Here is a 55,513-nt window from a genome sequence, read left to right as displayed (position 1 = left end):
GCGCGCCGACTTCCAGGCCTTCCTCGCCGCCCGGGGCCGCGCCCTGGAGGACCACGCCACCTACCAGGCCCTCGCCGAGCGCCACGGACCCCACTGGCGGAGCTGGCCCGAGGCGCTCCGCGACCCGCGCACGGCCGAGACCGCCGTCCGCGAGGACCCCGTCCTGGCCGCCCGGACCGACTTCCACTGCCGGCTCGCCTGGCTGACGGACCGGCAGCTCGCCGCCGCCGCCGAGGCCGCCCGCGAGGCCGGGATGGCGGTCGGCATCGTCCACGACCTCGCGGTCGGCGTCCACCCGGAGGGCTCCGACACCTGGGCCCGCCGGGGCGACTTCGCCACCGGCATGTCGGTCGGCGCCCCGCCCGACGCCTTCAACGCGCGCGGCCAGGACTGGGGCCTGCCGCCCTGGCGCCCCGACGCCCTCGCCGCCACCGGCTACGCCCCCTACCGGGGACTCCTGCGCGAACTCCTGCGCCACGCGGGCGCGCTGCGCATCGACCACGTCATGGGTCTCTTCCGGCTCTGGTGGGTGCCGGAGGGCCGCGAGCCCACCGAGGGCACGTACGTCCGGTACGACGCCGACGCGATGCTCGCGGTCCTCGTCCTGGAGGCCCACCGCGCCGGGTCCCTCGTCATCGGCGAGGACCTCGGCACGGTCGAGCCGGGCGTCCGCGAGGAACTCGCCCGGCGCGGAGTGTTCGGCACCTCCGTGCTCTGGTTCGAACGGGACTGGGCGGGCGGCGGGCGCCCGCTGCCACGGGACGCCTGGCGCACCGCGTGCGTGGCCACCGCCACCACCCACGACCTGCCCCCGACCGCCGCCCGGCTCTCCGGCGACCACGTCACCCTGCGGCACCGGCTCGGGCTGCTCACCGGTGACCTGGAGCGCGAGCGGGCGGCGGACGCGGCGGAGACCGCCGAGTGGCTCGGTCTGTTCCAGCGGCTCGGGCTGCTCCCGGAGGGGCCGGGCGACGAGGAGGCCGAGATCGTCGCCGTCCACCGGTTCCTGCTGGACACCCCGGCCCGGATGGTGGGGGTGTGGCTGCCGGACGCGGTGGGGGACCGCAGGCCGCAGAACCTGCCGGGCACCTGGGACGAGTACCCCAACTGGCGGCTGCCGCTGGCCGGTCCGGACGGGCAGCCGTTCACCCTGGAGCGGCTCGCGGCCTCGCCCCGCGCGCACGCGCTGCTGCGCGAACTGCACGCGCGCACCACGGCCCCGGACGCCCCGGGGGCTTCCGCGGACACCCCCGCGACCGGGCGGAACGCCCGTACGGCACCCCCGGGCGCGCGGTCCGATTAGGTGTTCGCTACGTTTGCACCGTGGACAAGAAGAACGCTCTGCGCGCCGGCTCGATCGCGGCCGGTACGACGCTGATGATGCTGCTCATGTCGTCCCCCGCGCTCGCGCTCACCCGCGACGACGGCGACGACCCGGCCCCCAAGCTGGAGGTCATCGAGACCCTCGGCCTGTTCGTCGCGGCACCGCTGGTGCTGTTCCTGGTGATCGCCGGTCTGGTGATGGTGCTCGACAAGTCCAAGAAGGTCTGACCACCGCCTCCTCCGCTCCGCCGAGGGCGCCGCACGGCACCGATGTGCCGTGCGGCGCCCTCGCGCGCGTCCCCGGGCTTTCCCGGCGGCTCCGGCCCCCCGCCCCACAATCTCCCGCCCGGCGCGTCCACCGGACCTCCGCCGGTTGCCCCGCCGACTCCTGACCGGCGCTCCACCGGCCCCCGCCCGGTCCGCCCCGCTCGTCCTCAGACCGAGGACGCCAGCAGTTTGCGCAGCAGGCCGGTCAGTTGCGCCGCCTCCTCGTCGGTGAGCGCGCCCTCCACGGCCGCCCGCTGCTCCGCGAGACCCGCCTCCACGGCCCGGTCGACCAGTTCCCTGCCGCGCTCGCTGAGGGTGACCCGCAGTCCCCGGCGGTCGTTCGGGTCCGGGCTGCGGGTGAGCAGTCCGGCCTTCTCCAGCTTGTCGAGTCGGCCCGTCATCCCGCCGGTCGTGATCATCAGCGTGGCGGTCAGCTCGCGCGGCGAGAGCGTGTACGGCTCCCCGGACCTGCGCAGGGTGGCGAGCACATCGAACTCCCCGAGGGCCATGCCGTAGGGCGCGTACGCCTTGTCGACCCTGCCGCGCATCGCGTTGGCCAGGCGGTAGATCCGCCCGAAGACCGCCATCGGCACGGTGTCCAGGTCGGGGCGGACCACCGCCCACTGGTCGGCGATGGCGTCGACGGCGTCATGGGCCGGTCCGGGGTTCTTCGTCTCCATGCGCACAGTCTCCTCTCTCCGCAGACTCGATGGCAAGAAAGCCACTTGCAAGCAAGTAGCTTAATGGTAAGTTAATTACTGCCAAGCCGGTCCGGGTCCGTGAGGGACCGGCGCCGCATCCGTGTCAGGGGGGAACCCGTCATGTCCCGCAAAGCAGCAGTCGTCGCGCTGACCGCCCTCGCCCCGATCTCCTGGGGCTCCACCTACTTCGTCACCACCGAGTTCCTGCCGCCCGACCGGCCGCTCTTCACCGGCCTGATGCGCGCCCTGCCCGCCGGACTCCTCCTCCTGGCCCTCACCCGCAAGCTCCCCCGGGGCGCCTGGTGGTGGAAGTCGGCGGTCCTCGGCGCCCTCAACATCGGCGCCTTCTTCCCGCTCCTCTTCCTCGCCGCCTACCGGCTCCCCGGCGGGGTCGCCGCCGTCGTCGGCTCCGTGGGCCCGCTCCTCGTCGTCGGTCTCGCCGCCCTCTTCCTCGGTGACAAGCCCACCGCGAAGTCCCTGCTCACCGCCATCGCCGCCGCCTTCGGCGTCAGTCTCGTGGTGCTCAAGGCCGGAGCCGCCCTCGATCTCGTCGGCGTGGTCGCCGGACTGCTCTCCGCGCTCTCGATGTCGGCGGGTGTCGTCTTCACCAAGCGCTGGGGCCGCCCCGAGGGCGTCGGCGCCCTCGCCCTCACCGGCTGGCAGCTCACCGCAGGCGGTCTGGTCATCCTGCCCGTCGCCTTCCTGGTCGAGGGCGCCCCGCCCACCCTGACCGGCGCCAACCTGGCCGGATACGCCTACCTCGCCTTCGGCAACACCGCGATCTCGTACTTCCTCTGGTTCCGGGGCATCGAGCGGCTGAGCGCCTCCTCGGTCACCCTCCTCGGCCCGCTCTCCCCGATCACGGCCGCGATCATCGGCTGGGCCGCCCTCGGTCAGGCCCTCGGCCCGGTGCAGCTGCTCGGCATGGCCATCGCCTTCGGTGCCACCCTCGCGGGCCAGCTGAGCCCCCGCACCCGGAAGGGCGGAGAGGCCGGGAACACGGGGAAGGACCGGGCCGAGAAGGACGAGAAGGACGGGAAGGTCGTGGAGGCGGCCCCGGAGGCCCGCGCCGTCGCAGCGGACCGACCGTTCAGCCCGGCTGAAGAGAGCGGTCGGAAAGTTTCGATCGACCTGGAGGTCTCGGCGGTGCGACGGTAGGCCACCGGCCGGGAGGAACCCGATGGCCCCGCTGGACCCACCGACCGCCCCGAGCAGTGACACCGAAGAGCCGGCGACCGCGCGGAACCGCGCGCGGGACGCCGGCCTCGGCGTTCCCTTCGCCCCCTCGGCGCATCGCCCCCTCGCGCCCTCGGCGCCCTGCGCACGGCGCTGATCCCCGGCGGGGTCGTCCTGGCCTGCGCGCCCGGGGAACGCACCTCCGTGCCCGGGGAACGGCACGGGGGATAGGTTGCGCCCCATGACCGAGTGGGACGTCAAGAAGCTCCAGATCCTCCGCACCCTCCGCGACCGGGGCACCGTCACCGCCGCCGCCGAGGCCCTCCTCCTCACCCCTTCGGCCGTGTCGCAGCAGCTCACCAACCTCTCCAGGCAACTCGGCGTACGGCTCCTTGAGGCCCAGGGCCGCCGGGTCCGGCTCACCGACGCCGCCCATCTGGTGCTGCGGCACGCGGAGGTGGTGTTCGCCCAGCTGGAGCGCGCCGACGCCGAACTCGACGGCTATCTGCGGGGCGAGGCGGGCCAGGTGCGGGTGGCGGCCTTCTCGACCTCCGTGACCGCGCTCGTCGTGCCCGCCGTACGGCAACTGCGGGCCGCGCACCCCGGGCTCGACGTACGCGTCCGGGAGGCCGAGGCGGCGGAGGCGTACGAACTCCTCACGGCGGGCCAGGTCGATCTGGCGCTCTCGCTCGCCGCCCACGCGCCCTCCGCCCGCGACCCCAAGTTCAGCCGGGTGCCGCTGCTCGCCGACCCGCTCGACGTGGCCCTGCCCGCCGGACACCCGCACGCCGACGCCCCCGGCCTCCGGCTCGCCGACCTCGCGGCGGAACCCTGGATCTTCGGCGGCTCCGGACCCTGGTCGGAGATCACCACGGCCGCCTGCGAGGCCGCCGGGTTCGTACCCGAACAGGCCCACAGCGCCTCCGGCTGGACCGCGATCCTCGCCATGGTCGAGGCGGGCATGGGCATCGCCCTCGTCCCCCGGATGGCGGCGGCGGAGCGCCGGAGCGGCACCGGGGTCGTCATGCGGGTCCTCGCCGCCGACCAGCCCCGCCGCCATGTCGTCGCCGCCGTGCGGCGCGGCGCGGAGGAGGGCCCCGCCGTGGCCCGGGTGCTCACGGCCCTCCGCCAGGCCGCCGCCGCCCGCGAGACGGTCTGATCCGCCGGACCGCCCCACGGCCCCCCGGCCGCACCGGCTCCCGCCTTCCGGCGCACCCCGCCCCGCCCCCGACGCACCGGCCCCGCTCACCCCTCCCCGCCCCTCCCCGCCTCCCCGCCCCTCCCCCCCACAGACCTTTCAGAAGAACTGAAAAGCATCCTCGAAAACATTCGATGGACCGAAGATCCGGGGCGCGGGAGAGTCGGGGCATGAGCAGCCTCGAAGCGAACGCCGCGCCCCAGGACGACCCGCACGCCAACGACGCCGCCCCCTACGCGGGCGGTGACCCGTACGCCGACTACCGCGCCGGTGACTTCCCCTTCACCGAACTGGTCGACCTCGCCGACCGGCGGCTCGGCGGCGGGGTCGTCGCCGCCAACGACGAGTTCTTCGCCGAGCGGGAGAACCTCCTGGTCCGTGAGCGCGCGGTCTTCGACCCGGAGCACTTCGGCCACAAGGGCAAGATCATGGACGGCTGGGAGACCCGCCGCCGCCGGGGCGCCGACGCCGAGAACGTCTTCCCCGCCCCCGGGGACCACGACTGGGCGATCGTCCGCCTCGGCGCCCCCGGCGTGATCCGGGGGATCGTCGTCGACACCGCCCACTTCCGGGGCAACTACCCGCAGCGGGTGAGCGTCCAGGCCACCTCCGTGGAGGGCTCGCCCACCCCCGGGGAACTGCTCGACGCGAAGTGGGAGGAACTCGTCCCGCCCACCCCCGTCCGGGGCCACGCGGCCAACGGCTTCGAGATCACCGCCGAGCGCCGCTGGACCCATGTGCGGCTCTGCCAGCACCCGGACGGCGGCGTCGCCCGCCTCCGCGTCCACGGCGAGGTCGTCCCCGACCCCGAGTGGCTGGAGCTGCTCGGCACCCTCGACCTGATCGCGGTGCTCAACGGCGGTTCGTACGAGGACGCCTCCGACCGCTTCTACTCCTCGCCGACCCAGATCATCCTGCCCGGCACCTCCCGCAAGATGGACGACGGCTGGGAGAACCGGCGCCGCCGGGTGCGCGGCACCAACGACTGGGTGCGCTTCCGGCTCGCCGCGCAGGGCGCGGTCCGCGCCGTCGAGATCGACACCGCCTGCCTCAAGGGCAACTCGGCGGGCTGGATCGCCCTCCAGGGCCGCAACGGCGAGAACGGCGAGTGGTTCGAGATCATCCCCCGGACCAGGCTCCAGCCCGACACCCTGCACCGCTTCAAGCTGCCCGCCCACGCCGTCGTCACCCACGTCCGGCTGGACGCCTTCCCCGACGGCGGGGTCGCCCGGATGCGGCTGCACGGGGCACTGACGGAGCAGGGCGCGGCCGGACTGCGCGCCCGGTTCACGGCGCTCGGCGGCTGACCGGACCGGAAGCCTCCGCCCCGCTGACCGGACCGGAAGCCTCCGCCCCGCTGACCGGGCCGGAAGACCTCCGCCCGGCGGAGCGGCCGCGCGCCGACGCCCGCCCGCCGGGCGGACTCCAAGCCCGAAGGGGCGCCCCCCCCGAGGGAGGGCGCCCCTTCGTCGTGTCCTACGGGACACGGGATGCTGGATGCGGGACTACTGGGCGGCCGCGTCCGCCGCCTGCGCCTTCAGGGCGCGCTCGACGCCCGCGCGGCACTCCGTCACCAGACGCCGCAGCGCCGGGGCCGGAGCGTGCTCCGCGATCCACGCGTCGGTGGCGTCCAGCGTCTCCCGGGAGACCTGGAGCGCCGGGTAGAGGCCGACCACGATCTGCTGGATCATCTCGTGGCTGCGGGTCTCCGAGACGCCCTTGATCGCCGCGAAGTACTTCTCCGTGTACGGGGCGAGCAGCTCGCGCTGGTCGGACTGGACGAAGCCGCCGATGACGGCCTCCTGCACCGCGTTGGCCAGCTTGTCGTCCTCGACGACCGAGGCCCAGGCCTCCGCCTTCGCCGCGTCCGTCGGACGGGCCGCGCGGGCGGTGGCCGCGTGCCGCTCGCCCGCCGCCGTCCGGTCGCGCTCCAGCTCGCCCGCGATCTCCGTCTCGTCGTAGACGCCGGTCGCCGCGAGGCGCTGCACGAACGCCCAGCGCAGCTCGGTGTCGACGGCCAGGCCCTCGATCGTCTCGCGGCCCTCCAGGAGGGCGGCGAGCAGGTCGAGCTGCTGCGGGGTGCGCGCGGTCGCCGCGAAGGCCCGCGCCCAGGCCAGCTGGTGGTCGCTCGCGGGCTCGGCCGCGCGCAGGTGCGCCAGGGTCGCTTCGGTCCAGCGGCTCAGGCCCGCCTCGCGCCACTCCGGCGCCGCGTACAGGTCCACGGCGGCCTTGGCCTGGCCCTGGAGCGACTGGACGACGCCGATGTCGGACTCCTTGCCGACGCCGGAGAGCACCAGCTCCAGGTAGTCGCGGGTGGCCAGCTCGCCGTCGCGGGTCATGTCCCAGGCGGAGGCCCAGCACAGGGCGCGGGGCAGGGACTCGGCGAAGTCGCCGAGGTGCGCGGTGACGTTCTGCAGGGACACCTCGTCGAGGCGGACCTTGGCGTACGACAGGTCGTCGTCGTTGAGGAGGACCACGGCCGGGCGGCGCTTGCCGTGCAGCTGCGGCACGGGGGTCAGCTCGGCGGCGGCGATGTCGAGTTCGAGGCGCTCCACCCGGACCAGCTTGCCGTCCGCGTCCAGGTCGTAGAAGCCGATCGCGATCCGGTGCGGACGCAGGACGGCCTCGCCCTTGGCGCCCGCGGGCAGCGCGGGGGCCTCCTGGCGGACGGCGAAGGCGGTGATCGAGCCGTTCTCGTCGGTCTCGACCTCCGGGCGGAGGATGTTGATGCCGGCGGTCTCCAGCCACGCCTTCGACCAGGTCTTCAGATCGCGTCCCGAGGTCTCCTCCAGGGCGCCGAGGAGGTCGGAGAGGCGGGTGTTGCCGAAGGCGTGCGCCTGGAAGTAGGCCTGGACGCCCTTGAAGAACTCGTCCTGGCCGACGTAGGCGACGAGCTGCTTGAGCACGCTGGCGCCCTTGGCGTACGTGATCCCGTCGAAGTTGACGAGCACGTCCTCCAGGTCGTTGATCTCGGCCATGATCGGGTGCGTGGACGGCAGCTGGTCCTGGCGGTAGGCCCAGGTCTTCTCCGCGTTGGCGAAGGTGGTCCAGGCGTTCGGCCAGCGGGTGCCGGGCACCGACGCCTGGCAGGCGACGGAGGTGTAGGTGGCGAACGACTCGTTCAGCCACAGGTCGTTCCACCACTCCATGGTCACGAGGTCGCCGAACCACATGTGGGCCAGCTCGTGCAGGATGGTCTCGGCGCGCCGCTCGTACGCCGCGTCCGTCACCTTCGAGCGGAAGACGTACTGGTCGCGGATGGTCACCGCGCCCGCGTTCTCCATCGCGCCCGCGTTGAACTCGGGCACGAAGAGCTGGTCGTACTTGGCGAACGGGTAGTCGTACGCGAACTTCTCCTGGAACCAGTCGAAGCCCTGCCGGGTGACGTCGAAGATGTGGTCGGCGTCCAGGAACTCGGCGAGCGAGGGACGGCAGTAGATGCCCAGCGGGACGCTCTGGCCGTCCTTCTCGTACGAGGAGTGGACCGAGTGGTACGGGCCGACGATCAGCGCGGTGATGTACGTGGAGATGCGCGGGGTCGGCTCGAAGACCCAGACGTCGTCCTTGGGCTCCGGCGTGGGCGAGTTGGAGACGACCGACCAGCCGCTCGGCGCCTTCACGGTGAACTGGAAGGTCGCCTTGAGGTCGGGCTGCTCGAAGGAGGCGAAGACGCGGCGGGCGTCCGGCACCTCGAACTGGGTGTAGAGGTACGCCTGGTCGTCGACCGGGTCGACGAAGCGGTGCAGGCCCTCTCCGGTGTTCGTGTACGCGCAGTCGGCGACGACCCTCAGTTCGTTCGGTCCCTGGCGCAGGTGCGCGAGGGCGATCCGGGAGTCGCGGAAGACGGCGGCGACGTCGAGCGCGTGGCCGTTGAGGACGGCCTCGTGGACGGCGGGTGCGACGAGGTCGATGAAGGTCGAGGCATGGGCCTCGGCGGAATCGAAGCGGACGGTGGTGACGGACCTGTAGGTGCCGCCCTCCTGTGCGCCGGAGAGGTCGAGTTCGACCTCGTACGCGTCCACGGTCAGCAGCGCGGCGCGCTTCTGGGCCTCTTCACGGGTCAGGTTTGTGCCAGGCACCCGGTCATCTCCTCGGTTTCGTGACGTTTGGGCCATCCTTCCACGCCCCGGTGCGGGGGCGCACGGCACATTTCGGCGTCCCGGCCCCGGTCAGCGGACGCCGGAGGGGCGGCCGCCCGGGTCCGGACGGCCGCCCCTCCGGGGACGTGCGGTTCAGCCCTTGAGCTCGGCCGCGACCAGCTCGGCGATCTGCACGGCGTTCAGCGCCGCGCCCTTGCGCAGGTTGTCGTTGGAGACGAAGAGCGCGAGGCCGTTCTCGACGGTCTCGTCGACCCGGACGCGGCCGACGAAGGAGGCGTCCTTGCCCGCGGCCTGGAGCGGGGTCGGGATCTCGGACAGCTCGACGCCCTCGGCGTCGCCGAGCAGCTCCAGGGCGCGCTCGACGCCGATCGGGCGCTCGAAGCGCGCGTTGATCTGGAGGGAGTGGCCGGAGAAGACCGGGACGCGGACACAGGTGCCGGAGACCTTCAGCTCCGGGATCTCCAGGATCTTGCGGGACTCGTTGCGGAGCTTCTGCTCCTCGTCGGTCTCGAAGGAGCCGTCGTCGACGATCGACCCGGCCAGCGGCAGCACGTTGAAGGCGATCGGACGCCTGTAGACGCCGGGCTCGGGGAAGTCCACGGCCCCGCCGTCGTGGGCGAGGGCGGCGGCGCCCTCGGCGACCGCCTTGATCTGGCCGTCCAGCTCGGCGACACCGGCGACGCCCGAGCCGGAGACGGCCTGGTAGGTGGTGGCGACCAGCGCGGTCAGACCGGCTTCCTGGTGGAGCGGCTTGAGGACCGGCATGGCGGCCATCGTGGTGCAGTTCGGGTTGGCGATGATCCCCTTGGGGCGGTCCTTGACCGCGTGCGGGTTGACCTCGGAGACGACCAGCGGGACCTCGGGGTCGCGGCGCCAGGCGGAGGAGTTGTCGATCACGACGGCGCCCTGGGCGGCGACCTTCTCGGCGAGGGCCTTGGAGGTGGCGCCGCCCGCGGAGAACAGGACGATGTCCAGACCGGTGTAGTCGGCCGTCGAGGCGTCCTCGACCGTGACGCCGTCCACGACCGTGCCCGCCGAGCGGGCGGAGGCGAAGAGCCGCAGCTCGTCGAGGGGGAAGTTCCGCTCGGCCAGGATCCTGCGCATGACTGTGCCGACCTGACCGGTGGCTCCGACGATTCCGACCTTCACGGGGACTCCTCCGTACGTGTGTGCAGGCTGCTGCCGGTCCATGATGCGTATGTCCCGGTACGCCTTGTCCAATCCATTGTCCAAGGGCCGGGACGATGAGGGCGAGCGCCGGACGGAGCACTTCCGTGCGGGCGCGGCACGGGGACGCCTCCGTGCGGGCGCGAGCCCTCGCTCCCGGTCGCCCCCGGGTCGCCCCCGCCCGGGTCGGCCCCGGCCGCCGCCGGACCGCGACCACCGGCGCCGGAGTGGCGAGCGTCACCCTCCGGCCGCCGCCCTCTCGGCGTTTATCGGCCTTCTCGCCGCCGCCCGCGCCGGGCCCTCCGCCGCCCCGCCCTGAGCCGCCCGGGCCACCGGCCGTGCCCGTCCCGCGACCGGGCCCTAACCTCGTTCCATGAGGCAGGACTTGAGAGTGGCGGCCTACGCGGTGTGTGTCCGCGACGGTGAGGTGCTGCTGGCCCGCTGGGTGGCCAGGGACGGCACGAAACGGTGGACCCTGCCCGGCGGCGGCATGGACCACGGCGAGGAACCCGTACGGACCGTGGTCCGGGAGGTCGAGGAGGAGACCGGCTACCTCGCCGAGCCCACCGCCCTCCTCGGCATCGACTCCGTCCGTGTGAAGCGGCTCCGCCGCTTCCGCGCCCCCGGCGACTTCCAGGGCCTGCGGATCGTCTACGAGGCCCGGATCACCGGCGGTGAGCTGCGCGACGAGACCGGCGGCTCCACCGACCGGGCCGCCTGGCACCCCCTCGACACCGTCCCCGGGCTGCCCCGGGTCGCCCTCGTCGACATCGGCCTCGACCTCTGGCGGGAACGGCCCCCGGCGGGCCGCTCCCGGCTCGCCGGGCAGACGGACGACTGACCCCTCGGGGCCCGCCGGAGCGCCCCCTGGGCCGAACGGCCGAAACACACTCAACCGTCCCACCGCCGCTCAACCCTCCCGCCCGGCCCCGGAGTCCTCCCCCGCGACCGCACTTCAGGCACGACAGCCTCAGGGGAGCCCGCATGACCGCCGTACGCACCACCCGTACCGTCCTCGCCACCGTCCTGGCCGCGGGGATCGCCGCCACCGCCCTCGCGGCCCCCGCGTTCGCCGCGGCACCGGCCGCACCGGTGAAGGGTGACCACACCGCCACCCAGCGGGCGCTCCAGGCCGCGGTCGACGCGGGAGTGCCCGGCGCCGTCGCCCAGGCCCGCGACGGACGCTCCTCCTGGACCGGCACGGCGGGCGAGCGCGGCGGCGACGACCGCTTCCGGGTCGGCTCCATCACCAAGACCTTCACCTCCACCGTCCTCCTCCAGCTCCAGGCCGAGGGCCGGATCGACCTCGACGACCCGGTCGACAAGTGGCTCCCCGGCGTCGTCGAGGGCAACGGCCACGACGGCCGGAAGATCACCGTCCGGCAGCTGCTCAACCACACCAGCGGCATCTACAGCTACACCAGCGACCCCGCCTTCCAGCAGAAGGTCTTCGGCCTCGGCTTCCTGCAGCACCGCTACGACACCTGGACCCCGGCGCAGCTCGTCTCCGTCGCCATGGCGCACCAGCCGGACTTCGCCCCCGGCACCGGCTGGAACTACTCCAACACCAACTTCGTCCTCGCGGGCATGGTCATCGAGAAGGTCACCGGCCGCCCCTACGGCAAGGCCGTCGAGAACCGCATCATCAAGCCCCTCAAGCTCCGCTCCACCAGCGTCCCCGGGACCCGCTCGGCCATGCCCCGGCCCAGCAGCCCGGCGTACTCCACGCTCTCCGAGGACGTGAACGCCCCGGTCCACGACGTCTCCACGCTCAACCCGAGCATCGCGGGCGCGGCCGGCGAGATGATCTCCGACGCCCGCGACCTCCAGACCTTCTACCGCGCCCTGATCACCGGCAAGCTGCTCCCGAAGGCCGAGCAGCGGGAGCTGACCACCACGATCCCGCTCTCCGCCGAACTCCCGGGCCTGGGCTACGGCCTCGGCCTGATGAAGCAGAAGCTCAGCTGCGGCAAGGAGGTCTGGGGCCACGGCGGCGGCATCCACGGCTCCTCCTCCGAAGCCGTGGTCACCAAGGACGGCCGGCACTCGCTGGCCATGAACTTCAACGCCGACTGGACGGGCGACAGCCAGGCCGTCCTGGAGGCCGAGTTCTGCGGCACCGCTCCGAAGGCCTGACCGGTCACCGGGGCAGGACGACGATCCACGCGGCGGGCCGCCGGTCGGACGCGGCCATCAGGGCCGTACGCACCACGGTGGCCTGCTGGTCCATCGCCTCGCGCAGCTTGCGCGGGGTCAGATGGACCACCGTGACGCCGAGCCGCTCCAGGTGCTCCCGCTTGCGGGTGTACGCGGACCACAGCGCGTCGTCGTCCTGACGGGGCGCCCGGGTGTCCAGCTCCACCGCGACCGCCTGGTCGGGCCAGTAGGCGTCCACCCCGCCCAGGTGCGGGCCGTCCGGCAGCCGCAGATCCACGTTCCACAGCGGTTCCGGCAGGCCGAACCCCCGCACCATCTCGTACAGGCGCTCCTCGGACCGTGACCGTCCCTCGGTCAGCAGGGCGTCCACCGCGTCCACCACGTGCGGCCGGGTCAGCAGCCGGGCCCGGTTCAACTCGCGCACCACCGCGCCCGGTTCGCAGTGGCCGCCGTGCACGGCCTCGGTCAGGAGACACCGTACGGTCTCCGCGTCCGAGAGGCCGGACACCGCGTCGGCGACCGCGCGGGCCACCGGGGCGACGGGGACGCCGGTCGGCTCCAGCGGCTCCGGGGTCTCGGCGGCGCGCACGACCCGCACCCAGCCGGTCGAGCGCAGCCGCCGGGTGCGCGGCACCAGGACGTCGATCCGGTCGAGGGCGGCGAGCGGGGGAGCGGAGGCGAAGCCGTGCAGGGCGAGCGCGGCGAGCCCGGTGATCATCGGGTCCGGGTCCCGGGGCGGTACGGCCCCGGGCCTGCGGGCGTAGAGCAGGGCGGCGCGGAGCCGGTCCTCGCCGGTGGGCGGGCCCGGCTGGAGCAGGAAGACACCGGGCAGCAGCTGCTGCCAGCCGCCGGGACGGCAGCGGGCGGCGACCTCCCCGGCCGGAATGCCCAGGGACCTCAACTGGGCTGCGGACGCGAGCCGTTGCGTCCGCCCGGTGCGCGAGGAGAGCGGGAGCGGGCAGGGAGTGAGGGGGGTGTCGTGGTTCATGCCGGGGGTCTTCCGCTTCCGAAGGCTCCCCTAACCCCTGTTACACGCCCGTCGACAATTGAGGACAACCTCGCCCTAAAGTACGCGCGTTCGACTGCCGATGAGCGTCCGGCCGGACGGCTCCGGGCACGCGCGCGGACGGATCCGGGCGCTTGGCCGGGCGCCCCGGGGCACCCGGCCGTACGACCCGGGCGTCCGGGAAGCCGTAGACGCCGGGGCCGTACACGCCGGAGGGGCCGGGGCCGCACACGCCGGAGGGGGCCGGTCCGCGCGTGCGGACCGGCCCCCTCCGGGCGGGGGTCAGGCCGCCCGGCCGTCGCACTCCTGCGCGCGCAGCGCCCGCGCCAGGTCGTCCCGCGCCTCCAGGACCAGCCGCCGCAGCGCCGGGGCGGCCGAGGCGTGCGCCGACAGCCAGTCGTCCGTCGCCGCGAGGGTCGCCTCGTCGTCCTGGAGCCCCGGGAACAGGCCCCGGACCACGTCCATGCCGATCTGGATCGACCGCTCGGCCCACAGCCGCTCGATCACCGCGAAGTACTTCTGCGCGTAGGGCGCGATCAGCTCCCGCTGCGAGGGCTGGACGAAGCCCGCGATCGTCGCCTCCACCAGCGCGTTCGACAGGGCGTCGGACTCGACGACCTGCGCCCACGCCTGGGCCTTGACGGCGGCCGAGGGCCGCGAGGCCAGCAGCCGCACCTGGTGGCGCTTGCCCGTCGCGGTGTCGTCCCGGGCCAGCTCCGCCCCGATCCGCTCCTCGTCCGCCAGGCCGTGCGCGGCGAGCGGGGAGAGCAGCGCCCAGCGCAGCTCCTGGTCGACGTCGAGACCGTCGATCTTCGCCGTGCCGTCGAGCAGCCCTTCCAGGAGCTGGAAGTCGGCGTCGGAGGACGACGTCGCGGCGAAGAACCGCGCCCAGGTCAGCTGGTGCTCACTGCCCGGCTCCGAGAGCCGCAGCTCCCGCAGCCCGCCCTCGGCGAGCAGGCGCCCGCCCTCCTCGCGCCACTCCGGGGCCGCGTAGAGGGTGACGGCGGACTTCGTCCAGGCGTGCACCATCTGGAGGACGCCGATACCGGTCTCGCGGCCCGCGAAGGCCAGTGCGACCGAGACGAAGTCACGGGCGGGCATCAGACCGTCGCGGGTCAGGTTCCACAGCGCCGACCAGCACAGCGCGCGGGCCAGGGGGTCGCTGATGTCGCCGAGGTGGGCGCGCAGGGTGGCGAGCGACTCCTCGTCGAAGCGGATCTTGCAGTAGGTGAGGTCGTCGTCGTTGACGAGGACCAGGTCGGGCCGCTCCTCGCCCGCGAGGTCGGCGACGACGGTCCGGGCGCCGGTGATGTCGGTCTCGGACCGCGCGTAGCGGACGAGCTCCCCGTCGACGAGCCGGTAGAGGCCGACGGCGGCGCGGTGCGGGCGCAGCTCGTCGCCCTCCTGGAGGACGGCCAGCTCGGTGATCCGGCCCTCCGCGTCGAGGGTGACGGCCGGGGCGAGGGTGTTCACCCCGGAGGTCTGGAGCCAGGACTTCGCCCAGGACCTCATGTCCCGCCCGGAGGTCTCCTCCAGGATCGTGAGGAGGTCGGCGAGCCGGGTGTTCCCGAAGGCGTGGCGCTTGAAGTAGCGGCGGGCGCCCTCCAGGAAGGCGTCCCGTCCGGCGTACGCGACGAGCTGCTTGAGCACCGAGGCGCCCTTGGCGTACGTGATGCCGTCGAAGTTGAGCTTGGCGTCCTCCAGGTCACGGATGTCGGCCGTGATCGGGTGGGTGGACGGCAGCTGGTCGGCGCGGTAGGCCCAGGCCTTGCGGTTGTTGGCGAAGGTCACCCAGCTGTCGCTGAAACGGGTGGCCTCGGCGTTCACGAAGGAGCCCATGAAGTCGGCGAAGGACTCCTTGAGCCACAGGTCGTCCCACCACACCATGGTGACGAGGTCGCCGAACCACATGTGCGCCATCTCGTGGAGGATGACGTTGGCCCGGCTCTCGTACGCGGCCTGGGTGACCTTGCCCCGGTAGATGTACTCCTCGCGGAAGGTCACCATGCCTGGGTTCTCCATCGCGCCGAGGTTGTACTCGGGGACGAAGGCCTGGTCGTACTTCCCGAAGGGGTACGGGTAGTCGAAGTTGTCGTGGAAGAAGTCGAAGCCCTGCTTGGTGATCAGGAAGACGTCGTCCGCGTCGAAGTGCTTCGCGAGCGACTTCCGGCACATCGCGCCGAGCGGGATCTCCAGCTCACCACGGGTGTAGCTGTCCGTCACGTAGTGGTAGGGACCGGCCACGACACAGGTGATGTACGTGGAGATCGGCGCGGTCTCGGCGAACCGCCACACGCCCCCGGCGTCCCGCTCGCCCGCGCCGTTCGACCAGACCGTCCACTCCTCGGGCGCGGTCACCGAGAAGCGGTACGGGGCCTTGAGGTCGGGCTGCTCGAAGTTGGCGTACACCCGGCGCGCGTCGGCGGGCTCGTACTGCGTGTAGAGGTAGACCTCGCCGTCCTCCGGGTCGACGAAGCGGTGCATCCCCTCGCCGGTACGGCTGTAGGCGCACCGCGCGTCCACCACCAGGACGTTCTCGTCGGCGAGGCCGTCGAGCGCGATCCGGGCGCCGTCGAAGACGGCCGAGGGGTCGAGGGAGCGCCCGTTGAGGGTGACCGAGGTCACCGACGGGGCGATCAGGTCCACGAAGGTGCTCGTGCCCTCGCCGGTGCGGCGGAAGCGGATCGTGGTCTCCGAGCGGAAGGTGCGCACCTCCTCGGCCGAGTCGCCGACCGCCGAGCGGAGGTCGAGGACGACCTCGTACCCGTCGACGGACAGCAGCGCCGCCCGCTCGTGGGCCTCGTCGCGGGACAGATTCTCACCGGGCACGGTCACTCCTTCGTGGCGCGTTCGAAACAGGAGCGATTCTCCCATGTGCGGCTGTCGCCCGGGACACGGGAATGCCCCGGGGCGTCCCGGGGTTCCCTCCTTTCGGCGCACCACCCGCCGAAATTCCGACGGCCCCACCGAGGAGCGACATGTCCGAGAGCAGGACCACCGCCGATTTCTTCTTCGATCCGCTGTGCCCGTGGGCCTGGATGACCTCCCGCTGGATGATCGAGGTCGAGAAGGTGCGTCCGGTGGACGTGCGGTGGAAGGTCATGAGCCTGGCCGTCCTGAACGAGGACCGGCTGGACGAGGTGCCCGCCGAGTACCGCGAGATGCTGGAGACCCAGGCGTGGGGCCCGGTCCGGGTGGTCACGGCGGCCCAGCGGCTGCACGGCGACGAGGTCGTCGGCAAGCTCTACACGGCGCTCGGCACCCGTTTCCACAACAACGGCGAGGGCGTGACCCGCGAGGCGATCGTGGGCGCCCTGAAGGACGCCGGTCTGCCCGAGGACCTCGCGGACTTCGCCGACAAGGACACCTACGACACCGAGCTGCGCGCCTCCCACAAGGAGGGCATCGACAAGGTCGGCCAGGACGTCGGCACCCCGGTCGTCGCGGTGCCGGGCCCGGACGGCGACGAGGTCGCCTTCTTCGGTCCGGTCGTCACCCCGACCCCGCGCGGCGAGGCGGCGGCCCGGCTGTGGGACGGCACGCTGCTCGTGGCGTCCACACCCGGCTTCTACGAGATCAAGCGCACCCGGACGGCGGCTCCCAGCTTCGAGTGACCGGTCCCGGTGACGGAACGGAAGAACCCCCGCGATTCATGTCATCGCGGGGGTTCTTCTTCGTTCCGTCCGCAGGTGAAGGTTGAGAAGACGATCACGAGCAGGACGTGCGGGGGAGCCCCGTGGGGCCCGGACCGGCCCCGGACCGGTCAGGAGACCGGTCCGGGGGACCGGATCAGAAGGAGATCAGCGGTACGGAGGCCTTGGCGGCGTGGTAGCGCTTGCTCACGTCCTGCCAGTTGACGACCTGCCACATGGCGTCGATGAAGTCGACCTTCTGGTTCTTGTACTGGAGGTAGAAGGCGTGCTCCCAGGCGTCGAAGACGAGGACCGGGACGGAGCCCTGGCCGACGTTGCCCTGGTGGTCGTAGACCTGCTCGACGATGAGGCGGCCGCTGATCGGCTCGTACGCGAGGACACCCCAGCCGGAGCCCTGGGTGGTCGCGGAGGCCTTGGTCAGCTGGGCCTTGAACTTGGCGAAGGAGCCGAAGGACTCGGTGATCGCGTCCGCGAGGTCACCGATGCCGTCGGCGGCCAGCGGCTCGCCGCCGCCGCCCTCCTTCGGGCTGTTCATGTTGTTCCAGTAGATGGAGTGGAGGATGTGGCCGGAGAGGTGGAAGGCCAGGTTCTTCTCCAGGCCGTTGATCGCGCCCCACTGGTCCTTGTCGCGGGCCTCCTCCAGCTGCTCCAGGGTGTCGTTCGCGCCCTTGACGTACGCGGCGTGGTGCTTGTCGTGGTGCAGCTCGATGATCTGCGGATTGATCACCGGCTCCAGCGCCGCGTAGTCGTACGGCAGCTCAGGAAGTGTGTAGATCGCCATGTGCCCGGCCCCTTCGACTGCTCCTGCTTATTGCAACTTATATGCAGGTGCAGGCTAACAGTAGGTGCACTCCTTGTTGATCAGCCCTTCGCCCTAGGTCCCGTGTCGCACCCGGCCTCCGCCTCCGGCCCCGTTCCCGGGACCGGAGGACCTCCGCACCCGAAGGCCCCCGGACCGGATGGACCCCGCACCCGGAGGACCCCGGACGCGGAGGAACCCCGGACCGGGGCGGGCGGTCCGGGGTTCCTCGGGTGCGGGCATCGGCCCGTGCGGGCATCGTCCGTGCGGGACGGGTGCGGGATCAGCCCCGGCGGGCCGCCGCCCGCTGGCGGGCGAAGCCGACGGCGGCGAGCAGCAGCGTCAGGGCGCCCGTCCCGTACAGCTGGGTCCGGGTGCCCTCCTCGCGGGCCATCAGGACGAAGATCGCCGCCATGCCCGCGAGCGCCACCCAGGTCAGCACCGGGAAGGCCCACATCCGCACGACCAGCTTCTCGGGCGCCTCGCGTTCGGTGCGGCGGCGCAGCACCAGCTGGGAGGCGGCGATGAAGAACCAGACGACCAGGATGACCGCGCCGATCATGTTGAGCAGCCAGAGGAAGATGTCGTCCGGGCGCCAGTAGCTCAGCAGCACGCAGCCGAAGCCGAAGACGGAGGAGGCCAGCACCGCCGGGCGGGGGACGCCGCCGTTCGTGCGGCCGAGCGCTTTGGGGCCCTGGCCGCGCGCGACGAGCGAGCGGGCCATCCGGGAGGCGCCGTAGATGTTGGCGTTCATCGCGGAGAGCAGGGCGACGAGCACGACCACGTTCATGATCTGCCCGGCCGCCGGGATGCCGAGGTGGTCGAGGGCGGCGACGTACGGGCCCTTCTCGACCACGGCCGGGTCGCTCCAGGGCACCAGGGTGACGATGACCGCCATCGAGCCGATGTAGAAGAGCGCGATGCGCCACATGGCCGTGCGGACCGCCTTGGCCACCCCCTGGACCGGGTGCTCCGACTCGGCCGCCGCGATGGTGACCGTCTCCAGTCCGCCGTACGCGAAGACGGAGGCCAGCAGGCCCACGATCAGGCCCTCGGAGCCCTGGGGGAAGAAACCGCCGTCGCCGGTCAGGTTGGTGGCGCCGGGGGAGTCCGTGCCGGGCAGCAGACCGGTGACGGCGAGGACGCCGATGCCGAGGAACAGCACGATCGCGCCGACCTTCAGGGCGGCGAACCAGAACTCTTTCTACCGAACGAATTTGTGCAGGTCAAAGCGCTGGGCTTCCGGACTTTGACCAAGCGTCGGGTATGTCCTTGACCAAGGCCTTTGCCCCCATTCGCCACACTTCGCCCGGAAATGAGAAACCCCTGCCCGCAGCGCGTCCGCTGCGGGCAGGGGTCGGGGCGCCCCGGTGACGGGTCCGGCAGAGGGCGTCAGCCGGGGCGCGTCGGGGAGCACTCAGCGGGGGGCGCTGGGCACCGCTCCCCGAGTCTTGGGCAACCCCTCAGCTGGGGCCGTTGCAGGTCGGGCAGTGGATGTCACCAAGCCACCCGCTTCCGCCGCAGGTGCCGCAGTTCGGGTTAGTGCGGGGGGCGGTCAGGGCGCGCAGCAGTCGTCTCATCGTTCGAGGTCCCTTCGGGGAGGTATCCGGCGGTCACGCGTCCGCAGCTGTCACAGATGCGCGACCGCATGGGCTTGAGCTTGAACGGGTCGATCGTGTCGAGCGTGTACGTGCTCGGTGATCCGCACTCCACGCAGAAGCGCCGATTCACCGCAGCCATTCCCAGCAAGATGGGGATGCCGGACGTGTTGAACAAGGACTGATCCAAGGGTTCAGCCTTCCCAGGAGTCGCGTCATCCCATGATGCCGGGGGTGCTTGATCCTTTGTGCTGATCTTGCGAACCGCCCCGAGCGCGGCCGACCGCTCACGCTCGGGGCGGGTCCTGCCCCTTCCCCGCCGGGACACGGAACGTGCGGGGAGCCCATTCGGTGGTTGTCACCCGGCGGGGAAGGGAATCTGAGGGGGTCAGTAGTCGGGCGTCCCGGCGATGGCCAGGGCGACGGCGAGCAGCGGCGATGCGAAGAAGGCGGCGGCGGCGATCCAGGCACCTGCGCGCCCGGCGGGCTCCAGGAGGTAGCGGGTGATCACTGGGGCCGCCCGAAGGGGGAGGGGTCGCAGTTCCAGGGGTGCGGGCGCCCCGCCTCGGTGGAGAGCACGTGACACAGCTCGCCGTGCAGCGCTTCCGCCTGGCTCCGGTCCATCACCAGGCCGGAGTCCCCGCGCATCGACCCCTGATAGATGACGCGCTGCGGGAGCACGATGCAAGTCTCCCCGCCGACGTCCATCAGCTTCACCCGGCTTTCGTGAATGCGGTTCAACTCCCACCCTGGCGACGGGGTGTAACGGGGGTGCGTCGTGGCCATGCCGTGCCTGCCTTCCGTGACCGTGCCGGTTGGTTGAGTTACGAGCATCGGCGGGCGGCGCTACCCTCCGGAAGGGGGGTCAGCTCTCCAAATCCGTTTGTATAGAAAGGGCGTTGGCCATGACAGAGACAGAGGGTGAAGCCCTGGGGGCGCCGGGGTTCTCCCCACAAGAGTTCTTCGGCCGAGAACTGGCGCGCCGCCGGGAGGCTGCCGGGCTGACTCAGGCTGAGTTGGGGCAACTTCTCAAGATCTCTGGGCAGATGATCAGCCACTTCGAGGCTGGACGGCGACGGCCCCGCATCGAGGACGCGGAGCGCATTGATCAGGCACTAGGCACCGATGGCTTCTTCACCCGCTGGCGCATCGAGCTTGAGGAGGGCAGATTCGCGGATCACTTCGCGGCGGCGTACGAACTGGAGAAGCTGGCAACGTCCCTGAGGCTGTTCGGGCCCACTCTCGTTCCGGGGCTGCTCCAGACGGCGCCTTACGCTGCGGCCGTGTTCGAGGCGTACTCGGTGAACTACACAACGGAGGATGTAGAGCGGCGAGTCAGGAACCGGATAGACCGATCGTTGATCCTCAGCGACCCAGAAGGGCCGCAGGTCTGGGCCCTTCTGGACGAGAGCGTGATCCGGCGGCGGGTCGGCGGGGGAACGGTGATGGCGGAACAGCTTCGCCACATCGTGGCGCTTGCCCGGGGCGGTCGCATCCGGGTCCAGGTACTTCCATTCACGAGCGGTGCACACGCGCTGATGGAGAGCATGGTTCACCTGATGCGCTTCAAGGACTGCCCCCCGATCGCCTACGTTGAGGGTCTGCATACGGGTCGCGTCCTAGACGATCCGGAAGTGATCGAGGACTGTCGAACGTCCTACGATCTTGCGCTGAGTGAGGCTCTGCCGGTTGAGGACTCGCTCACCCTGTTGGAGAAGGCTGCGAAGGAGCACGAACGACATGATCAACAAGCCTGACCTTGACGCGGCGACGTGGCGGAAGTCCACGTACAGCGGCGGCGGAAACGGCGACTGCGTGGAGGTCGCGGACGGCGTCCCCGGGGTGGTGCCGGTGCGTGACTCGAAGGTCGCGGACGGCGGCGTGGTCGTCGTCGGCGGCGGCGCGTGGACGGCGTTCCTGGCGGGCGTGAAGCGCTAGAGCCAGGGTGGATGAGGGGCCCGCAGCGGAACAGTCGCTGCGGGCCCCTCGTGCGTGCGGCGCGGCCTCATGGCCTGCACTCGCCGGAGCCCTGAACTCCCATGACACACAAGCGAGTTGGGGGACGGCCGGCATTTTCTCGGGGTGCCCCCTTCGCCCCCCTCTCAGGGGCGTTGCCATCCGATGGCGTAGGGGGTGCCGGAGATCTGCACGACGACGACCGACCCGCCGGACGGGGTGGCTCCGGTCGCGTTGACGACGGGCCCGAGCGCGGTGGTGACGGTGGCGGCGGTGGCCGACTGGACGGCCCGCAGGGTGATGGGCAGGGGCGGCGGTGGGGTGGTCTGGAGGGCTTGGGCCAGGGTGGTCATGCGGGCGCTCCGGTGTCGGTGGTGACGGACAGGGTCATGGGGCCGGACGCGGTCAGAGGAAGGGTGATCGCGGAGACCAGTCCCCGGAAACGCCCCCCGGCGGTCGTGATCACGTCCACCGTGTCCTGGAGTTCGAGGGACGGATCGGGGACGGCCGTCACGGACTCGGTGCGGGCGTAGAGGGTGCCCCGGGCGAGGAGCGTCTCAGCCGTCCGCTGCGCCTGGCCGTTGGTGGCGAGGAGCGGGGACGAGTACCAGCGGGAGACCCAGCCGTAAGGGCCTGTGATGGAGAGCGGGCCCGTGGTCCGCTCCGCGCGGCCCGTGGCCCGGACCGCGCCAGTGCCCGGGTCTGTGCCGACCGTGTACGTGGCGTTGTAGACGCGCTGGCGGGCTTGCTGGCGGCCCCGTGAGACGAGTGTTCCGGTACGGGTGTCCCCGGCGATGACGGCGACGGCCGTGGCGGCGGGCGCGGTGACGGGAGGGCTGATCTCCAGTTCCCCGGCGTCGTTGACGGCGGCTTGTGCGGGCCAGGAGTCGCAGAGGACCGCGAGGGGGTCCGAGCGGTCGGCCTGCTCGGGGATCTCCAGGTACGCGGCGAGCTGCCTGTCCGTGAGACCGCCGGTGATCCGGTACGGCAGGATCTGCGGGTCCGTGATCCACCAGTTTTTGAGACACACGTAGGTCAAGTGATCTACCACGTCGGCGTAGCTCGACTCAGGGCCGAAACCCCCATAGGGGTTGCCAACCACCCTTGATTCATCCATGAGTTGGTACAGGTCGCTGCCGGTCACGGTCACGGTTCCGGCGCTCTCGTCCGTGGCCGTGTCGGTGATGAGGTACCACCCCTGAGGGATCATCTCGCGGTCCCCGCCGGGGTGGACGATCCCGGCGGCGATCTGGAGCCGCTGGCCGAAGGATGCAAGGGGGTGGGCGGGGTCGGTGCCGGGGTCCCAAGTCCTCCCGTCCGCGCGGAGCGGGACGGTGAGCTGACAGCGGCGACGGCCCCGTGCGGTCACGTCGTACGTGAGCTGTCCGGCGGTGATCGGGACGGCCCCAAGGGACTTCCCTCCCAGCCACGACGTCACGGCGGACACGTACCCGTGGGAGCGGGCGAGGGTGGCGCCCCAGCGCGGCGAGACGGGTCTCATGGTGCGGCTACCTCCTGGATCTCCACGTCCCACACGCGCCGGACGTCTGTGCCGGAGTTGGTCAGGCGCCGGGGGGTCGCGGCGAGGACCATGAGCCACACGGACTCGACGGCCGGACACGACGGGAGCAGTTGCAGTGGTTCGGTGAGGCGGAGCACCGCCAGGAGCGCCAGGGCCTCGCCCGGGGTGCGGGTGAGGAGCGTGAGGGTGCTCGACGGTGCCCGCAACGCGTCGACCATGACCACAGGGTCTGTGCGGCCGACCACGGGCAGCACGACGGCGGAGCGCTGATAGTCCCGCTGCGGCCACTCCACGATGTCCGCCACGGCCCCTGTGGCGCCCCCTGAGGGGCGCAGGATCGCGCGGCCGGTACCCAGCACCGTGACGGCCCGCTGGATGCTCTGCGCGCCGCTGGTGAGCCGCAGGGTGTAGGTGCGGTCCTGGAGCTGTTGCGGGTACTGGTGCAGGGCGAACACACAGCGGCCGGTGGTCCACGTCGGGGCGGTCATCGTGCCGGGCGACGTGGTCCCGTCGCCCCAGTCGAGTAGGGCATCGGTGCCCGATCCGGCCGGACCGCCCCCGGAGACGCACCACGCCCCCTCGGCGGAGACGCTGCGGCCGTCGACCACCACGGGGCCCCATGCCAGCGCTTCCATGGTCCAGCGGGCGGACGCGTCGCCGTGCCCGGTCACGGTGACCGTGGCGGTCTTGGGTCCGGCGGAGATCCTCCGGACGGTGTCGACGGTGGCGAACCCGAACGCGTCGAGCGTCCCCGTGAGCGGTCCGGCCCCGGCGTTCAGGACGAGTGAGTAGGCGGTGCCCTGCGCGGCGGCCGGGTCGGTGCTGACCTGGGCTTGCCAGTTCCCGTATCCGAGCGCGGCGGCCCGCGAGACGAAGGCGAGGGTGACGGCCACTACGCCCACCCCCCGGCGAGGTAGCGGGCGCCTTCGGCCTGGAGTGCGGCGGCGGCGGTCCGGGTGATCCGCCCCTGGAGCTGCTGCCCGTCGATGGTCACATGCACCACGACCGGCACGGGCGCCATGCGGAGCCATCCCGGGACGGCCCCGGCCCGGGGAGCGGCGGCGAGGGCGCCCCGGGCGGCCGTCGACGGGGCGGCGCTCATCGAGTAGCCGAAAACCCCGCCGAGCGAGGAAAGCCAGTCCGGCGCTTCGAGTTTGCCAATCCAGTTGATTGCGTCTTTGCACCAGCGGACGAATTTCGCCAGGGCGTCCACTCCGTCCGCCACAAGTTCGATGAGGTCAACGAACGCGTCGAAGAGTCCGCCGACCATGCCCCCCGCAACTTTGCCGACCCATTCGGACACTTTCACCAGTGCGGGCACGAAGTATTCCCGGAACGCCTTGATGAGCGGGTCGAGTTTGGCTTTGTTGTCCTGGAGTGCCTTGCGGACCTTGTCCACGCCTTTCTGTACGGCGTCCAGGACGGGTTGGAGGTGATTGCGCAGGATGCGGACGTACACCTCCACCACGGGGGACAAGTATTTCTGCCAGAAGGCCCAGAGCTTTTCCAGCATGGGAAGGACTTTCGCCCCGACGAAATCGACCAGGGCTTGTTGTGCCGACCGCTTGAACTGCTCAATCCTGCCGGACGCGTTGTCCCGGAGAGAGGTCCCGAGTTTGTCGGCGGCGCCCCCGACCGACCCGAGACTCTTGACGGCCTGCGAGGGGTCCATGGAGTCGAGAGCCTTCCCCAGGTCCTCGCTCTGGGTGCCGAAAAGGGCGACGGACGCTTGTGCCTTGGCGACGGGGTCCGGCATCGAGCTAAGTCGGTCCATGGTGAGGTCAAGGGCTTCGGCGGCGGTCTTCCCGCCCTTGCCGAATTTCGCGGCCATCTCCTCGCCTGAGAGGCCAATCGCCTTGAAACCGTCGGCAGTTGACTTGCTGCCGTCGACGGCCCGGATCGACAACTCCTTGAGGGAGTCCGCCACGATGTCGGCGTTTGTCGCGCCGCCTTTCATGCCCTGGGTGATCAGCCCCATAGCGGTCTGTCCGTCCAGCCCCAATTTCCGGAACTGGGTGGAGTATTCGCTGTACGTGTCCAGGAGGTCGTCAGCGGCGTTGTTGCCGTTCTGGAACCCCTTGGTGAGGACATTGAAAGCCTCGTCGGCGCTGTCGGCCATTCCGGTCTTGAGCATCTGGGCGACGGCGCGCGCGACTTGACTTGAGTCCTGATCGAAGGTCGACGCAAGGTCAGAGACCTTGGTGGAGATCTTCTGGACCTGAGCCTCTGTCGCATTCGTGGGGAGCAGCCCGGACCGCATGGTGGCCGATATGGAGTCGGCGGCGGCCTGGAAGTCCTCTCCGATCCCCTGGGAAAACATCTTCCCGGCGACCTTCCCGTATTTCGCTGCTTCGGCCGGGGTGGCGCCGAGTTGGGCCCCCAATTTGGCGGTAATCTTGCCCTGTTCGAGAGCTTGATTGAATCCGCTCATGATGGCGGCGCCGATTGCCATAGCGGCCCCGGCGGCGAGTGCGGCGCCCCCGGTCTTGAGCTTCTCCAGGGTTCCGCCGACTGCCTGTTCGGTCTGCGCGACATCCTGTCTGGCTTGCCTGCTGTCGGACGTGATGTTGATCCGGAGATTGGCGGGGCGCCCCATGGCGGCCGTCCTTTCGGGTCGGCCGGGCGCACACGGGGCGAGGGCGGGGGATCAGCGGCGGGCGTCGTGTTCGAGTTCCAGGAGCGCGCGCATGGCGGCGATCTCGTGGCCGGTGCAGCGGCGCAGCTCCGCCGGGGAGATCCGCCACGCGCGGGCGAGGAGTACGTCAGCCCCGGCGGCGCCCCTCAGGGCGGGGGGAGCGGGGGTTCCTCCCCGGCGAGGGCGGCGGCCGTCCTCTCCTCGGCGTACGCGGCGGCGGCGTCCTCCTGGTCGTCCTCCTGGTCGTCGTCGGGGGCCAGGTCCGCGAGCGGGATGCGTCCGGCGGCGCCCCACGGGTAGGCGACGGGGTCGGCCCGGCGGGCGTAGGCCACGGCGACCAGTCCGGGCAACGCCGTGTTGTCGACGGCGGCCAGGTCGGCGGCGCCCACGGCCGCGCAGAACTCCCTGATCTCGTTGCGGGTCAGTCCCATGGGGTCGGTGACCCAGCCGAACGACGGCGGGCGCGGGGCGTCCGGCGGGGGCGGCGGGGTGCCTCGGCTGCTCATGCGGGGGTCCTCTCGACCAGATCGGCTACGGCCGACTCGTAGTAAGCGGTCCACACGCTCTCGCTCGCCTGCGCGGCGGTGACCACCCACGGCTGGGCGGCGATGTGCCGGGCGGGCCACCCGTAGTGGATGGGCCCCGCGTACGGCGCGGTGGCGCGGCCGAACCTGACCACGGACGTCGTGCGGGTGCCGGAGTCCCGCTCGGTGGCGGCGAGACGGCCGGTCCGCACGGGCGCGCCCGCGCGGGCGAGCGCGCCGACGTAGGCGGCGACCCAGCGGTGCGCGTCGCGGAGGTCGTCCAGCCCGCCTTCGACGGTCCGCAGTCGGCGGCGCAGCTCACGGCCCCCGACCACCCGGACGATGGTGGTGCCCCGGGCCCCGGCCACTACGCCCCCGCTCCGGCGAGCGTCTTCCCGGCGGCGGGCGGCGTCTTCTGCTCCGTAGGGGGCCCGTCCATGGGCCACTCGGCCTCTGACGTCGGGGCCGTGCCGCCGACTTCCCCGCCGATGGAGATAGCGACGACGGTCACCCTGCCAGTCCAGACCTTGGCGGTCGGGGAGGGCTGGAACGTGAATTTCACGGTCTCCCCATCATGCTCAAGTGCGTACATGACCAGGGACGTTGATGCGGTGTCGGTGGTCTCGATGGACTGGATGGAGGTGAGGGCCATGGTCCACTTCGTGGGTGCTGCCTGCCCGGGTATGGACGTGCCGCACAGCACCTCCAGGGCGTCCCCCACGTCCCCCGCTTCGGGGGTGAGGACCACGCTGGTCGGCTGGCATGAGAACACGGTCGGGGACTCTTCACCCTCGGCCTGGAGGGTGAAGACTCCCCTCCGAACCCGGGTGGCGGTGGGCGTGGTCGGTGTGGCCATGGGTTCACTCTCCGTCCACCTGCGTCGGGGAGACGGGCGCGGCGGCGACGGCGAGGGGTGCCGCCTCGGGGTTCAGGACGACGGCGGTCACCTGACAGGCGACGGTCGTACGGGTGCCGTCGGCGGCGGTGACGGTGAGGCGCCCTGTGCGGGCGCTGGGCGGCGTGGTCGGGGTGGTCATGGGTCATTCTCCGATCTGTATCCGGTAGGCCTGGGAGGGCTCGACGCTCTGTGCGGCGGCGAGCGGGTAGTAGGAGATCGGCTCCGCGAGGAGCCACGGCAGGGACGCGGCATCGAGCGCGCGGAGCGTGTCGGCCAGGAGCCGGGCGAGGGCTCCCAGCTCCGCCCACGCCCCGGGGAGACCGACCACCAGGACGGAGTACCGGGCGTCCGTGTCGGCACACAGGGTGGTGCCGGGGGTGAGGCGGGGCGGCTCGATGAGCACGCACGGCGGCGTGATGTTCCGGGGGTCGGTGGTGACGGGCCGGTCGACTCCGGGCCGGATGAACGCGGCCAGGGTCTCCATGTCATCGGTGATCAACCTGTCTGTGGCGGGGCCCATGATCCGATCCTCAACAATCTCTCGACGTCGGGGTCCCAGCGGGAGACGTACACAGCAGCTCCCCCCAGGTCGGAGTACCCGGCGACTCCCGTGGGGGAGGACCGCCGGGCGAAGATCCTTTGCGCCTGGAGCAGCAGGGCGGCCCGGATGTCCTCGGGCCACTGCGGGAGCGGCTGCCCCGGCTCTGCCCCGGCCTCGATGAGCCGGAGCCGGGGCACCGTGTCGACGGCGAGCGCGTCGATGGCGGCGACGGCCCGCGCGAGCCACACGGCGTCCGCTGTGCCCTCGGCGGGCGGCGCGATGCCGATGACATCGGCCACCTCTTGCACGGTGATTTCACGGGCCACGGCCGTCAGCCCTTCCCGCCGTCCGGCGGGGGCGTGCCCTGCTTGAGCGCGACCAGTTCGAGCGGGTGGGCGGGGTAGGTGGCCAGGTAGGCGTACGCGGCGACCTGGACGCCGAGGACGGACGGCTCGACGGCCTGGAGCGTCCCCCGCTGATCCTCGTAGACCTCGATGGCGTCGGACGTCCCGACGATCAAGGTTGCCTTGGGGAGCTTGCCGGAGACGACCGGCCTCAGCCCTCCCACGTTGTCGCCCTCAGCGGTCGGCCGCGCCGGGGAGAGGGTCCCCATCGCGTTCCCGGGGGCGAGTACCGGGTAGAGGGGCCGCTTGTCGGCGTCGGCCATGCTGCCGATCTGCGCCCACATGTCGGGCGACATCCAGATCCGGTCAGCCGCCGAGTTGTCGGCGTCCGTCGCCCCGTACACCTGCGCGGCGGCCTGGTAGATCGCGGAGTTGAGGGCGACGGGGTCGGTCAGGTCGGCGGTGATGGACGCGGTGGCGGCGGCCACCAGGTCGACGGCCGCGCGCTCCTCGGCCTGCCGGACGAGATTGGCGGTCAGGTCCTCGATGATGAGCGCCAGGGCCCCGGGCGACGTCCAGTCGAGCACCTGTCGGGAGATGTTGACCCAGCCGCCGTACGTCGACTTGATCACGTCGTCCACGTTCACGTGCAGCGGCCTGTTGGGCAGTTCGGTCTTCTCCGCTACCTGCTTCTCCACAAGCGTGTGCTTGGTGATCCTGATCCGCTCGAACTTCGCGGACGTGCTGGGCATGGTGCGCACGGCCAACGAGTTCCAGACGGGGCGCTTCGGCGCGAGCCGGTCCAGGATCGGCCCCACGATCACCTCAGGGAGGAGTCCGGGGACGTAGCCGGTCACCTCGTGGTCGACAGCGGCCAGGACGCGCGTCACCCTGTCCCACTCGGCGCGCTCCCCGTGGATCATGAGGGAGAGGGAGGCGGCCAGGTAGTCGGCGGCGTCGACGCGCTCCCTGCCCACGACGACGGCGGGCAGGGTCCGGCCGTACCCCTCACGGTCGACCGCGCGGGCGAAGGTGAGGGCGCCGGGGGTGCCTGTGACGTGGTCGGCGGTCAGGGGTGCGTGGGCGGCCGGGGCGCGTTCCTCGGCGAGGACGCGGCGCACGGCCGCTTCCACGGACTCGGCGGGCGGCGCGGCCGGAGCCGGGGGCGGGGGCGCGGCGGGCGCCGGGGGCGGGGGCGCGGCCGGGGGCGGGGTAGGGGTGGGGTTCACGGGAGTGCCTTCCTGTGCGGCCACGCGCACCGCGCGGGCGTCGGTGTAAGCGGGCAGGGCCACGAGAGAGACCTCACGCAGCCGGGCGCGGGTGACGGTCACCCCGTCCCCGTCGGCGTCCTCGGTCCACTCGATGGGCTCGACGCCGACCGAGAAACCGTCCAGGACGCGGGCGGCGGCGAGGGCCAGGGCGTCCACGGCGCCCGGGTGCGAGCCGACCGCGAACGTCGCGTCGGCGGCGGCCGGGGAGTCGGTGAAGTCGGCCATGTACCCGAGCGGCTGCCGGTCGTCGTGGTCGCGGAGCAGCTTCACGCGGGACAGATCGCCCTCTGTCTCCAGGGAGCCGGGCGCGAACGTCACAGCGGGGAACGGGCCGGACGGGGTGGCGCGGACACCATAGGTGAGGATGGGGCCCCCCACCGACCGTGCGGGCTGGGCGGGGTCGGTGGGGGGCGGCTCGGAAGCCCCGGCCACGGCGGCGACGGGGGCGAACAGGCGCAGGATCATGACGGGGCCTCTGTCTCGCGGGGCGCCGGGGGCGCGGCGGCGGGCGGCGGCGCCGGGGCGGGCGGCTTGGGGGCGGGCCCGGTCAGACCTTCCTCGGCGCGGGCTTCCTGCGGTGTCAGGACCCCCAGGGGGAGCAGCCGGGCGTACCGCTCCGCGCGGTCCAGCGGCGCGCCGCGCAGGAAGTCCGTCACGGAGAACCGCACGCTCTGCCCGCGCGGGGACCCGTTGCGGTCGGACATGCTCAAGCGCTCCTCGATGGCCGACAAGTACGGCGCGAAACACAGCTCGATCAGGTCGGACCGCTCGCTCAGCTGCGTGGAGTAGGTGAGGGAGTCGCCGGAGGACACGGCGGCGTACCGGGGCGGGAGTCCCAGGTGTCGGCAGAGCTGGAGCGCGGATTCCTCGCGGGACTCCACGAGCTGAAAATCGGCGGGGGTCGTGGTGACCCCCTGGTAGTCGACACCCCCGTTGAGCCACCCCGTCCCGCGCGTCCGGCGCGAGCGCTCCCAGCGCTCCAGGAGCGCGTCAACCTCGTCGTCGGTCAGCTCGTATTGGCTGGTCTGTTTCAGGATGCCGGTCGGGATCTCCGGGGAGGCGTAGCGGGCGGCGGCGGCCTCCAGGGCGAGGGCCGTCAAGATCGTCTGGTCCCCGAAGGTCAGAAGGCCCTCGTCCGGGCCGTCGAAGTGGATCAGGTCGGCGGGGTCCACGGGGCGCCCCCGGTACGTCGCCCACTCGCGGGTGATCACGTCGGAGCCGGGCTCCACGTCCACCTGGACGTAGTCGGGGTCCAGCCGGACCACGGACGTCGGGTAGCCGGTCCACGCGTCCCGCGCGACGACCAGCCACCACGCCGACGGGTACAGGATCAGGTCGGAGACGATGGCGGCGACCGACCGGCAGTAGGGGCGCCACGCCTCGGGCTGGGTGAGCATCGGCCCCGGCGGGATCTCCTCTCCGTCGCGCCAGCGGCGCAGCGGCATCGTGCCGATGGCGTCGGAGATCAGCCGGACGCCCCGCCGGACGGTCGGTACGCGCATCGCGACCGTGCGCGGCACGCGCCCCCAGAGATGTCCCGGGTCGGTGCCAGCGATGCGGGCGGCGAGCGCGGGATTGAGTCCGTCCGGGCGGGGCGGCGGAGGGTCGTCACCGATCGTCCACGTGCGCCCGGTCACGGCTTCGCCACCGTGCGCCGGGCGCTTGAACGGAGACCATCGACCCATAACCGGAGGCTACCTCCGGATATGGCGGGCGGCGCGGCGAGCCGGGACCGGCCGGACCGCGCGGTCTCGAGACCGTGTGACCCATGTCACAGGCCAGAAAAGGCCGGCGGGGGCTCACTGTGACGTGGGTCACAGGCCGCGGGGCGGGGTTCCGTGTGGCGCGGGTCACACTCCGCGGGGCGGGGTCATGCGGTGCTGCTGCCGACCTGGGGGCGGGCCCCGGCCTCGGGCGGGTGTGCCTGCCCGTACAGGGCGAGCATGGCGGCGATGAGCGCGGCCGGGTGCTCGCCCTCGGTTGTCGAGACCCTGGAGATGACTTGCTGTTCGCGCACCTGCCGGGACGTCGCGCACAGCAGGGCGGCATCCAGCCGCGCGTGGGACCGGTGTGCCACCGTCCCTTCGACCAGACTCGTGATGAACTCGTCGTGCGCCTGGATCAGGTCGGCGGCGGTGAACGGGTCGGCCAGGGGGACGGGCACCCGGTGCTGCTCGGACAGGGCCTTGTGCGCGCTGCGGGCGGGCCCGTACGGGTCGACGACGACGGCGGCCGGACGGTGGCGCTGGACCAGCTCCAGGAGCCGGGGCACGAGCCACCCGACCCCCGTCCGCTGCTCGACCAGTTCGACGGCGCGGCGGCCGTCCGGCAGGGTCCCGGCGGCGACGACCGACGCGCCCGACCCGTCCGGGGTCTGCTCGACGCCGAACGCGACCGGCCCGGCCAGCGGCGCCCACGCGCGGCCCCGCTCCCAGACCGCCGGAGCCAGGAAGAAGCTCGCGGACGACACCCAGTAGTTGCCGTAGGCGCGGGCGAACTCGGAGGCGTCCATGCGCCCCTGAGACCGGCGCAGGACGTCCGGGGAGATCGTGTGCCCGACCGCCGGATGATGGGCGGCGTAGACGGCGAGGTCGGTCAGATCCTCGGTGTCCTCGGGAATGCCCCACTCGAAGAACGCGGTCTCCCCCTGTTGCTTGTCGGCAAGCTCCGCGCGGCACCGTTCGACCATCGGCCGCATCCACGTGGAGCGGCCGTTCCCCGCAGTCGAGACGTACCAGATCTGGGCCCACTGGCGGGTTGCCTGGGTCGGGTCGATGGCCTGGAGCAGCATCCGGCCGACGTCCGCCCCGAAGGACCACATTTCATCCACGGCCACAAGGTCGGTCGTCTTGGAGTGCAAGGCGTCCTCGGTCGGCGCGAACAACCGCAGCTCCGCGCCGCCGGGGAAGAAGAGCCCTTCCGACCCGTTGGCGCGGCGGGTCGTGGTCACCGCACCCAGCGGCGAGCGCTCGACGTGCCGCACGGTCGTCATCCACAGGTCCCGGGCATCCATGCGTTTCTGTGCCGTGAGCCACGTGGACGCGTCCGGGACCATCTGGCAGCGGTGCGTCATGACCGGCCGCAGCAACGTGGTCTTGCCTGCCTGCCGGGGAACCGAGACCAGAACGGAGCTGTACCGGAAGCGCGTCCCGCAGTCGGCCACCTCCAAGGAGACGTTGGCAACGTACTGCTGCCACGGCATGAGCGGCGTCCCGAGCGCGGCGGCGAGACGGCCGACCGCCGGGCCGAACGTGGCGCTACCGGGGGTCGGCTCCGTAGACCACTTCGGGGGTGGCCATAGCCCGTGCGAACCGCTCCCATGTGTCATCGGCGGCCCCCGCCGGTTCGGGGACGAGCTGCGCCAGGCGCAGGCAGTCCAGCATCCGGGGAACGAGCTGGGCGAGGGCGTATGGGTCGTCGGCGGCGACGTCCAGGCCCCGGGCGACGATCCGCACCACGGCCTCCACGGCGGCCCTCGTCGGGTCTGCCTTCCCCCCGGCCCGGGAGGCCCGGATCGCGGCCTCCACGCCCCTCTCAGCGCGTCCGGCGGCCCGGCGGGCCCGGGGGACGCTGGACCCCCGGTTGGTACGCGAGCGCGTAGTAGACGCCATAGAACACATCCTCGCTGGTCAAGCGCCACTTGGCGCGCGTTGGAGCGGGACCCCCCCCTCTTGCCCGGGGAGAGAAAACAGGGGGGCGCGGGGTGTCCGTCCGCGTCGGTGGCTCAAAAAATCGGGGGCGGCGCGGCGGCGGCGCGGCCGTCACCAGTCGCGCGACGGCGGCGCGTTGTAGTGCCCCTGTTCACGCGCGAGATTGCACGGCTGACACGACGCGGCCAGGTTCTCCCGGCGGTCGTCGCCCCCGAAGCGGCGCGGGATGATGTGGTCCACCTCGGCGGCGGGCCCCCCACACCAGCGGCACCACGGTTCCTCGGCGAGGACGGCCGCGCGGGTGCGGCGCCACTGCGCGGTGGAGCCCTGCTCGCTCAGCGCGGACGGCATCGCCCACCTCCAGACACGTCACAGGGTCCGGCGCCCTCGATGCGCCGGACCCTGTCCTCACCCGGTGTGCGGCCGGTGTGCCCTCAGTGAAGCACTGCGGGCGACGGCCCGCGCGGCGAGCACCGCCGGGCGGGTCAGTCGGAGCGCCAGTGCAGCACCACCGACGCGTCCCACTCACCCTCGGCGGGGACCTCCACGGGCAAGTACGCGCCCGTGGTCCACCTGCACTCCAGGCGCAGCGGGTCACCGACTGCGGCGGGCAGGGTCAGGCTGTAGCCATCCAGGGGCCCCCCAACGATCGTGTACGGGCGCGGCTCCGACTGCGGCACGATGCCTCCCTCTCTCAGCTCAGCACGATGAACAGCAGCCCGACGGCGACCACGGCCGTCCCGGCGACGAGCAGCAGCCACGCGAGGGCGTCATCCCGCCCGGGGCCATGCGGTAGCCGGATGAAGACGCCCCCGGGATGTGGGGGCGCCGGACGCGTCCGGGGCCGTCACGGCGTCCGGCACGGCCACGGGGCGCGGCGGCATGAGCCGGGTCGCCATCACGCCGACCAGGACGGCCAGGACGAGCATCACGAGAGCCTGTGAGAGGACGGCGGCGAGCGCGACTGTGGTCATGGCCCGATGCTGCACGGGGCGACGGCCGGGCGCGCGCCGGAGTACGCCGAAGGGGCCCGTACGTCATGGGGATGACGTACGGGCCCCCTCAGGTCACGTACAGGGTCAGACGGTCTCTCGGCGCGGGCGCATGAGCCACGCCTCAGCCTTCTCCAGTTCGGCGGCTTCCCACAGGTCGTCCGCCGCACGCTCAGCGCTTGCGTGGTAGTCCCACGTCATCCGGACGTGGCCGATGGTGTCCATGAACGCCATTTCTCGCTCGTACTCGGCGGCGGCCCAAGCGAGCCACGCCTCACCCACGTGCGCGTACTCGCTCACGTAGTACTGCGGCCGGTAGCTGCTCACGTTCTCTCCTCGGGTCGGTGCTACGCGGACGGCGCGCGGAACAGCTTCACATTGGACATGTCGGCGTCGCCGCTCCGCTGGGTGGGCACGCGCGCGGGCATGTCCGTGCCGAAGCTACGCAGCGCGGGGAGCGTGGCCCGGCGGATACGGCGGACGCGGTACCCGACGGTGGTCTTGATGTCCTTGTGGTCGGCGGCCACGCTCACGCTCTCCAGGTCCCCGGTCAGTTCGATCATCTCGTCAATCCAGTACGCGCGGAGCATGTGGGGGCGGACGTCCGCGATCCCGTGAGAGAGGGCCCACGCGCGCCACCTCTCCGCCGTGTTCTGGACGCTCCACTCCAGGGGCACCAGCGACTCCCCTTCACGCCAGTTGGAAAGGATCTCCAGGGCGATGTGTTCCGGCACGGGGTGCTCGGGGAGCGGGCGCCCGGCCCGGCCCTTCAGGAACTGCGGCACGAGCCAGTAGTGCTCTCCGTCGAAGCTCATGTCGTCCCGGGGGAAGGTTCGGGCGGCGGTCGAGACTCGGAAGCCCATACCGCTCATCTGCGCAGTCAGCAGCCACATCATCCGGCCGGTCGCACTGACACGGGCGTCGCTGCTCATCATGTCCCCGACTGCGGCGGCGTGGAGCTTGGTCACGACGCTGGCGGGCGGTACGGGGGTGGGTACGGAGTCCCCCCGGCGGCGCAGCCGCTTGATATCGGCGGTCGGGTCGTCCTTGGCGCGCTTGAGATCCCGGAAGCAGCGCCGGACGGCGGCGAGATAGACGTCATGCCGGGACGCTGAAAGCTTTTTTCCGATCCGTTCGCGTTCGATGATCCGGTGACAGATGTAGTCCTGGACGTCTTCCTCATCGAGGGTCAGCGGGTCGTCCTTCCCCGCCGCTTCCATCACGCCGAGCACGATCCGCATGTACGCGGTGAGAGTCGTCCGCACCTTCATGTCCGTGCGCATGATCCGGTGCCACTTCTGCAACGAGGGATGAGGCAGTACCGGCATCCCGTGCTCTTCCGGGATGACGTAGCTGGACATGGGTGCGCGGTCCAGGGACAGGTGTCCTTGCGCCTGGTAGCGCTTCCACTGGTCCAGCGCGGAGCGGTACGAGGCCATCGAGGAAGGGCTCAGGCGCCCGGGGTACGTGCGGGCGTAAAGCTCCAGGGCGTTGTCAGGAAGCTGGTCAGGCGCGGTCCCGATGCCGAGTCCCCATGCGACGGCGGACACGTTGCGCATGGACTTCTCCGCGCCGCCGGGGCCACCACCCAGCCGTACGCGTTCGTCCCGCCACGCCAGGAGCGCGGGGGCGATGTCATGTCCCTTGCGGTAGGCCACTTGTTCTTCCATCCGTGAGTTCGAGTCATGGTGGCTCTGGCTCAACGAATGTCCGTGATGCCCGTATTGGGCGAGATAGGTGAATCTGGTCTGTCTCGCTACGCGGGCTGCCCGGATGCTTCGGGGAGCTGGAACCAGAACTCGAACTCACCGAAGTTCTTCACCGCCGCCAGGTTGGTGACCGTGAAGACCACCATGAACAGCGCCACCCAGGCCCACTCGGGGCTGCCCGGGAACCAGCCGGTCATGATCTTGGCCGCGCCGATGCCCTCCAGGCCGACGGCCACGCAGAGCAGGAACCAGAACGCCCAGCCGGAGGTGAAGCCCGCCCAGGGGCCGAAGGCCCGCTCGGCGTGCACCGAGAAGGAACCGGAGGCGGGGTTCGCGGCGGACATCTCGCCGAGCATCCGCATCACGAGCATCACGAGCACGCCGGAGAGCGCGTAGGCGATCACGATCGAGGGTCCGGCGGCGGCGATGCCCGCGCCGGAGCCGACGAAGAGCCCGGCGCCGATGACGCCACCGAGGGCGATCATCGACAGATGGCGCTGCTTGAGGCCGTGCGCGAGACCCTCGGAAGAGGCGGGCGGGCCGTCCTCGCGGTCGGTCGGCGCGGGCGCGGTGGTCCGGGACATGGGCGAACCCTGTTCACTAGCTGAGACGGGGAGAGCCCACAGTGTGGTCACGCACCCCGCTCACAGGGAACCCGAGTCCGCTATACGGGCACTGGCCTCACACAGGGTGAAGGTCTAGGGCGTGTTTCGAAAGTGGCGTCGTCTGCCCGGAGGGCAGGCCTGGCGGCGTCTGGTGCGTGCGATCGCAAGGCGGAGGGTCGCCCCGATACTGGATGTATCGGGGTGATCCCGACAATGCGGCGAGCGTGCGTGCCAGGCGTCGCCAGGCAGGCGGGACTTTCGAAACACGCCCTAGTTCCGTTTCGTGCGCAGTTCCCGCACCCATGCCACCAGGAGCACCGCCCCGGTCGCCGCAGCCGACCACAGCACCTGCGGCCGGGCCGCCTCGTCCGTCAGCATCAGCACGAGGACCGCCCCCATCGCCGCGAGCGCCACCCAGGTCAGCCACGGGAAGCACCACATCCGCAGCGTCAGCGTCTCCGGCGCCTCCCGCTCGATCCGGCGCCGCAGCCGCAGCTGCGAGACCGCGATCAGCGCCCAGACGAACAGCAGCACCGCGCCGACCGCGTTCAGCATGTAGAGGAAGACGGAGTCCGGCCACCTCAGATTGAGCAGGACGGAGACGAAACCGAAGGCCACCGAGGCGAGCACCGCCCGGCGCGGCACGCCCCCGCGCGAGATCCGCAGCAGCCCCTTCGGCGCCTCGCCCCGCTCCGCCAACGAGAACACCATCCGCGAGGAGCCGTACAGGTTCGCGTTGAGCGCCGAGAGCAGCGCCACGAACACCACCACGTTCATGATCTGGCCCGCGCCGGGCACCCCGATCGCGTCCAGCACCGCCACGTACGGCGACTCGCCCGGCTCCATCGAGGTCCACGGCAGCAGCGTCACGATGACCAGCACCGAGCCCACGTAGAAGAAGAGGATCCGCCAGACCGTGCTGCGCACCGCCCGCGCCACGTTCCGCGCCGGGTCGTCGGACTCCGCCGCCGCGATCGTGACGATCTCCAGGCCGCCGAAGGCGAAGACGACCACGAGGACCCCGGAGACCACCCCGGACCAGCCGTTCGGCAGGAAACCGCCCTGTCCCGTCAGGTTCGCCAGCCCCACCGGGTCCGTGTCCGGCAGCCACCCCACGATCGCCAGCAGCCCGAGGACCAGGAAGAGCACGATCGCGCCGACCTTCAGGGCGGCGAACCAGAACTCGAACTCACCGAAGTTCTTCACCGCCGCCAGGTTGGCGAGGGTGAACACCACCATGAAGAGCAGCACCCAGCCCCACTGCGGGACCCCCGGCACCCAGCCGTGCGCGATCCGCGCGGCGCCGGTCGCCTCCACCGCGAGGACCACCACGAGGAGGAACCAGTACAGCCAGCCCACCGAGAAGCCCGCCCACCGGCCCAGCGCCCGCTCGGCGTGCACCGAGAACGCCCCCGAGGCGGGCATCGCCGCCGACATCTCGCCCAGCATCCGCATGACCAGCATCGCGAGCGTCCCGGCGATCAGGTACGAGACGACGATCCCGGGCCCGGCGACCGCGATGCCCGCGCCGGAGCCGACGAAGAGCCCGGCACCGATGACACCGCCGAGCCCCAGCATCGTCAGATGACGCTGCTTCAGACCGTGGGAGAGGGGCTCCGGTCCAGGGGAGAGGGGCTCCGGTCCGCTGACCGGGGAGGACGACGGGTCGTCGCGCATGGTGGGGGGCTCGCGCTCTCGGGGAGATGACACTTTATGGGGACTCCACAGTCTCTCCGCTGACCTCCCTCCGGTGCAAAAGGGGCGTCTCCCAGCGAGTTGCCAGTGACGAGGGTCACGTGGCGCGAGGTATGCATCCCGCCCTTTGTCGAAACCTGATGAAGCGCTCGGCTCGGGCTTTGTCGGCGGCTGACGGTGATCGGGCGTTCACTCCTGGCATACCGTCAACCTGTCCCCCTCACCCTCACCCCGCGGAGTACCGATGAGCACCGCCGCCACCCCCGCCCGTACCCTCCGTGCGGGCACCGTCCTCGCCGATCTGCTCCCCGCGAGCCGCACCCGCGACATCGCGCTGGTGCTCGGCGGCGCCGCCCTCACCGGCCTCGCCGCGCAGCTCTCCGTCCCGGTCCCCGGCTCCCCGGTCCCCGTCTCCGGGCAGACCTTCGCCGCCCTGCTCGTCGGCACCGCCCTCGGCGCCCGCCGCGGCTTCCTCGCCCTCGCCCTCTACACGGTCGTGGGCATGGCGGGCGTGCCGTGGTTCGCGCAGTCCTCCTCCGGCTACGCCATGCCGTCCTTCGGCTATGTCCTCGGCATGCTGCTGGCCGCGACCGTCGTCGGCGCCCTGGCCCGGCGCGGCGCCGACCGCTCGGTGCCGCGCACGGCGGGCGCCATGCTCCTGGGCTCCGCGATCATCTACGCGGTCGGCGTGCCCTACCTGGCCCTCGCCACCGGCATGACTCTCGGCCAGGCGGTCGCCGCCGGCCTCGTCCCGTTCCTCCTCGGCGACGCCCTCAAGGCGGCCCTCGCCATGGGCGCCCTCCCGGCCGCCTGGAAGCTGGTCGGCCGCAAGGGCTGAGACCCCGCAGGCATACGGAAGGGCCCGCCGCTCCTCGGAGCCGCGGGCCCTTCCGTATGCCGGAGCACCCGGCGGCTACCGGCGCGCGGCGGCCTTCGCGAACCGCTCGCGGACCAGCGCCACCACGATCACCAGCGCGGCCACCAGGAGCGAGAGCACGACCTGCTCCCGGGCGCTCCCGCCGTCGTACAGCATGTAGCCGAGCACGAAGACGATCATGGCGATGGTCGCCCAGGTCAGATACGGGAAGAGCCACATCCGCACCACCAGCTTCTCCGGCGACTCGCGCAGGATGATGCCGCGCATCCTCAGCTGGGTCACGCAGATGACCAGCCAGACGAAGAGCGCCACCGCGCCGGAGGCGTTCAGGAGGAAGGCGAAGACGGTGTCGGGCCACTTGTAGTTGAAGAAGACCGCGACGAAGCCGAAGACGACCGAGCCGAGGATCGCCGCCTGCGGCACGCCCCGCTTGTTCACCCGCGCGAAGGACTTCGGCGCGTCCCCCCGCCGCCCGAGCGAGAAGGCCATCCGGGAGGCGGTGTAGAGGCCCGAGTTCAGGCAGGAGAGCACCGCCGTCAGGACGATCACGTTCATCACCTGACCGGCGTGCGGGATGCCGATGGAGTCGAGGGCGGCGACGTACGAGCCCTTCTCCAGGATCGACTTGTCGTTCCACGGCAGCAGGGTCAGGACGACGAGGATCGAGCCCAGGTAGAAGACGCCGATCCGCCAGATCACGCTGTTGGTGGCCTTCGTCACGGCCCGCTGCGGGTCCTCCGACTCACCGGCGGCCAGGGTGACGATCTCGCTGCCCATGAAGGAGAAGACGACCATCAGCACTCCGGTGAGGATCGCGCCCGCGCCCATCGGGAAGAAGCCCCCGGCGTCGGTGAGGTGCGCGAACCCGGCGCCCGGGTTGTCCGAGCCGGGGAGCACCCCGAAGACGGCCAGCAGCCCGATCGCGACGAACGCGCCGATCGCCACGACCTTGATCCCGGCGAACCAGAATTCGAATTCACCGTACGAGGCCACCGACGCCAGGTTCGTCGCGGTGAGCACCACCATCACGATCAGCGCCCAGGCCCACTGCGGGACCGCCGGGATCCAGCCCTCCAGGATCTTGGCGCCCGCCGTCGCCTCGACCGCGAGGACGACGACCCAGAAGAACCAGTAGAGCCAGCCGATGCTGAAACCGGCCCAGCGGCCCAGGGCCTGGTCCGCGTAGGCGGAGAAGGAGCCGGAGGACGGCCGGGCGGCGGCCATCTCGCCCAGCATCCGCATCACGAAGACGACCATGGCGCCGACGAGCGCGTACGAGAGGAGGATCGCGGGCCCGGCGGCGGCGATGCCGGAGCCGGAGCCGACGAAGAGCCCGGCGCCGATGACACCGCCGATGGCGATCATCGACAGATGGCGGTTCTTGAGTCCGGCCTTGAGGCCGTCGGAGGAGTCCGGAGCGCCGGTGGTGCCGGTCTCCCCGTCGTCCTTCGTCAGGGTCGGTTGCGTGTTCATCGACGCTTCCTCATGAGTGGGGGGTCGCTCGGGGTGCGAGCCCGAGCATGAAACCCCAGGGACGGGGATGATCGGAATGGTGTATTCCGAATCGTTGTAGGGCGACCTCGCGAGAGTCGAAGGTCCGTACCAGGCCGGAAGAACGTCCCGACCCCGCTGCCTGCTACCCGGCCCCTGACGTGCCACACTCGGCATCATGCGCGTCTATATCGGTTCCGACCACGCCGGCTTCGAACTCAAGAACCACCTTGTCGAGTGGCTCACCGCACAGGGACACGAGCCCGTCGACTGCGGTCCCCACATCTACGACGCCCTCGACGACTACCCGCCGTTCTGCCTGCGCGCCGCCGAGCGGACGGCCGCGGACCCGGACGCCCTGGGCATCGTCATCGGCGGCTCCGGCAACGGCGAGCAGATCGCCGCCAACAAGGTGAAGGGGGTGCGCGCCGCCCTCGCCTGGAGCGAGCAGACCGCCGCCCTCGGACGCGAGCACAACAACGCCAACGTCGTCTCGGTCGGCGGCCGGATGCACACCCGGGAAGAGGCGACCAAGTTCGTCGAGATCTTCCTGAACACCCCGTACTCCGGTGACGAACGCCACACCCGCCGGATCGACATGCTCACCGCCTACGAGAACACCGGCGAGCTCCCCCCGATCCCGGCCCACCACCCGCAGGAGCCCACCGCCTGATGCCCGAAGGGCACACCATCCACCGACTGGCCGCCGACCACCGGGAACGGTTCGGCGGCCGGTCCGTGAGCGTCACCAGCCCCCAGGGCAGGTTCAGCGGCTCCGCCGCCCTCCTCGACGGCGCCGTCCTGGAGACCGCCGAGGCCCACGGAAAGCACCTCTTCCTCGGCTTCCCCGGCACCGGCTGGGTCCACATCCACCTCGGCCTCTTCGGCAAGGTGGCCTTCGGCGACGCCCCCGCCCCGCCGCCCACCGACACCGTCCGGCTGCGCCTTGCGAACACCGGGGGATACGTCGACCTGCGCGGCCCCACCACCTGCGCCCTCGTCACGGACGCCGAGAAGGCCGCGATACACGAGCGCCTCGGCCCCGACCCGCTCCGCGACGGCGACGACCCCGACCGCGCCTGGCGCCGGATCTCCCGCTCCCGCAGCACCGTCGCCGCCCTCCTCATGGACCAGAAGGTCATCGCGGGCGTCGGCAACGTCTACCGCGCCGAAGTGCTCTTCCGGCACGGCATCGACCCCTACCGCGCGGGGAAGGACCTCACCGCGCGCGAATGGGACGCGATCTGGACCGACCTCGCCGCCCTCATGCGCGAAGGCGTCCGGCTCAACCGCATCGACACCGTCCGCCCCGAGCACACCCCCGAGGCCATGGGCCGCCCCCCGCGCGTCGACGACCACGGCGGCGAGGTGTACGTCTACCGCCGCGCACAGCAGCCCTGCCTGCTGTGCGGCACCCCCGTCCGCACCGCGGACCTCGCCGCCCGCAACCTCTTCTGGTGCCCCACCTGCCAGCAGGCGTGACACCCGGAACGCCCGGCCCGGAGCCCGCACGGGCCCTACGAGTCACGGGCACGGGACCGATCCGGTGACCCGACCGGACCCGTGCCCGTGACTCGTAGGGGCCTCCGGGACCGGCACCCGTACGGGCACGGTGGCTGGAACCATGCCCCGGACGAGCTGTACGACCCGGACGAGCTGGACGACCCGGGCGCCGGGACCGGCCTGCTCCGGGGCCGTGCCACCGGGCCGGACAGCCGCTCGGGCCGGGCGGCCGGGCCCGTGACCCGCACGGGCCGGGCCGTCGAGAACCCACCCCGGCCGGGGGCGGCCGTCACGGACGCCCGCCCCCAGGAGTCCCTCAGAAGCCGTGCGGCAGCCAGGGCGCCACCGGGGAGCCGAACGCCACGGACGCCTCCGTCAGCGCGCCCTCCCGCAGCTCCCGCACCCGCCCGGCCGCCGCGAGCGACACCAGCGACACCCCGCCCAGATAGGCCGAGCCCAACTCCTTCACCGACAGGGCCAGATCCGGCGCGTCCCCGGTCCGCACGCACCGCGCGCCCTTCGTGTCCCCGGTCAGCCGCCACCGCCCCTCGTTCCACGGACAGAACGCGTCCGTCACCTCGAACACCACGTCCACCGGGGTCTGGTACGTCCGCGCCTCCAGCGCCCCGCCCACGTCCACCAGCCGCACGAACAGCGACTCCCGCAGCGTCGGCTCACAGCGCCGTATGTCCGACACCAGGTACTGCCAGGTGTCGTCGACCGGCCGCCCCACGAACCGCACCCGCGCCGTCAGGTCCACCGAGCACACGAACCGCCACAGCGCCGCCTCCGCCGCCGGGTCGAGCGCCGCGAGCTGATGCACCCACACCGAACCGTCCGGTCCCCCCGCCGACCAGTCCGGCTTCACCGCGTAGTGCGCGAAACCCACCACCCGGCCGTCCCGCTCCGCCAGCACGACCTGCCGGGGCGAGGCCCCCTCCCGGCTCCCCGCCGGATCCAGCAGCGGCAGCCGCTCCCAGCCCGGCAGCCGCGCCAGCATCCCCGGCCGCGACGGCACGAGGCGCGCGTAGACCTCCTCGCACACCGCCGAGGACTCCGCCGGCGAAGCCGCCCGCAGCGTCACCCCGTCCGTGCCCTCCGGCACCGTCAGCCGCACCCGTGTCATGTCGATCACCGCACGGGACGCGAACGCCGCCGCGCCGTACCCGAACCGGCCGTAGATCTCCGGCTCCGACGCCGTGAGCACCGCCAGCGGCTCGCCCCACGCCCGTACGTCGTCCAGCTGCCGCCGCATCATCGAGGTCAGGATCCCGCGCCTGCGGTGCGTCCCCGCCACGCTCACCATCGTCACCCCGGCCGCCGGTACCGAAGCCCCGCCCGGCACGGTCAGCCGGAACGAGAACGCCCCCGCCGTCCCCACCGGCAGATCCCCGTCCCACATCCCCAGGAACCGCTCCGGCTCCGTCAGGTCCTTCCAGAGCGCCCGCTCCTCCGGCTCCTCGGGCACCCCGCCGAACGCCAGCTCCAGCACCTCGTACCAGCGGTCCCAGTCATTCGGGTCCAGCACCCGCAGTTCATTCGTCATATGCCATCGATATCAGTGCCATCTGCCCGGGGCGACCCGATTTCCCGCACCTTGTCACCGGGGTACCCCTGCACGGAACCCGGATGGATCGATAGGGTCCAGGCCAATGGGACACCGCGCCGGAGTGAGCACGTACGCGGCCCGGCTGCGCAGACGCGTCCGCCGGGTCCGCACCGCGCTGCGCAAATCCGGCGTCGACTACTTCCGCGGCGACGGCTCCGACCGCCTCGCCCTCGCCGGACTCCTCCTGACCGTCCCCGCCATCGCCTGCGCCACCCTCTATGACCCCGTCTGGTGCGCGCCCGCCGCCCTGGTCCTGCCCATCGTGGCCGGTGGACTGCTGCTGCGCCCCGCCAGCCTGCTCGGCCTGTACGCGGCCGCCGCGGGCGCCCTCATCGTCGAGTCCGTCGTCCTCGGCCCCTACACCCAGGGCCCCGCCCGGGTCACCCCCGGCACCGTCCTCGTGGTCGCGGCCTGCGGCCTCTTCGGACTGCTCATCGCCCAGTTCCGGGCGAGGGTCGGCGTGCCGTGGCGGCGCGGCGGCACCATGCTCTTCGACCTGCGCGAACGCATCCGGGTGCAGAGCGCCCTGCCCCGGCTCCCCAAGGGCTGGCACCGCGAGATGGCCCTGCGCCCGGCCGGCGGCCAGTCCTTCTCCGGGGACTTCGTCGTCGCCGCCCGCACCCACGGCGGCCGCACCCTGGAAGTCGTCCTCACCGACGTCTCCGGCAAGGGCATGGACGCGGCCTCCCGCTCCCTGCTGCTCTCCGGCGCCTTCGGCGGACTCCTCGGCTCGCTCCCGCCGCACGGCTTCCTGCCCGCCGCCAACGGCTATCTGCTCCGCCAGGACTGGGACGAGGGCTTCGCCACCTCCATCCACCTCGTCCTCGACCTGGAATCCGGCGACTACGAACTCTTCTCGGCGGGCCACCTGCCCGCCCTCCAGCTCCACGCGGGCAGCGGACGCTGGGAGGAGAAGGCCGCCGAAGGCCCCCTCCTCGGCGTCTACGACGGCGCCGAGTTCCACCCCGTCAAGGGTTCCCTGCGCCCCGGGGACGTCCTCATGCTCTTCACCGACGGCCTGGTCGAGGCCGCCGACCGGGACATCGACGAGGGCATCGACCGCCTCACCGGCGAGGCCGACCGCTGTGTCGCCGAGGGCTTCGAGGGCGTCGCCTGGCACCTCATCGAGGCCGTCGCCAAGGACGTCAACGACGACCGTGCCCTACTGCTCGTCTCCCGTCCGGCGACGTGATCTTCAGCACGACGGTTCGTCACCCGGCAGCGTGGGCAGGGGGGTTGGTGGCACCATGGGGAGCAGCGGGGGGAGTTCGGGGGCCCGGGCTCCCTGGTGGGCAGAGCGGGACCGAGCGAGGGTGTGATCAGTCGTGGCCATTTCACTGTCTGTGGTGTTGCTGTTGGCGATCATCCTGGTGGTGCTGATCCGCGGGGGGAACCTCAAGGCGGGACCGGCCGTGGTCGCCATCCTCTTCGGCTTCTTCCTCGCCTCCACCGGCATGGCCGACGACATCCAGCGCTTCCTCGACTCGATAACGCAGACGGTCGGGTCCATCAAGTTCTGAACGACGACGGGCGCCCGCCGGAGGATCCGGCGGGCGCCCGTCGTCCACCCGCGGTCAGAACAGGCGGGTTCCGGCCGGAACCGTGCCCGGCACGGTCACCGGGGCACCCGGCGTCCCGTCCGCCGCCACGGGACGCAGCGCGAGTCCGCCCGAGGCGTCCGCGGTGACGAGGTCGATCCGCTCGTCCCCGTCCAGGTCACCGACCGGCACGACCGAGGGCGACTGCTGCCCGGTCCACCCCGAGGCCCCCACCGTCACCGGCGCCACCAGGTCGTACGGGTCCTGCTGCTGCCCGTAGTCCACGCCGAAGTGCTCCAGCGTGCCGTTCACAGCGTCCCGCGCCCAGAAGCTCGCCAGGACGGCTCCGTGGCCCGCGTTCGAGACGAGGAGCTCCTTCGACGCCCACCCGCCGGTGGCGAGGACGGTCGGGGAGCCGACCCGCAGGCCCTGCGCGCCCGGGCGCAGGTCGAAGTAGAGCAGCCGCCCGTCCTCGACCGCCAGCAGACCGGGGTACGCGTAGTCCTCGGGGCGGACGGCGATCCGGGTCACCCCGGACCAGTCGTACCCGGCGACCTCCACCGGAGCCCCGAAACCGCCCGCGCCGTCACCGGGGTACGCGGACAGCTTCCCGTCCCGGAGGGCCAGCAGGTCGTTGCGGGTGTCGTTCGCGTGCTGCGGCCCGTACCGGTTGACCAGCCACCCGGCCCGCGCCACGAGCGCGCCGGACCAGTCCCGCGCGTCCGCCGTCACCGGGTCGGCGAAACCGCCCCCGGCGCGGCCCGCGAGGAGCGTCAGGCGCCCGGCCGCGTCCACCCCGAGCAGATCGGGCCGGCCGTCGCCGTCGTGGTCGCCGAAGGGCTGCGGGACCGGCGAGGTCACCCAGTAGTCGGCGGACACCGCCGACGACGTGTTGCCCGCCCGGTCGAAGGCCCGTACCCACACGCGCGCCGGACCGGTGCGCTCCGGGGTGACGAAGGTGGCCGTGGCCGTCCCGTCCGCGCCGACCGGGACCCGCTCGCCCTCCGCGCAGGCGTACGTGCCGGTCGTGGCGAGCGGGTCGAGGCAGAGGTACGAGGCCTCCGTCCCCGGGGGCAGGGTGGCGCGGACCGTCCGGACGGTGCCGGACGGGGCCGCGTTGTTGTTCGGCCGGGGGTCCAGGAACTCGACCACCGGGTCCGCGGGAGCGGTGTGGTCGGTGGAGAACCCGCAGGGAGCCGTCCACGCGGAGACCCCGGCGGGTCCCTCGACCCTGGCCTGCCACCAGTAGGGACCCTCGGCCGGGACCTGCTCCCTCCGTATCTGGAGCCTGGCCGTGGAGCCGGCCGACACCGACACCGGGACCTCGACGACCGGCGTCGTCTCCGCGCCCGCCCTCCACAGCCGGAAGCGGGCCTCCAGCAGGCCGCCGTCCTCCGGGCCCGCCACGTCCACCGACAGCGACAGATCCGTGTTCCCCACCCACGGCAGCGCACCGCCGGTCGCGCAGCCGCCGGGCAGCGCCGTGGGCCCGGCCGCCGTGTACGGGACCTCGGCCGCCCGAGCGGTCCCGCCGCCGAGCAGTCCCGCCGCACAGGCCAGCGCCAGCGCGGCCACCGCGGTCGGCCGCCTCGTCCTTCCGGTCATGACGTTCCCCTCCCCTTCGATCTTGATCGTCGGGGAGAACGTAACCGGAACCTCTGACATCGGGCACGGGGAATACGGCGGGCCGTCAGGCGCGGAGCGGGGGGCGGCCGGAGCCGGGAAACGCCTCGGGGCCGGTCCGGGAGAGACTCTCCGGACCGGCCCCGAGGGCGCGTGGAGCGGGTGACGGGAATCGAACCCGCGTAGCTAGTTTGGAAGACTAGTGCTCTACCATTGAGCTACACCCGCACGGCATCGCGCCGCAGGTCACGAGGACCGCGGCACGAGGAGCATGTTAGCGGTTCGCGGGGGGTTCGCGCACACCCGGAAAACCGGGGGCGCCGCACGGTCCCCGTCCATGTACCCTACGTGTCGCACCGACGGGGTGTGGCGCAGCTTGGTAGCGCGTCCGCTTTGGGAGCGGAAGGCCGTGGGTTCAAATCCCGCCACCCCGACCATGACGATCACGCGCGGACCCCGCGCGCTCTTGATCACGTTGTGGGCGTCAACCCGCTTGCGGTTACTATGCAAGCTGCGTGCCCGTGTGTCTTTCTGACCGGGCCGACCCGCCGGGACCGCTACACGCGGCACCGGTGGATTCCAGGAATCAGCCACAAGGAGACCGAACCGTGAAGAGCGCCGTGGAGACCCTGAACCCGACTCGGGTTCGGCTCACTGTCGAGGTGCCCTTCGAGGAGCTCAAGGACAGCCTCGACGCGGCGTACAAGAAGATCAACCAGCAGGTCACGGTCAAGGGCTTCCGTAAGGGCAAGATCCCTGCTCGCGTGATCGACCAGCGGTTCGGCCGCGGCGCCGTGCTGGAAGAGGCCGTCAACGACGCGCTCCCGAAGTTCTACACCGAGGCCGTCAACGAGGCCGAGGTCAACCCGCTCGGCCAGCCCGAGGTCGACATCACCGAGCTGAAGGACGGCGAACTGCTGGCCTTCACCGCCGAGGTCGACATCCGCCCGACGATCGAGATCCCGGACTACTCCGGCATCGAGGTCACCGTCGACGCGGTCGAGGTCACCGACGAGGACGTCGAGAAGTCCGTGGAGCAGCTCCGCGAGCGCTTCGCCTCGACCTCCCCGGTCGAGCGCGCCGCCCAGGACGGCGACGTCATCACCGTGGACCTGCAGGCCAAGGTCGACGGCGAGGTGCTGCCCGACGGTGTCGCCGACGGCGTCTCGTACACCATCGGCTCGGGCGAGCTGCTCGACGGCATCGACGAGGCCGTCAAGGGCCTGGAGGCCGGTGGCGAGGCCACCTTCAGCTCCCAGCTCAAGGGCGGCTCCGCCGAGGGCAAGGACGCGGAGGTCACCGTCAAGGTCACCGCCGTCGCCGCCCGTGAGCTCCCCGCGCTGGACGACGAGTTCGCGCAGCTCGCCTCGGAGTTCGACACCCTCGACGAGCTGAAGGCCGACAGCCGCAAGCGCCTCGAGAACATGAAGCAGTTCGACCAGGCCACCCAGGCCCAGGAGCGCGTCCTCGACGAGCTCCTCAAGCTGGTCGAGGTCCCGATGCCCGAGAAGCTTCTCGAGGACGAGATCAACACCCGCAAGCACAACCTGGAGCACCACCAGCTCGGCCAGATGGGCATCGACCTCGCCAAGTACCTGGAGATCCAGGGCAAGACCGAGGAAGAGTTCCTGGCGGAGACCCAGGAGCAGGCCGAGAAGGGCATCAAGACGCAGTTCATCCTCGATGAGCTCGTCAACAAGGAGAAGCTCGACGTCTCCCGCGAAGAGCTGACGGAGCACCTGTTCCGCCGCGCCGCCTCCTCCGGCATGAGCCCCGACCAGTTCGCCCAGGCCGTGGCCCAGGGCGGCCAGGTGCCGATGCTCGTCGGCGAGGTCGCCCGCGGCAAGGCCCTCGCGGTCGTCGTCGAGGCCGCCAAGGTCGTCGACAGCAACGGCGAGGTCGTGGACCTGTCGGACGACGAGGACGAGGTCGAGACCGCCGCCGAGGCCGTCGAGGCCGTCACCGGCGAGGCCGAGGTCTCCGAGGACAAGTAAGGGCCTCCGCACCCCGCGGACCCCGCCCCACGGGCCCGCGCGCACTCCGGTGCGCGCGGGCCCGTGGGCGTTCCCGGGGCCACGGGCCGCCCCCGCGCGTTCCCGCGGCCACTTACACGTCCCCAACTACCTTGCGCTCCCAGCGAACAGTTCGGGAACCGGGATGGCGTTGTCCCACCTGCGCGTTAGGGTCCATGAATACGAGGGCAGTGCCCTCTGAACGAGACGCTGAGACGGCCCCGGCCGTCGGAGACGAGCAGGTGGATACGTGACGAATCTGAAGCCTTACGCCGCGGGTGAGCCGTCCATCGGTGGCGGCCTCGGCGACCATGTCTACAACCGGCTGCTCGGCGAGCGGATCATCTTCCTCGGCCAGCAGGTCGACGATGACATCGCCAACAAGATCACCGCTCAGATGCTCCTCCTGGCCGCCGACCCGGAGAAGGACATCTTCCTCTACATCAACAGCCCCGGTGGCTCGGTGACGGCCGGCATGGCCGTCTACGACACCATGCAGTACATCCCGAACGACGTCGTCACCATCGGTATGGGCATGGCGGCGTCCATGGGCCAGTTCCTGCTCACCGGCGGCACCCCCGGCAAGCGCTTCGCCCTGCCGAACACCGACATCCTGATGCACCAGGGCTCCGCCGGCATCGGCGGCACGGCCTCCGACATCAAGATCCAGGCCGAGTACCTGCTCCGCACGAAGAGGCGGATGGCCGAGATCACCGCGCACCACTCCGGCCAGACCGTCGACGCGATCATCCGCGACGGCGACCGCGACCGCTGGTTCACCGCGGAGGAGGCCAAGGACTACGGCCTCATCGACGACATCATCACGCACGCCGCGGGTGTTCCGGGCGGCGGCGGCACGGGCGCCTGAGCGCCGGCCGCCCGCAGCAGAGCCCCAGCCCCCCGCCGAACGCCACCAGGACGGTGAACACCCAGATGCAGAACAACCTCTCCCCGAGCGGCCTCTACACCGGCGCGCCGATGGACAACCGCTACGTCGTGCCCCGCTTCGTCGAGCGCACCTCGCAGGGCGTCCGCGAGTACGACCCGTACGCGAAGCTGTTCGAGGAGCGCGTGATCTTCCTCGGCGTGCAGATCGACGACGCCTCCGCCAACGACGTCATGGCCCAGCTCCTCTGCCTGGAGTCGATGGACCCCGACCGTGACATCTCGATCTACATCAACAGCCCCGGTGGCTCCTTCACCGCGCTGACGGCGATCTACGACACGATGCAGTTCGTGAAGCCGGACATCCAGACGGTCTGCATGGGCCAGGCGGCCTCCGCCGCGGCCGTGCTGCTCGCCGCGGGCACCCCCGGCAAGCGGATGGCCCTGCCGAACGCCCGTGTGCTGATCCACCAGCCGTCCGGCGGCACCGGCCGCGAGCAGCTCTCCGACCTGGAGATCGCGGCCCGGGAGATCCTCCGGATGCGCGACCAGCTGGAGAGCATGCTGGCCAAGCACTCGACCACGCCGATCGAGAAGATCCGCGAGGACATCGAGCGTGACAAGATCCTGACGGCCGAGGACGCCCTGGCGTACGGCCTGGTCGACCAGATCATCTCGACCCGCAAGAGCACGGCCTCCGCGGGACACTGACGCCCGACCTTCCCCTGGCACGGTCCTTGTGGCTGAATCACGACCATGTGAACCGTGCCAAGGGGGGCCCGAACGAGGGGCCCGGCAAGGTACCGTCGAATATGAGGCACCAGGAGTCGCTGAACCAGGCGCTCCCAGGCGAAGGGGAAGCACCTCGTGGCACGCATCGGTGATGGCGGCGACCTGCTCAAGTGCTCGTTCTGCGGAAAGAGCCAGAAGCAGGTGAAGAAGCTCATCGCGGGTCCCGGTGTGTACATCTGCGACGAGTGCATCGACCTCTGCAACGAGATCATCGAGGAAGAACTCGCGGAGACGAGCGAGGTGCGCTGGGAGGAACTTCCCAAGCCCCGCGAGATCTACGAGTTCCTCGAGGGGTACGTCGTCGGGCAGGAGCCCGCGAAGAAGGCCCTCTCGGTCGCGGTCTACAACCACTACAAGCGGGTCCAGGCCGGTGAGAACGGCGGCGGGCAGAGCCGGGACGACGCCATCGAACTGGCCAAGTCCAACATCCTCCTACTGGGCCCCACGGGCTCGGGCAAGACGCTGCTCGCGCAGACCCTGGCCCGCATGCTCAACGTCCCGTTCGCCATCGCCGACGCGACGGCGCTGACGGAGGCCGGCTATGTCGGCGAGGACGTCGAGAACATCCTGCTGAAGCTGATCCAGGCGGCCGACTACGACGTCAAGAAGGCCGAGACCGGGATCATCTACATCGACGAGATCGACAAGGTCGCCCGGAAGAGCGAGAACCCGTCGATCACCCGGGACGTCTCCGGCGAGGGCGTGCAGCAGGCCCTGCTGAAGATCCTGGAGGGCACCACCGCCTCCGTGCCGCCGCAGGGCGGACGGAAGCACCCGCACCAGGAGTTCATCCAGATCGACACGACGAACGTGCTCTTCATCGTGGGCGGCGCCTTCGCCGGCCTGGAGAAGATCATCGAGTCGCGGGCGGGCTCCAAGGGCATCGGCTTCGGGGCGACCATCCGCTCGAAGCGCGAGATCGAGGCGAGCGACCAGTTCCAGGAGGTCATGCCGGAGGACCTGGTGAAGTTCGGGATGATCCCCGAGTTCATCGGCCGTCTCCCCGTGATCACCTCGGTGCACAACCTGGACCGCGAGGCACTCCTCCAGATCCTCGTCGAGCCGCGCAACGCACTGGTGAAGCAGTACCAGCGCCTCTTCGAACTCGACGGTGTGGAGCTGGACTTCGACCGCCCGGCCCTGGAGGCCATCGCCGACCAGGCGATCCTGCGCGGCACCGGCGCGCGCGGTCTGCGCGCCATCATGGAGGAGGTCCTCCAGTCGGTGATGTACGAGGTCCCGTCCCGCAAGGACGTGGCCCGGGTCGTCATCACGGCGGACGTCGTCCGCAACAACGTGAACCCGACGCTGGTCCCGAGGATCGTGAAGAACGACGGCAGGCACGAGAAGTCGGCGTAGCCACCGGAAACGGTGAAGAGGGGGTCCCGCCCGAGGCGGGACCCCCTCTTCCGTGTCCGTGTCCGGGACGACGGGGAGCGGAATCCGGTCAGAGCTTGACGCGGACCTCCTTGCGGAGCTGTGCGGTGAGGGCGGCGGCGTCCTCGGCCGCACCGGACTTGCCCGCGATCATGGACGCCATGTCGACGGGGACGACGAAGCCCACCGTCGAGTGGTCGGCCCAGGCGCACATCGTCATGGAGAACGCGGGCGTGCCGTTCGCCGCGTTCGGCTTGGTCTTCGCCTGCTGGCACTTCAGGACCGCGCCGTCGAGCCCGGCCGGCGTGTACGCCTGCGGGCTGCCGACCAGCTCGGGCTCCTCCGGGTTGCCCTTGTCCTTGTCGGCCTCGGCCCTGGCCGCCGCGAAGACGCCGTCGACGACCTTCTCCGGGTCGGCGATCTCGCCGTACAGCCCGTTGAAGGAGAGCATCTTCCCGGCGAGCGGGTTGGCCGCGTCCTTCACCTGGTAGGAGGCGCCGACCTCCTTGGCGTTCTTCACCCCGTTCTTCTCGGCCTCCTTCAGGGAGTTCGTGTCGGTCGAACCCTCCTTGCCGGGTGCCTTCTTGTACTCGCCGAGCACCGTCTCCGGGGTGATCAGCTTGTGCGGGCCGTCATCCGCGACCGAGGAGCCCCCGCCCCCACCGAGCACGAAGTACGCGCCGACGCCGATCGCCGCGACCACCGCGACCGCGCCGATGATCCAGCCCGCCTTCGACTTCTTCGGGGCGGGCGGGTGCGGCACGTAGCCGCCGGGGCCCTGCGGGGCGCCGTAGGGCGGCTGCTGCCCGTAGGGACCCGGCTGCTGCGGGTAGCCGTACGGGCCCTGCGGGGGCTGCTGCGGCGGAACGCCCTGGGGGGCCTGCTGGGGGTATCCGTATCCCGGCTGGGGCGCCTGCGGCGGGCCGTACGGGCCCGGCTGCTGCGGCTGGCCGTACGGACCCGGCTGGCCGTAGGGGCCGGGCTGCTGGGGCGGCTGGCCGCCGTACGGGCCCGGCTGGTTGTAGCTCATCGACAGGTTCCCCTCACAGAATGTTTATGTCTGCCGGACATCCTGGCGGAACCGCCGACCGGGCAGTGCGGCGGGTGCCACACCGTTACCGAACAATCGCGTTTCAGGACCACCCCGTGACACCCCTAAACTGGCCCCGTGACCGAGAACCCTCAGCAGCAGACAGCGCCCACCACCGAACTGCCGACCCAGTACGCGCCGGCCGAGGTAGAGGGGCCGCTGTACGAGCGCTGGGTGGAGCGCGGGTACTTCGAGGCGGACGCGAAGAGCGAGAAGCCGCCGTACACCATCGTCATCCCGCCGCCGAACGTCACCGGCTCGCTCCACCTGGGCCACGCCTTCGAGCACACGCTGATCGACGCCCTCACCCGCCGCGCGCGGATGCGGGGCTTCGAGACGCTGTGGCAGCCGGGCATGGACCACGCGGGCATCGCCACCCAGAACGTCGTCGAGCGCGAGCTGGCCAAGGAGGGCAAGTCCCGCCACGACCTGGGCCGCGAGGCCTTCGTCGAGCGCGTCTGGGAGTGGAAGGCCGAGTCCGGCGGGCAGATCGCCGGCCAGATGCGGCGCCTCGGTGAGGGCCTGGCGTGGAGCCGGGACCGCTTCACCATGGACGAGGGGCTGTCCCGGGCCGTCCAGACCGTCTTCAAGAAGATGTTCGACGACGGTCTGATCTACCGCGCCGAGCGCATCATCAACTGGTGCCCGCGCTGTCTGACGGCCATCTCCGACATCGAGGTCGACTACCAGGAGGACGACGGCGAGCTCGTCTCGATGACGTACGGGGAGGGCGAGGACACCATCGTCGTCGCCACGACCCGCGCGGAGACGATGCTCGGCGACACCGCCGTCGCGGTCCACCCCGACGACGAGCGCTACGCCCGTCTGATCGGCAAGCGGATCAAGCTGCCGCTGACCGACCGCACGATCCCGGTCGTCGCCGACACCCATGTCGACCCGGAGTTCGGCACCGGCGCCGTCAAGGTGACCCCGGCGCACGACCCGAACGACTTCGCCATCGGCCAGCGCCACGGCCTCGACTCCATCGAGGTCCTCGACGAGCGCGGTGTGATCACCGTCCACGGCCCCTTCGAGGGACTGGACCGCTTCGAGGCGCGTTCCGCGATCGTCGCCGCCCTGCGCGCCGAGGGCCGGATCGTCGCCGAGAAGCGCCCCTACGTCCACTCCGTCGGCCACTGCTCCCGCTGCAAGACGACGCTGGAACCGCGTCTGTCGCTGCAGTGGTGGGTCAAGGTCGAGACCCTCGCCAAGGCCGCCGGTGACGCGGTCCGTGACGGCCGGGTCGACATCCACCCGGCCGACATGTCCCAGCGCTACTTCGACTGGGTCGACAACCTCAACGACTGGTGCATCTCGCGCCAGCTGTGGTGGGGCCACCGGATCCCGGTCTGGCACGGCCCGAACGGCGAACTGGTCTGCGTCGGACCGGACGAGGAGCCGCCCACGGGCGAGGGATGGACGCAGGACACCGATGTCCTCGACACCTGGTTCTCCTCCGGCCTGTGGCCGTTCTCCACGCTCGGCTGGCCCGAGAAGACGCCCGACCTGGAGAAGTTCTACCCGAACTCCGTCCTGGTCACCGGCTACGACCTGATGTTCTTCTGGGTCGCCCGGATGATGATGTTCGGCCTGTACGCGATGGACGGCCAGCCGCCGTTCCGCACGATCGCGTTCCACGGCATGGTCCGCGACGAGCTCGGCAAGAAGATGTCGAAGTCGTTCGGGAACACCGTCAACCCGATCGACTGGATGGACAAGTACGGCTCCGACGCCCTGCGCTTCACGCTGGCCAAGGGCGCCAACCCGGGCGTCGACGTCCCGATCGGCGAGGACTGGGTCCAGGCGTCCCGGAACTTCGCCAACAAGATCTGGAACGCGACCCGGTTCGCGATGATGAACGGCGCCACGATCGAGGGTCCGCTGCCGGACGCCTCCGACATGTCGGCGACCGACCGCTGGATCCTGTCCCGGCTGAACGAGACCGTCGCGCAGGTCGACGCGTACTACGAGGACTTCCAGTTCGCCAAGCTGAGCGAGTCGCTCTACCACTTCGCGTGGGACGAGGTCTTCGCCTGGTACGTCGAGCTGTCGAAGACCACGTTCTTCGCGGGCGGCGAGGGCGCCAAGGTCTCCGGCCGGGTCCTCGGCGAGGTCCTCGACGTGATGCTGCGGCTGCTGCACCCGATCGTCCCGTTCGTCACCGACACCCTGTGGACCACCCTCACCGGGGGCGAGTCGCTGGTCGTGGCCGACTGGCCGAAGGACAGCGGCTTCCGCGACGAGGCCGCCGAGCGCGAGATCGAGCTGGTCCAGCGGGTCGTCACCGAGGTCCGCCGGTTCCGCAAGGAGCAGGGCCTCAACGACGGCCAGAAGGTCCCGGCCCGCCTGGACCTGAGCGGCACCACGCTCGCCCCGCACGAGGGCGCCATCCGCCAGATCCTCCGCCTCCAGCCGGAGGGCGAGGGCTTCGCCGCCACCGCCTCCCTGCCGGTCGCGGGCTGCACGGTCGCGCTCGACCTGTCGGGCACGATCGACGTGGCCGCTGAGCGCAAGCGGCTCTCGAAGGACCTGGCCGCCGCCGAGAAGGAGAAGGCCCAGGCCGAGGCCAAGCTCAGCAACGAGGCGTTCCTGGCGAAGGCCCCCGACAACGTCGTGGACAAGATCAAGGACCGGCTGGCCAAGGCGGACGAGGACATCGCCCGCATCCAGAACCAGCTGGCGAACCTGCCGCAGGGCTGAGTACACCGTCCCTCGGGACGCGCGCGCACGGCGAAGGGCCCGGAACCGTCTCGACGGTTCCGGGCCCTTCGCCGTACCCCGGGGGAGGACTCCGCTCAGGACTCCGTGGCGACCGGGCCGACGCCGGCGGTCTCGGCGTTGCGGCGGGTCTTGGCCCAGCCGGTCCTGCCGCGGACGAGGCGGACGAAGCCGCGGGTGGAGACGATGAAGAGGTGGTAGGCGTAGAGCCAGAGCGCGAAGCCCCAGAGGAGGCCCTTGAGGCGGGAGCGGTCGGGGGCGAACTCGCGGCGGTAGACCGGACCCCAGAGCAGGAAGGGGACGACGGAGATCACCGCGAGGGCCAGCGCGAGCGGCCAGAGGGTGAGGAGGACCTCGGCCGCGCCGCCGCCGGTCACCAGCGCCACCAGCATGATCAGGGTGATCAGCAGGGTGGCGAGGTGGGCGATGGGCTGGAAGAAGGTGTAGAGGGATTCGAGGACGCCGCGGGCTTTGTAGTGGCGGGAGCCGATGATGCGGGTGGCGTAGCGGA

General features: G+C 71.5%; 53 protein-coding genes, 2 tRNA genes and 3 pseudogenes (1 of these 58 cut by a window edge). 22 read left to right on the top strand and 36 right to left on the bottom strand.

Going from position 1 to position 55,513, the window contains the following annotated elements; translation table 11 throughout:
* Together malQ and ACIRQY_RS29225 are read left to right on the top strand one after the other, a co-directional pair.
* Positions 1-1,303 carry the 3' portion of a 4-alpha-glucanotransferase gene (gene malQ / locus ACIRQY_RS29230; RefSeq protein ID WP_403930754.1) on the top strand. The gene continues 839 nt to the left of window position 1, outside the view, so 1,303 of the gene's 2,142 nt are visible here — the last part of the coding sequence; the start codon falls outside the window, past its left edge; it ends in the stop codon at positions 1,301-1,303.
* Positions 1,304-1,323: 20 nt separating this feature from the next.
* Positions 1,324-1,551 (top strand): hypothetical protein, encoded by a 228-nt coding sequence (locus tag ACIRQY_RS29225; RefSeq protein ID WP_351791975.1) that lies wholly within the window; start codon positions 1,324-1,326, stop codon positions 1,549-1,551.
* Positions 1,552-1,757: 206 nt separating this feature from the next.
* Here ACIRQY_RS29225 and ACIRQY_RS29220 read toward each other — a convergent pair whose 3' ends face one another.
* On the bottom strand, positions 1,758-2,270 hold the full coding sequence (locus ACIRQY_RS29220) for a MarR family winged helix-turn-helix transcriptional regulator (protein ID WP_403930752.1): 513 nt from the start codon (positions 2,268-2,270) through the stop codon (positions 1,758-1,760).
* A 141-nt stretch (positions 2,271-2,411) separates the two neighbouring features.
* Here ACIRQY_RS29220 and ACIRQY_RS29215 point away from each other — a divergent pair, with 141 nt between their 5' ends.
* The 3 genes from ACIRQY_RS29215 (at position 2,412) to alc (ending at position 5,972) form a co-directional block, all read left to right on the top strand.
* Positions 2,412-3,449 carry an EamA family transporter gene (locus ACIRQY_RS29215; RefSeq protein ID WP_403930750.1) on the top strand — a complete coding sequence of 346 codons (1,038 nt, stop codon included), beginning with the start codon at positions 2,412-2,414 and terminating at the stop codon, positions 3,447-3,449.
* Between the two features lie 259 nt (positions 3,450-3,708).
* The gene (locus ACIRQY_RS29210; RefSeq protein ID WP_403930748.1) at positions 3,709-4,626 is read left to right on the top strand and encodes a LysR family transcriptional regulator; all 918 of its coding nucleotides are present in this window, start codon (positions 3,709-3,711) and stop codon (positions 4,624-4,626) included.
* A gap of 209 nt (positions 4,627-4,835) precedes the next feature.
* Entirely contained in the window at positions 4,836-5,972 is a 1,137-nt protein-coding gene (gene alc / locus ACIRQY_RS29205; protein ID WP_351791963.1) for an allantoicase, read from the top strand.
* Between the two features lie 198 nt (positions 5,973-6,170).
* Here the strand turns inward: alc and pepN (ACIRQY_RS29200) are convergent, their stop codons facing one another.
* Positions 6,171-8,744 (bottom strand): aminopeptidase N, encoded by a 2,574-nt coding sequence (pepN, locus tag ACIRQY_RS29200; RefSeq protein ID WP_351791961.1) that lies wholly within the window; start codon positions 8,742-8,744, stop codon positions 6,171-6,173.
* A gap of 153 nt (positions 8,745-8,897) precedes the next feature.
* Complete coding sequence (locus tag ACIRQY_RS29195) at positions 8,898-9,914, bottom strand: aspartate-semialdehyde dehydrogenase (protein WP_403930746.1); 1,017 nt, start codon at positions 9,912-9,914, stop codon at positions 8,898-8,900.
* Positions 9,915-10,305: 391 nt separating this feature from the next.
* On the opposite strand from ACIRQY_RS29195, the gene ACIRQY_RS29190 reads away from it, so the two are divergent.
* Entirely contained in the window at positions 10,306-10,773 is a 468-nt protein-coding gene (locus ACIRQY_RS29190; protein ID WP_403930744.1) for an NUDIX hydrolase, read from the top strand.
* 143 nt (positions 10,774-10,916) lie between these two features.
* A complete protein-coding gene (locus tag ACIRQY_RS29185; RefSeq protein ID WP_403930742.1) occupies positions 10,917-12,068 on the top strand; it encodes a serine hydrolase domain-containing protein in 1,152 nt (383 codons plus the stop codon).
* A 4-nt stretch (positions 12,069-12,072) separates the two neighbouring features.
* Here ACIRQY_RS29185 and ACIRQY_RS29180 read toward each other — a convergent pair whose 3' ends face one another.
* Together ACIRQY_RS29180 and pepN (ACIRQY_RS29175) are read right to left on the bottom strand one after the other, a co-directional pair.
* Positions 12,073-13,077 carry a hypothetical protein gene (locus tag ACIRQY_RS29180; protein ID WP_403930740.1) on the bottom strand — a complete coding sequence of 335 codons (1,005 nt, stop codon included), beginning with the start codon at positions 13,075-13,077 and terminating at the stop codon, positions 12,073-12,075.
* A gap of 300 nt (positions 13,078-13,377) precedes the next feature.
* Positions 13,378-15,924, bottom strand: a complete 2,547-nt coding sequence (gene pepN, locus ACIRQY_RS29175) for an aminopeptidase N (RefSeq protein WP_403930739.1) — start codon at positions 15,922-15,924, stop codon at positions 13,378-13,380.
* Between the two features lie 149 nt (positions 15,925-16,073).
* Between pepN (ACIRQY_RS29175) and ACIRQY_RS29170 the strand changes: the two genes are divergently transcribed.
* Complete coding sequence (locus ACIRQY_RS29170; protein WP_403930736.1) at positions 16,074-16,709, top strand: DsbA family protein; 636 nt, start codon at positions 16,074-16,076, stop codon at positions 16,707-16,709.
* Between the two features lie 175 nt (positions 16,710-16,884).
* Here ACIRQY_RS29170 and ACIRQY_RS29165 read toward each other — a convergent pair whose 3' ends face one another.
* Both ACIRQY_RS29165 and ACIRQY_RS29160 read right to left on the bottom strand, forming a co-directional pair.
* Positions 16,885-17,529: a superoxide dismutase gene (locus ACIRQY_RS29165; protein WP_351791942.1), complete on the bottom strand. Its 645-nt coding sequence runs from the start codon at positions 17,527-17,529 to the stop codon at positions 16,885-16,887.
* 301 nt (positions 17,530-17,830) lie between these two features.
* Positions 17,831-18,748, bottom strand: a pseudogene (locus ACIRQY_RS29160) (amino acid permease); the annotation flags it as partial.
* 435 nt (positions 18,749-19,183) lie between these two features.
* Between ACIRQY_RS29160 and ACIRQY_RS29155 the strand changes: the two are divergent.
* Entirely contained in the window at positions 19,184-19,330 is a 147-nt protein-coding gene (locus tag ACIRQY_RS29155) for a hypothetical protein (protein ID WP_403930734.1), read from the top strand.
* Between the two features lie 203 nt (positions 19,331-19,533).
* On the opposite strand, the gene ACIRQY_RS29150 is transcribed toward ACIRQY_RS29155, so the two are convergent.
* Both ACIRQY_RS29150 and ACIRQY_RS29145 read right to left on the bottom strand, forming a co-directional pair.
* Positions 19,534-19,656: a hypothetical protein gene (locus ACIRQY_RS29150; RefSeq protein WP_403930732.1), complete on the bottom strand. Its 123-nt coding sequence runs from the start codon at positions 19,654-19,656 to the stop codon at positions 19,534-19,536.
* A complete protein-coding gene (locus ACIRQY_RS29145) occupies positions 19,653-19,886 on the bottom strand; it encodes a hypothetical protein (RefSeq protein WP_403930730.1) in 234 nt (77 codons plus the stop codon). Before ACIRQY_RS29145 ends, ACIRQY_RS29150 begins: the two co-directional genes overlap by 4 nt.
* A 164-nt stretch (positions 19,887-20,050) precedes the next feature.
* Here ACIRQY_RS29145 and ACIRQY_RS29140 point away from each other — a divergent pair, with 164 nt between their 5' ends.
* Positions 20,051-20,902 carry a helix-turn-helix domain-containing protein gene (locus tag ACIRQY_RS29140; protein ID WP_403930728.1) on the top strand — a complete coding sequence of 284 codons (852 nt, stop codon included), beginning with the start codon at positions 20,051-20,053 and terminating at the stop codon, positions 20,900-20,902.
* Entirely contained in the window at positions 20,886-21,083 is a 198-nt protein-coding gene (locus ACIRQY_RS29135) for a DUF397 domain-containing protein (protein ID WP_403930727.1), read from the top strand. Before ACIRQY_RS29140 ends, ACIRQY_RS29135 begins: the two co-directional genes overlap by 17 nt.
* Before the next feature lie 164 nt (positions 21,084-21,247).
* Here the strand turns inward: ACIRQY_RS29135 and ACIRQY_RS29130 are convergent, their stop codons facing one another.
* The 21 genes and pseudogenes from ACIRQY_RS29130 to ACIRQY_RS29030 form a co-directional block, all read right to left on the bottom strand.
* Complete coding sequence (locus ACIRQY_RS29130) at positions 21,248-21,454, bottom strand: hypothetical protein (protein ID WP_403930726.1); 207 nt, start codon at positions 21,452-21,454, stop codon at positions 21,248-21,250.
* Positions 21,451-22,602: a hypothetical protein gene (locus ACIRQY_RS29125; RefSeq protein ID WP_403930725.1), complete on the bottom strand. Its 1,152-nt coding sequence runs from the start codon at positions 22,600-22,602 to the stop codon at positions 21,451-21,453. The genes ACIRQY_RS29130 and ACIRQY_RS29125 overlap by 4 nt, the downstream gene beginning before the upstream one ends.
* Positions 22,599-23,516 carry a hypothetical protein gene (locus ACIRQY_RS29120; RefSeq protein WP_403930723.1) on the bottom strand — a complete coding sequence of 306 codons (918 nt, stop codon included), beginning with the start codon at positions 23,514-23,516 and terminating at the stop codon, positions 22,599-22,601. The genes ACIRQY_RS29125 and ACIRQY_RS29120 overlap by 4 nt, the downstream gene beginning before the upstream one ends.
* On the bottom strand, positions 23,516-25,219 hold the full coding sequence (locus ACIRQY_RS29115) for a phage tail tape measure protein (RefSeq protein WP_403930721.1): 1,704 nt from the start codon (positions 25,217-25,219) through the stop codon (positions 23,516-23,518). The genes ACIRQY_RS29120 and ACIRQY_RS29115 overlap by 1 nt, the downstream gene beginning before the upstream one ends.
* Before the next feature lie 185 nt (positions 25,220-25,404).
* Positions 25,405-25,764, bottom strand: coding sequence for a hypothetical protein (locus tag ACIRQY_RS29110; protein ID WP_403930720.1), 360 nt, complete (start codon positions 25,762-25,764; stop codon positions 25,405-25,407).
* Entirely contained in the window at positions 25,761-26,150 is a 390-nt protein-coding gene (locus tag ACIRQY_RS29105; RefSeq protein ID WP_403930718.1) for a hypothetical protein, read from the bottom strand. Before ACIRQY_RS29105 ends, ACIRQY_RS29110 begins: the two co-directional genes overlap by 4 nt.
* Entirely contained in the window at positions 26,150-26,638 is a 489-nt protein-coding gene (locus tag ACIRQY_RS29100; RefSeq protein WP_403930717.1) for a hypothetical protein, read from the bottom strand. The genes ACIRQY_RS29105 and ACIRQY_RS29100 overlap by 1 nt, the downstream gene beginning before the upstream one ends.
* Positions 26,639-26,642: 4 nt before the next feature.
* Positions 26,643-26,819 carry a hypothetical protein gene (locus ACIRQY_RS29095; protein WP_403930715.1) on the bottom strand — a complete coding sequence of 59 codons (177 nt, stop codon included), beginning with the start codon at positions 26,817-26,819 and terminating at the stop codon, positions 26,643-26,645.
* A 3-nt stretch (positions 26,820-26,822) separates the two neighbouring features.
* The gene (locus ACIRQY_RS29090) at positions 26,823-27,200 is read right to left on the bottom strand and encodes a hypothetical protein (RefSeq protein ID WP_403930714.1); all 378 of its coding nucleotides are present in this window, start codon (positions 27,198-27,200) and stop codon (positions 26,823-26,825) included.
* Positions 27,176-27,520, bottom strand: a complete 345-nt coding sequence (locus ACIRQY_RS29085) for a hypothetical protein (RefSeq protein WP_403930712.1) — start codon at positions 27,518-27,520, stop codon at positions 27,176-27,178. Before ACIRQY_RS29085 ends, ACIRQY_RS29090 begins: the two co-directional genes overlap by 25 nt.
* A gap of 32 nt (positions 27,521-27,552) precedes the next feature.
* Positions 27,553-29,301, bottom strand: a complete 1,749-nt coding sequence (locus tag ACIRQY_RS29080; RefSeq protein WP_403930710.1) for a phage major capsid protein — start codon at positions 29,299-29,301, stop codon at positions 27,553-27,555.
* A complete protein-coding gene (locus tag ACIRQY_RS29075) occupies positions 29,298-30,473 on the bottom strand; it encodes a phage portal protein (RefSeq protein ID WP_403930709.1) in 1,176 nt (391 codons plus the stop codon). Before ACIRQY_RS29075 ends, ACIRQY_RS29080 begins: the two co-directional genes overlap by 4 nt.
* Before the next feature lie 233 nt (positions 30,474-30,706).
* Positions 30,707-32,038, bottom strand: a complete 1,332-nt coding sequence (locus ACIRQY_RS29070; RefSeq protein WP_403930707.1) for a phage terminase large subunit family protein — start codon at positions 32,036-32,038, stop codon at positions 30,707-30,709.
* 55 nt (positions 32,039-32,093) lie between these two features.
* Positions 32,094-32,363: a hypothetical protein gene (locus ACIRQY_RS29065; protein ID WP_403930705.1), complete on the bottom strand. Its 270-nt coding sequence runs from the start codon at positions 32,361-32,363 to the stop codon at positions 32,094-32,096.
* A 234-nt stretch (positions 32,364-32,597) separates the two neighbouring features.
* A complete protein-coding gene (locus tag ACIRQY_RS29060) occupies positions 32,598-32,837 on the bottom strand; it encodes an HNH endonuclease (RefSeq protein WP_403930703.1) in 240 nt (79 codons plus the stop codon).
* Positions 32,838-32,971: 134 nt separating this feature from the next.
* Positions 32,972-33,166 carry a hypothetical protein gene (locus ACIRQY_RS29055; RefSeq protein WP_403930701.1) on the bottom strand — a complete coding sequence of 65 codons (195 nt, stop codon included), beginning with the start codon at positions 33,164-33,166 and terminating at the stop codon, positions 32,972-32,974.
* Positions 33,167-33,256: 90 nt separating this feature from the next.
* A complete protein-coding gene (locus ACIRQY_RS29050; protein WP_403930699.1) occupies positions 33,257-33,460 on the bottom strand; it encodes a hypothetical protein in 204 nt (67 codons plus the stop codon).
* A gap of 105 nt (positions 33,461-33,565) precedes the next feature.
* Positions 33,566-33,805 carry a hypothetical protein gene (locus ACIRQY_RS29045; protein WP_403930697.1) on the bottom strand — a complete coding sequence of 80 codons (240 nt, stop codon included), beginning with the start codon at positions 33,803-33,805 and terminating at the stop codon, positions 33,566-33,568.
* Positions 33,806-33,825: 20 nt separating this feature from the next.
* Complete coding sequence (locus ACIRQY_RS29040) at positions 33,826-35,136, bottom strand: tyrosine-type recombinase/integrase (protein ID WP_403930695.1); 1,311 nt, start codon at positions 35,134-35,136, stop codon at positions 33,826-33,828.
* Positions 35,137-35,267: 131 nt separating this feature from the next.
* A pseudogene (locus ACIRQY_RS29035) lies at positions 35,268-35,771 on the bottom strand (amino acid permease); the annotation flags it as partial.
* A gap of 291 nt (positions 35,772-36,062) precedes the next feature.
* Positions 36,063-37,469: an amino acid permease gene (locus ACIRQY_RS29030; RefSeq protein WP_403930809.1), complete on the bottom strand. Its 1,407-nt coding sequence runs from the start codon at positions 37,467-37,469 to the stop codon at positions 36,063-36,065.
* 262 nt (positions 37,470-37,731) lie between these two features.
* On the opposite strand from ACIRQY_RS29030, the gene ACIRQY_RS29025 reads away from it, so the two are divergent.
* On the top strand, positions 37,732-38,325 hold the full coding sequence (locus ACIRQY_RS29025) for a biotin transporter BioY (protein WP_351791933.1): 594 nt from the start codon (positions 37,732-37,734) through the stop codon (positions 38,323-38,325).
* A gap of 75 nt (positions 38,326-38,400) precedes the next feature.
* Here ACIRQY_RS29025 and ACIRQY_RS29020 read toward each other — a convergent pair whose 3' ends face one another.
* Positions 38,401-39,837 carry an amino acid permease gene (locus ACIRQY_RS29020; RefSeq protein ID WP_351791930.1) on the bottom strand — a complete coding sequence of 479 codons (1,437 nt, stop codon included), beginning with the start codon at positions 39,835-39,837 and terminating at the stop codon, positions 38,401-38,403.
* Between the two features lie 196 nt (positions 39,838-40,033).
* Here ACIRQY_RS29020 and ACIRQY_RS29015 point away from each other — a divergent pair, with 196 nt between their 5' ends.
* Together ACIRQY_RS29015 and ACIRQY_RS29010 are read left to right on the top strand one after the other, a co-directional pair.
* The gene (locus tag ACIRQY_RS29015; protein WP_403930693.1) at positions 40,034-40,528 is read left to right on the top strand and encodes a ribose-5-phosphate isomerase; all 495 of its coding nucleotides are present in this window, start codon (positions 40,034-40,036) and stop codon (positions 40,526-40,528) included.
* Complete coding sequence (locus tag ACIRQY_RS29010; RefSeq protein ID WP_403930691.1) at positions 40,528-41,337, top strand: Fpg/Nei family DNA glycosylase; 810 nt, start codon at positions 40,528-40,530, stop codon at positions 41,335-41,337. The genes ACIRQY_RS29015 and ACIRQY_RS29010 overlap by 1 nt, the downstream gene beginning before the upstream one ends.
* A gap of 337 nt (positions 41,338-41,674) precedes the next feature.
* Here the strand turns inward: ACIRQY_RS29010 and ACIRQY_RS29005 are convergent, their stop codons facing one another.
* On the bottom strand, positions 41,675-42,904 hold the full coding sequence (locus ACIRQY_RS29005) for a GNAT family N-acetyltransferase (protein WP_403930689.1): 1,230 nt from the start codon (positions 42,902-42,904) through the stop codon (positions 41,675-41,677).
* Between the two features lie 106 nt (positions 42,905-43,010).
* Between ACIRQY_RS29005 and ACIRQY_RS29000 the strand changes: the two genes are divergently transcribed.
* Together ACIRQY_RS29000 and ACIRQY_RS28995 are read left to right on the top strand one after the other, a co-directional pair.
* The gene (locus ACIRQY_RS29000; RefSeq protein ID WP_351791918.1) at positions 43,011-44,159 is read left to right on the top strand and encodes a PP2C family protein-serine/threonine phosphatase; all 1,149 of its coding nucleotides are present in this window, start codon (positions 43,011-43,013) and stop codon (positions 44,157-44,159) included.
* A gap of 133 nt (positions 44,160-44,292) precedes the next feature.
* Positions 44,293-44,487 (top strand): hypothetical protein, encoded by a 195-nt coding sequence (locus ACIRQY_RS28995; RefSeq protein WP_351791915.1) that lies wholly within the window; start codon positions 44,293-44,295, stop codon positions 44,485-44,487.
* A 54-nt stretch (positions 44,488-44,541) separates the two neighbouring features.
* Here the strand turns inward: ACIRQY_RS28995 and ACIRQY_RS28990 are convergent, their stop codons facing one another.
* Together ACIRQY_RS28990 and ACIRQY_RS28985 are read right to left on the bottom strand one after the other, a co-directional pair.
* On the bottom strand, positions 44,542-46,110 hold the full coding sequence (locus ACIRQY_RS28990) for a hypothetical protein (protein WP_403930688.1): 1,569 nt from the start codon (positions 46,108-46,110) through the stop codon (positions 44,542-44,544).
* 172 nt (positions 46,111-46,282) lie between these two features.
* Positions 46,283-46,356: transfer RNA gene (locus ACIRQY_RS28985), tRNA-Gly, on the bottom strand.
* A gap of 132 nt (positions 46,357-46,488) precedes the next feature.
* Between ACIRQY_RS28985 and ACIRQY_RS28980 the strand changes: the two genes are divergently transcribed.
* The 5 genes from ACIRQY_RS28980 to clpX all read left to right on the top strand — a co-directional run bounded on the left by ACIRQY_RS28980 (position 46,489) and on the right by clpX (position 51,176).
* A tRNA-Pro gene (locus ACIRQY_RS28980) sits at positions 46,489-46,565 on the top strand.
* Positions 46,566-46,736: 171 nt separating this feature from the next.
* Complete coding sequence (gene tig, locus ACIRQY_RS28975) at positions 46,737-48,122, top strand: trigger factor (protein ID WP_351791909.1); 1,386 nt, start codon at positions 46,737-46,739, stop codon at positions 48,120-48,122.
* Positions 48,123-48,390: 268 nt separating this feature from the next.
* Positions 48,391-49,008 (top strand): ATP-dependent Clp protease proteolytic subunit, encoded by a 618-nt coding sequence (locus ACIRQY_RS28970; RefSeq protein ID WP_351791907.1) that lies wholly within the window; start codon positions 48,391-48,393, stop codon positions 49,006-49,008.
* Positions 49,009-49,073: 65 nt separating this feature from the next.
* Complete coding sequence (locus tag ACIRQY_RS28965; RefSeq protein WP_351791904.1) at positions 49,074-49,736, top strand: ATP-dependent Clp protease proteolytic subunit; 663 nt, start codon at positions 49,074-49,076, stop codon at positions 49,734-49,736.
* A gap of 156 nt (positions 49,737-49,892) precedes the next feature.
* Positions 49,893-51,176: an ATP-dependent Clp protease ATP-binding subunit ClpX gene (gene clpX, locus ACIRQY_RS28960; RefSeq protein WP_351791901.1), complete on the top strand. Its 1,284-nt coding sequence runs from the start codon at positions 49,893-49,895 to the stop codon at positions 51,174-51,176.
* A gap of 88 nt (positions 51,177-51,264) precedes the next feature.
* Here the strand turns inward: clpX and ACIRQY_RS28955 are convergent, their stop codons facing one another.
* Positions 51,265-52,224, bottom strand: a complete 960-nt coding sequence (locus ACIRQY_RS28955; RefSeq protein ID WP_403930685.1) for a hypothetical protein — start codon at positions 52,222-52,224, stop codon at positions 51,265-51,267.
* A 138-nt stretch (positions 52,225-52,362) separates the two neighbouring features.
* Here ACIRQY_RS28955 and ACIRQY_RS28950 point away from each other — a divergent pair, with 138 nt between their 5' ends.
* Positions 52,363-54,984, top strand: coding sequence for a valine--tRNA ligase (locus ACIRQY_RS28950; RefSeq protein WP_403930683.1), 2,622 nt, complete (start codon positions 52,363-52,365; stop codon positions 54,982-54,984).
* 95 nt (positions 54,985-55,079) lie between these two features.
* Here the strand turns inward: ACIRQY_RS28950 and ACIRQY_RS28945 are convergent.
* Positions 55,080-55,513: pseudogene (locus ACIRQY_RS28945) on the bottom strand (glycosyl transferase); the annotation flags it as partial.

It is taken from the genome of Streptomyces sp. NPDC101490, assembly GCF_044767145.1.
In the GTDB taxonomy this organism is placed as follows: Bacteria; Actinomycetota; Actinomycetes; order Streptomycetales; family Streptomycetaceae; genus Streptomyces.
The sequence above is the reverse complement of the archived record's forward strand: the minus strand, read 5'-3'. Positions and strand labels throughout refer to the sequence as shown.

What these genes read in the sequence shown, in the direction of transcription:
- ACIRQY_RS29220 (WP_403930752.1), bottom strand. Translation starts at nt 2,270, where the DNA reads ATGGAGACGAAGAACCCCGGACCGGCCCATGACGCCGTCGACGCCATC.
- ACIRQY_RS29215 (WP_403930750.1), top strand. Translation starts at nt 2,412, where the DNA reads ATGTCCCGCAAAGCAGCAGTCGTCGCGCTGACCGCCCTCGCCCCGATC.
- ACIRQY_RS29210 (WP_403930748.1), top strand. Translation starts at nt 3,709, where the DNA reads ATGACCGAGTGGGACGTCAAGAAGCTCCAGATCCTCCGCACCCTCCGC.
- alc (WP_351791963.1), top strand. Translation starts at nt 4,836, where the DNA reads ATGAGCAGCCTCGAAGCGAACGCCGCGCCCCAGGACGACCCGCACGCC.
- ACIRQY_RS29190 (WP_403930744.1), top strand. Translation starts at nt 10,306, where the DNA reads ATGAGGCAGGACTTGAGAGTGGCGGCCTACGCGGTGTGTGTCCGCGAC.
- ACIRQY_RS29185 (WP_403930742.1), top strand. Translation starts at nt 10,917, where the DNA reads ATGACCGCCGTACGCACCACCCGTACCGTCCTCGCCACCGTCCTGGCC.
- ACIRQY_RS29180 (WP_403930740.1), bottom strand. Translation starts at nt 13,077, where the DNA reads ATGAACCACGACACCCCCCTCACTCCCTGCCCGCTCCCGCTCTCCTCG.
- ACIRQY_RS29170 (WP_403930736.1), top strand. Translation starts at nt 16,074, where the DNA reads ATGTCCGAGAGCAGGACCACCGCCGATTTCTTCTTCGATCCGCTGTGC.
- ACIRQY_RS29165 (WP_351791942.1), bottom strand. Translation starts at nt 17,529, where the DNA reads ATGGCGATCTACACACTTCCTGAGCTGCCGTACGACTACGCGGCGCTG.
- ACIRQY_RS29155 (WP_403930734.1), top strand. Translation starts at nt 19,184, where the DNA reads ATGCGCGACCGCATGGGCTTGAGCTTGAACGGGTCGATCGTGTCGAGC.
- ACIRQY_RS29140 (WP_403930728.1), top strand. Translation starts at nt 20,051, where the DNA reads ATGACAGAGACAGAGGGTGAAGCCCTGGGGGCGCCGGGGTTCTCCCCA.
- ACIRQY_RS29135 (WP_403930727.1), top strand. Translation starts at nt 20,886, where the DNA reads ATGATCAACAAGCCTGACCTTGACGCGGCGACGTGGCGGAAGTCCACG.
- ACIRQY_RS29130 (WP_403930726.1), bottom strand. Translation starts at nt 21,454, where the DNA reads ATGACCACCCTGGCCCAAGCCCTCCAGACCACCCCACCGCCGCCCCTG.
- ACIRQY_RS29125 (WP_403930725.1), bottom strand. Translation starts at nt 22,602, where the DNA reads ATGAGACCCGTCTCGCCGCGCTGGGGCGCCACCCTCGCCCGCTCCCAC.
- ACIRQY_RS29115 (WP_403930721.1), bottom strand. Translation starts at nt 25,219, where the DNA reads ATGGGGCGCCCCGCCAATCTCCGGATCAACATCACGTCCGACAGCAGG.
- ACIRQY_RS29110 (WP_403930720.1), bottom strand. Translation starts at nt 25,764, where the DNA reads ATGAGCAGCCGAGGCACCCCGCCGCCCCCGCCGGACGCCCCGCGCCCG.
- ACIRQY_RS29100 (WP_403930717.1), bottom strand. Translation starts at nt 26,638, where the DNA reads ATGGCCACACCGACCACGCCCACCGCCACCCGGGTTCGGAGGGGAGTC.
- ACIRQY_RS29095 (WP_403930715.1), bottom strand. Translation starts at nt 26,819, where the DNA reads ATGACCACCCCGACCACGCCGCCCAGCGCCCGCACAGGGCGCCTCACC.
- ACIRQY_RS29090 (WP_403930714.1), bottom strand. Translation starts at nt 27,200, where the DNA reads ATGGGCCCCGCCACAGACAGGTTGATCACCGATGACATGGAGACCCTG.
- ACIRQY_RS29080 (WP_403930710.1), bottom strand. Translation starts at nt 29,301, where the DNA reads ATGATCCTGCGCCTGTTCGCCCCCGTCGCCGCCGTGGCCGGGGCTTCC.
- ACIRQY_RS29070 (WP_403930707.1), bottom strand. Translation starts at nt 32,038, where the DNA reads ATGCCGTGGCAGCAGTACGTTGCCAACGTCTCCTTGGAGGTGGCCGAC.
- ACIRQY_RS29060 (WP_403930703.1), bottom strand. Translation starts at nt 32,837, where the DNA reads ATGCCGTCCGCGCTGAGCGAGCAGGGCTCCACCGCGCAGTGGCGCCGC.
- ACIRQY_RS29050 (WP_403930699.1), bottom strand. Translation starts at nt 33,460, where the DNA reads ATGACCACAGTCGCGCTCGCCGCCGTCCTCTCACAGGCTCTCGTGATG.
- ACIRQY_RS29030 (WP_403930809.1), bottom strand. Translation starts at nt 37,469, where the DNA reads ATGCGCGACGACCCGTCGTCCTCCCCGGTCAGCGGACCGGAGCCCCTC.
- ACIRQY_RS29025 (WP_351791933.1), top strand. Translation starts at nt 37,732, where the DNA reads ATGAGCACCGCCGCCACCCCCGCCCGTACCCTCCGTGCGGGCACCGTC.
- ACIRQY_RS29020 (WP_351791930.1), bottom strand. Translation starts at nt 39,837, where the DNA reads ATGAACACGCAACCGACCCTGACGAAGGACGACGGGGAGACCGGCACC.
- ACIRQY_RS29015 (WP_403930693.1), top strand. Translation starts at nt 40,034, where the DNA reads ATGCGCGTCTATATCGGTTCCGACCACGCCGGCTTCGAACTCAAGAAC.
- ACIRQY_RS29010 (WP_403930691.1), top strand. Translation starts at nt 40,528, where the DNA reads ATGCCCGAAGGGCACACCATCCACCGACTGGCCGCCGACCACCGGGAA.
- ACIRQY_RS29005 (WP_403930689.1), bottom strand. Translation starts at nt 42,904, where the DNA reads ATGACGAATGAACTGCGGGTGCTGGACCCGAATGACTGGGACCGCTGG.
- ACIRQY_RS29000 (WP_351791918.1), top strand. Translation starts at nt 43,011, where the DNA reads ATGGGACACCGCGCCGGAGTGAGCACGTACGCGGCCCGGCTGCGCAGA.
- ACIRQY_RS28990 (WP_403930688.1), bottom strand. Translation starts at nt 46,110, where the DNA reads ATGACCGGAAGGACGAGGCGGCCGACCGCGGTGGCCGCGCTGGCGCTG.
- ACIRQY_RS28965 (WP_351791904.1), top strand. Translation starts at nt 49,074, where the DNA reads ATGCAGAACAACCTCTCCCCGAGCGGCCTCTACACCGGCGCGCCGATG.
- ACIRQY_RS28955 (WP_403930685.1), bottom strand. Translation starts at nt 52,224, where the DNA reads ATGAGCTACAACCAGCCGGGCCCGTACGGCGGCCAGCCGCCCCAGCAG.